This is a genomic window from Streptomyces sp. NPDC037410 (assembly GCF_055602235.1).
Window position 1 is genome coordinate 305,308 of the sequence record NZ_JBVJWR010000008.1, and the last position, 44,998, is coordinate 350,305.

A 44,998-nucleotide genomic window follows, 5' to 3' on the forward strand; every position below is an offset into this window, starting at 1 on the left:
CATCGTCGAGGCCATCAAGGAGGCCGGCTACACCCCGGGCTCCGACGTCGCGCTCGCGCTCGACGTCGCCGCGTCCGAGTTCTACAAGGACGGCGCGTACGAGTTCGAGGGCAAGTCCCGCTCGGCCGCCGAGATGACCGAGTACTACGAGGAGCTCGTCTCCGCGTACCCGATGGTCTCCATCGAGGACCCGCTGTTCGAGGACGACTGGGACGGCTGGAAGATCCTCACCGACAAGCTGGGCTCCAAGGTCCAGATCGTCGGCGACGACCTCTTCGTCACCAACCCGGAGCGCCTGGCCCGCGGCATCGAGGAGGGCACCGCCAACGCCCTCCTGGTCAAGGTCAACCAGATCGGCTCGCTGACCGAGACCCTCGACGCCGTCGAGCTCGCCCAGCGCAACGGCTTCAAGTGCATGATGTCCCACCGCTCCGGCGAGACCGAGGACGTCACCATCGCCGACCTCGCCGTCGCGGTGAACTGCGGTCAGATCAAGACCGGCGCCCCGGCCCGCTCGGACCGCGTCGCCAAGTACAACCAGCTGCTGCGCATCGAGGAGATCCTCGACGACGCCGCCGTCTACGCCGGCCGCAGCGCCTTCCCGCGCTTCAGGGGCTGAACCCCGTAGAGCAGCTTCCGTCCGTCCCCGTACTCGGTCCCGTACCGTGTGCGGGGACGTACGCGTGAACAGGGGAGGCGACACGACATGGCCGCGAAGAACCGGGACCGGTTCTCGACCGCGACCCGGATCAGGCTGCTCGGCGAGCAGACCGCCGCCCGTGTCTATCGCTCCCAGACCCGCCGCCAGGCCCGCCGCTCCCGGCTCACCGGCCGCGCGGCCTTCCTCGCCCTCGTGGTCTGCTCCCTCGTCGTGGCGCTCGCCTACCCGATGCGGAGCTACGTCTCCCAGCAGGGCGAGATCGCCGAGCAGGAGCGCAGGGCCGCCGAGGCCGCCCGCCGGGTCGAGGAACTGAAGGACGAGAAGGCCCGCCTCCAGGACCCGGCCTACGTCCGCCGCCTCGCCCGCGAGCACCTGCACTACCTGCTCCCCGGCGAGACCGGCTTCACCGTGAACGACCCCGACGCGGAGCAACGGCCCCGCGCCGACCAGGGCGCGGCGGACCGCCCCTGGTACGACAACCTGTGGGACGGCGTGGACAACGCCGACCGCCACTGAACAACTCCAGGATCCGAGATGGAAACGCCCCCTCCGCAGACCGAACGCACCGAGCCCACCGACACGGACATCGCCGCCTTCGAGCTCCAGCTCGGCCGCCCGCCCCGTGGCCTGCGCGCCATCGCGCACCGCTGCCCGTGCGGCAACCCGGACGTCGTCGAGACCGCGCCCCGGCTGCCCGACGGCACGCCGTTCCCGACGACGTACTACCTGACCTGCCCCCGGGCGGCCTCGGCCATCGGCACCCTGGAGGCCAACGGGGTCATGAAGGAGATGCAGGCCCGGCTCGCCACCGACCCGGAGCTCGCCGCCGCCTACCGGGCCGCGCACGAGGACTACATCGCCCGCCGTGACGCCATCGAGGTCCTTGAGGGCTTCCCGAGCGCCGGCGGCATGCCGGACCGGGTCAAGTGCCTGCACGTCCTCGTCGGCCACTCGCTGGCCGCCGGACCGGGCGTGAACCCGTTCGGCGACGAGGCGCTCGCGATGCTGCCGGAGTGGTGGGCGAAGGGCCCCTGCGTGAACCCGTGCGCGGAGAAGGAAGAGGACGCGAAGTGACCCGGGTCGCCGGAATCGACTGCGGTACGAACTCCATCCGCCTCCTCGTCGCCGACGTCCACCCCGAGACGGGTGACCTGATCGAGCTGGACCGGCGGATGACGATCGTCCGGCTCGGGCAGGGCGTCGACAAGACCGGGCGGCTCGCGCCCGAGGCCCTGGAGCGGACCTTCGCGGCCTGCCGCGCGTACGCCGAGGTCATCAAGGAGCTGGGCGCCGAGCGGCTCCGCTTCGTCGCCACCTCCGCCTCCCGCGACGCCGAGAACCGCCAGGACTTCGTGAACGGGGTCGTGGAGATCCTGGGCGTCGAGCCCGAGGTCATCACCGGCGACCAGGAGGCCGAGTTCTCCTTCACCGGCGCCACCGGCGAGCTGCACGGGGACGACCGGCGCCTGGTCGTCGACATCGGCGGCGGCTCCACCGAGTTCGTGGTCGGCAACAAGCACGTGGAGGCCGCCCGCTCCGTCGACATCGGCTGCGTCCGGCTCACCGAGCGGCACATCCGCCACGACCCGCCGACCGCCGAGGAGGTCGCCGCGATCCGCGCCGACATCCGTACCGCGCTCGACCTGGCCGCCGAGACCGTGCCGATCGACTCGGCCGAGACCCTCGTCGGGCTCGCCGGCTCCGTCACCACGGTCGCCGCGATCGCCCTCGGGCTCCCGGAGTACGACTCCGAGAAGGTCCACCACTCCCGGATCTCCGCCGCCCAGGTCGCCGAGGTGACCGACCGGCTGCTCGCCTCCACCCACGCCGAGCGGGCCGCGATCCCCGTCATCCACCCCGGGCGGGTCGACGTGATCATCGCCGGGGCGCTCGTCGTCAGGGAGATCGTGGAGCGCGTCGGAGCCCGCGAGGTCGTCGTCAGCGAGCACGACATTCTCGATGGGATCGCTCTATCCGTGGCATAGCGGGCGGCTATCGAGCCCTCCGGCGACGGCCTGTCGATAGAAGTTCGTGAAGTTCTTCACAAGGAAAAGGGCCCTGATGGCGCCCGAGGAAGGTCATTAGGCCCTCCGAGGGGTGTCTCAGGGCCCTTTCGCAGGTGCGGAGGCCGATTCGCTCGATGTTTCCATCGTGTGAAGCGGGGCTCCGCTTCGGCGTTAACAAGGGCTCTCCAGGCCAGTTCAGTAGGGGTGAACAACGTTCACCAGTGCACCCCGGTTCCTTTGCAGCGCCATGACATGGATCACGTGGGCGGCGGAGTGTAGCAGAGGTACCCCCGAAGCTTGTGAAGGGGCGCACGAGCACCCCCCTCAGGAGGGGTGGATACTCGATCCCATGAGCACCACGGAGCGTCCCAGGATCCTCGTAGTAGGCGGCGGGTACGTAGGCCTGTACGCAGCTCGGCGCATCCTCAAGAAGATGCGCTACGCGGAAGCGACCGTCACGGTCGTCGACCCGCGGTCGTACATGACCTACCAGCCCTTCCTCCCCGAAGCCGCCGCCGGCAGCATCTCGCCGCGTCACGTCGTCGTCCCGCTGCGACGCGTCGTCCGCGGAGCCGAGGTGCTCACCGGCCGGGTCACCACCATCGACCAGGACCGCAAGGTCGCCACGATCGCGCCGCTCGTCGGCGAGGCGTACGAGCTGCCGTTCGACTACCTGGTCATCTCGATGGGCGCGGTCTCGCGCACCTTCCCGATCCCCGGCCTCGCCGAGCAGGGCATCGGCATGAAGGGCATCGAGGAGGCCATCGGCCTGCGCAACCACGTCCTCGAGCAGCTCGACAAGGCCGACTCGACCACCGACGAGGAGGTCCGCCGCAGGGCGCTGACCTTCGTCTTCGTCGGCGGTGGCTTCGCCGGCGCCGAGACGATCGGCGAGGTCGAGGACATGGCCCGCGACGCCGCGAAGTACTACCAGAACGTGTCGCGCGAGGACATGCGCTTCGTCCTGGTCGACGCCGCGGACAAGATCCTTCCCGAGGTCGGCCCGAAGCTCGGCCAGTACGGCAAGGAGCACCTGGAGTCCCGCGGGATCGAGATCTACCTCGAGACCTCCATGGACTCCTGCGTCGACGGTCACGTCGTGCTGAAGAACGGCCTCGAGGTCGACTCCAACACGATCGTGTGGACCGCCGGTGTGAAGCCGAACCCGGCGCTCGCCCGCTTCGGTCTGCCGCTCGGCCCCCGCGGCCACGTGGACTGCAACGAGAAGCTCCAGGTCAACGGCATGGACTACGTGTGGGCCGCGGGCGACAACGCCCAGGTCCCGGACATGGTCGGCCGTCGCGCGGGCAACCCGAACGCCTGGTGCCCGCCGAACGCCCAGCACGCCCTGCGCCAGGCCAAGGTCCTCGGCGACAACGTGGTGGCCGGCATGCGCGGCTTCCCGCAGAAGGAGTACAGCCACGCCAACAAGGGCGCGGTGGCCGGCCTCGGCCTGCACAAGGGCGTCGCGATGATCGTCATGGGCAAGGTGAAGATCAAGCTCAAGGGCCGTCTCGCCTGGTACATGCACCGTGGCTACCACGGCATGGCGATGCCGACCTTCAACCGCAAGATCCGCGTCTTCGCCGACTGGACCCTCGGCATGTTCCTCAAGCGCGAGGTCGTGTCGCTCGGCGCCATGGAGACGCCGCGCGAGGAGTTCTACGAGGCGGCCAAGCCCGCCCCGGCGCCGGCCGCCCCGGCGCAGGAGAAGGCCAAGGCCTGAGCACCACCCGCAGTACCAGCAGGACAAGAGCAGTACACGCAAGGCCGTAAAAGGGCCGTCCGCCATCCGTGGTGCGGACGGCCCTTCGCGTGTTTTGCCGACTTGTTGCGCGGGCCGGGACTGCAAACGCCTACGGACGGTGTTCCCTTGGTGACGAACATTTCTGGGGCAAGAAGATCACGGAGGTGTGCACCATGGCCGACGCCGCGTCGCGGCTGACGACCCTCGCCGAGGAACTCCTCGGAGGACCGCTCCCGGTCCGTCTGCGAGCCTGGGACGGCAGCGAAGCCGGCCCCGCCGGCGGCCCCGTCCTGATCGTCCGCGACCGCCGGGCGCTGCGGAGACTGATCTGGAAGCCCGGCGAACTGGGCCTGTCCCGCGCCTGGGTGGCCGGTGAGATCGACGTCGAGGGAGACCTCTACGAGCTCCTGGACCGCCTCTCGGGCCTCCTGTGGGAGCGCGGCGAGGAGACCAGGACCCTGCTCGACTCCGTACGCGACCCCAAGCTCCGCGCCGCCGCCCGCGCCCTGCTGCGGATCGCCGGGCCGCTGCCGCCGCCGCAGCCCCCGGCCGAGGAGATGCGCGGCCGCCACGGCAGCCGGCACAGCAGGCGCCGCGACAAGCAGGCGATCAGCCACCACTACGACGTGGGCAACGACTTCTACGAGCTCGTCCTCGGCCCGTCGATGGTCTACTCGTGCGCGTACTGGACGGAGGACGGCACCCTTGAGGACGCCCAGCGCGACAAGCTGGACCTCATCGCCCGCAAGCTGAACCTCACGGAGGGCGACCGGCTCCTCGACGTGGGCTGCGGCTGGGGGTCGATGGCCATCCACGCGGCCCGCGAGTACGGCGCCAGGGTCGTCGGCATCACCCTCTCCCGCGAACAGGCCGCCTACGCCCGCAAGCGGATCGCCGACGAGGGCCTCACCGACCTGATCGAGATCCGCGTCCAGGACTACCGGGACGTCTCGGACGGCCCGTACGACGCGATCTCCTCGATCGGCATGGCGGAGCACGTCGGCGACGCGAAGTACCGGGAGTACGCCGACGACCTGTACGCCCTCCTCAAGCCCGGCGGGCGGCTCCTGAACCACCAGATCTCCCGGCGCCCCGAGCCCGACGAGGAGGCCTACGAGGTCGACGTGTTCATCGACGCGTACGTCTTCCCCGACGGCGAACTCGCCCCCATGGGCCGCACCCTGACGACCCTGGAGGACGCCGGCTTCGAGGTCCGGGACGTGGAGGCGATCCGCGAGCACTACGCGCTCACGCTGCGCCGCTGGGTGGCCAACCTGGAGGCGGACTGGGACCGGGCGGTCCGGCTCACCTCGCCCGGCCGGGCCCGGATCTGGCGGCTCTACATGGCGGCCTCGGCGGTCTCCTTCGAGCGCAACCGGATCGGCGTGAACCAGTTCCTCGCCGTGAAGACCCCGGTGTCGGGGAAGAGCGGCACGGCGCTGAGGCCGCGCGTCTGGCAGGAGTGAACGACCGAGGGCCGGCCCCCACGCGGGGGCCGGCCCTCTTCTCCGTACGGGTCGGGCTACTCGGCCTTGATGGCGCTGAGCATGTTCAGCCTGGCGGCGCTGCGGGCCGGCCACAGGGAGGCGAGGACGCCGACCAGGCCGGCCAGGACCACGAAGAGCCCGATGCGCTCCCAGGGCAGGACGAGGGCGTAGCCCGGCAGGCTGCTCTTGAAGGTCTCGCCGATCGCCCAGCCGAGGAAGGTGCCGAGGCCGATGCCGACGACCGCGCCGAACACCGAGATGACCACGGCCTCCAGACGGACCATCCGCTTCACCCGGCGCCGGTCGAGACCGATCGCCCGCAGCATGCCGATCTCCTGCTGGCGCTCGAAGACGGACATCGCGAGGGTGTTGACGACACCGAGGACGGCGATGATCAGGGCCATGCCGAGCAGACCGTAGACGATGTTCAGGAGGATGTTGATCGGGCCGCCGAAAGTGTCACGGATCTCCTTGTGGTCCATGACCGTGATCGCCGGGTTGTCGCCCATGGCCTTCGACAGGGTCCGCTCGGCGGTCGTGCTCGCGCCGCCGTCCGTCGAGAGGAAGATCTGGCGGATCTCCGCCTGCTCCTCGTGCGCGGTGACCAGCTTGGTGTCGGCCAGGACCGGCGAGACGAACTCGTTGGCCTCGTAGAGCGCGCCGACGGTCAGCTTGGCCTTCTGCTTGTCCATGAACTCGACCGGGACGGTGTCGCCGACCTTCAGGTGGCGCTTCGCGGCGGTCTTGTCGTCGACGGCGATCGTGTTCCCGCCGAGGGAGGACAGCGAGCCCTGGACGACCTCCAGCTTGAGGACCTTCTGGATGGCGCCGGGGGTGACACCGGAGACCGAGGCGTACGAGCCCTTGAGCTCGAAGGCGCCCGCCTGCTGCGGGGAGACCGCGGTGACGCCAGGGGCCTTCTCCAGGGCGGTCAGCGCCTCCTGGCTCAGGCCGGTGCCGCTGGCCATGGTGACCATGTAGTCGGCCTTGATCTGGTCGGTGGTCGCCTTGTCGATGGCCGAGCCGACCGTGGCGCCGAGCACCGAGAGACCGGTGACGAGGGTCAGGCCGATGGCGAGCGCGGAGGCGGTGGCGCCGGTGCGGCGCGGGTTGCGGACCGCGTTCAGGCCGGCGAGCTTGCCGGAGACCCCGAAGACGCCGACGAACAGCGGTCGGATCAGGGCGATCACGGGCCGGGACAGCATCGGGATCAGCACGATGACGCCGATGAGGGTGAGGAACGCGCCGCCCGCGATGAGCATGCGGCCGTCGTCGCCGCCCTGGCCGGCGCCGAGCACGATCAGGACGACACCGAGCGCGGTGAGCACGGCGCCGATCGAGTTCCGCACGACGAGCGACTTGGTGCTCTGGGTGGCGTGGACGCTGCTCATCGCGGCGACCGGCGGGATCTTCGCGGCGCGGCGGCCGGGCAGCCAGGCGGCGAGCATGGTGATCAGGACGCCGACGCCGAAGGCGGCGAGGGCCGGGGTGGCGCCGAGGACCAGGTCGCCGGCCGGGACCTTCATGTCGAAGGCGCTCATGGCCGAGCGCAGGCCCACGGCCAGGCCGATGCCGAGGACGTAGCCGACGGCGGAGGCGACCACGCCGACGAGACCGGCCTCGGCGAGGACGGAGCGGGTGATCTGCTTGCGCGAGGCGCCGACCGCGCGCATCAGGGCCAGTTCCTTGGTGCGCTGGGCGACCAGCATGGTGAAGGTGTTGGAGATCAGGAAGACGCCGACGAAGAGCGCGATGCCGGCGAAGCCCAGGAGGACCTGGTTGAGGGCGCCGAGGCCGGACTCGATGTCCTTGGCCTGCTGGTCGGCGAGGGCCTGCCCGGTCTGGGCGGTGGCCGCCTTCGGGACGACCTTGAGGACCTCGTCGAGGAGCTTGGCGTCGTCCGCGCCGGGGGCGGCGGTGACGGTCATGCTCCGGAAGTAGCCGGGCTTCAGGTAGAGCTTCTGGGCGACGGCGGTGTCGAAGACGACGAGGCTGCCGCCGGCGTTGACGGCGCCGTCCTCGGTGGTGAAGACGCCGGAGAGGGTGTACTCCTTCACCGGGCCGTTGGTGGCGACGCGGACGGGGTCGCCGACCTTGTAGCCGCCCTTGTCGGCGGTGTCCTTGTCGAGCGCGACCTGGTCGGCCTCGGCCGGGCCCGTACCCGAAGTGAAGGTGTACGCGCGGTCCTTGCCGTCCTTGCCGGGGGCGAAGTTGGTGCCCTTGTTCGACCAGCCGCTGCCGATCAGCTTGCCGTTCTTGTCGGGCACGCCGGCGAAGCCGTCGACGCGGGCTGCGACGGAGGTGACCCCGTCGAGCTTCGCGACCTTGTCGACGTCCTGCTGGGAGAGACCGGGGGCCTTCCGGGCCTCTTCGGGGTTCGGGTACATGTCGACGGCGACGGCCACGTCGTCGTAGCTCTTGGCCGACTGGCTGCGGAAGGCGTTGGAGAGGGTGTCGGTGAAGACGAGGGTGCCGGAGACGAAGGCCACGCCGAGCATCACGGCGAGGACGGTCATCAGCAGTCTCGCCTTGTGCGCGAGGACGTTGCGCAGGGCGGTACGGAACATGGGTGGGTCCTGGAGTTCGAGGGGGCGGCGGACGGGAGCGGCGCGGAGCCGCGTCAGCTCGTACGGCCCTTGGCGTCGAAGGCCTTCATGCGGTCGAGGACGCCGTCCGCCGTCGGGCGCAGCATCTCGTCGACGATCCGGCCGTCCGCGAGGAAGATCACGCGGTCCGCGTAGGAGGCGGCGACCGCGTCGTGGGTGACCATGACGACGGTCTGGCCCAGCTCGCGTACCGAGTTGCGCAGGAAGCCGAGGACCTCGGCGCCCGAGCGGGAGTCCAGGTTTCCGGTCGGCTCGTCGCCGAAGATGATCTCGGGGCGGGAGGCGAGGGCGCGGGCCACGGCCACGCGCTGCTGCTGGCCGCCGGAGAGCTCGGAGGGGCGGTGGCTGAGCCGGCCGGAGAGGCCGAGCATGTCGATGACCTGCTGGACCCACTGCTTGTCGGCCTTGCGGCCGGCGATGTCCATCGGGAGCGTGATGTTCTCCAGGGCGGTCAGCGTCGGCAGCAGGTTGAAGGCCTGGAAGATGAAGCCGATCTTGTCCCGGCGCAGCTGGGTGAGCTGCTTGTCCTTCAGGCTGGAGAGCTCGGTCTCGCCGATGCGGACCGAGCCGGAGGAGAAGGAGTCCAGGCCGGCGACGCAGTGCATGAGCGTCGACTTGCCGGAGCCGGAGGGGCCCATGATCGCGGTGAACTCGCCCTGGCGGAAGTCGACGGTGACATGGTCGAGGGCGACCACCTGGGTCTCGCCCTGTCCGTAGACCTTCGAGAGATCCGTGGCGCGGGCGGCCACCGCGGTGGCGCGGGACACGGTGGGGGTGGTGGTCACGGGAGGACTCCTGTCACTGCGACGGCGATTCGGGAACCCCTCCATCGTGTCGGGCGTTATGGCCCCGGTCGTCCGCCCACGTGCCCGTTCCTGGGGCCGCCTGGAGTCTGACCGGGAGGCCGCCGGGTCCTCCTGAGGTATGACGGCGCCCCTGAGAGGCGCCGTCCCACCGACGTGACAGAAGTGCGATGACTTTTCGTCATTCCAGGGGGTGCGGCTTTGCGCCTGCGACCCCCGTCACAGTTTGGCGAAAGGCCCCCCACCTGCACTGACGCACCCTCAGACGTCAATAAAATAAGACAACATCGGGCCGACGTTCCGCTGATCGGGGGAAAACGTCCCGATAGGCTCATGTGCCAACGCGGAGCTTCGCGGAGACGCCCGGATGGTGGAACGCAGACACGGCGAGCTTAAACCTCGCTGGCCTTTGGCCGTACCGGTTCGAGTCCGGTTCCGGGCACCACGGTGACTCACTGCGGCAGGCGGTCGAGGAGCCAGGAGCCGTACGCCTCGGAGAGGAGCGGGCCGGGCGAGGCCGCCGCGAGGGTGAGCGTCTCGTCGGCGGTCTCCTCGTCGAGGCCGTCGGTGAGCCCTTCGTCGACGAGCCGCAGGAAGCGGAGCCGCTGCGGCCGCCCGCCCATGCGGCTCAGCTCGGCCTCGTCCTCCAAACCGGGCGCCTCGCCGTTGTGCGAGAAGGAGAGCCCCGTCTGGTGGTCGATCATCTGGTACTCCATGCCCGCCAGCGCGTAGCGGGCGGCGAGGGCGCCCCCGGCGGTGCCGCCGACGGCCAGGGGCGCGGGGCCGAGGCGCTCCTCGGCGGTCCGCTGGACCGCCCGCTGGACGATCCCGCCGGCGCCGGTCATCGAGGCGTCGGCGTCCAGCCCGATCAGGATCAGGTCGTAGCCGCGGTTCCGCGCGTCCGTGAGCAGTGAGTACGAGGAGTGGTCCGCGGCCGCGGCCAGGTCGGCGACCTTCGTGCCGGGGTCGCCGACCAGGAGGAGGGGACGCCGGATGCCGTCGCGGGCGGTGAGGACCCAGGCGGTGCCGCCGCGCAGGTCCCAGGTCTCGTTCGGCTCGGTGGTCATCGGTTCTCCTGTGTGAGGGGTGTCGCTGACAGGAGCGAGCCTGGGCGACGGGGCCCCTCCGGCACCGGCGAAGATCGAAAACTTACGGGAAAAGATCCTCCCCGAGCACTAGGGAGTTTCTTTTGCCTACCCATTACTCTTGACGCAAGACCGCGCCGTGCGGTCTTGCCATGGAGGAGTGAGATGAGGAGCAGCAACCCGGTCTTCTCGCGACGGGGGTTCAGCCGCGACGCCGGCTACGCGGGCTTCAACGCGCAGCAGCCGCAGGCCGGGGGCCCCGCCGTCGGAGCCAACCCGTACGCCCAGGGTGCGACGAACCCGTACGCCACCAACCCGTACGCCCCGCAGGACGTCCAGCTCGGCGCCCCGCAGCAGGTCCGCGGCAACGTGATGACGATCGACGACGTCGTGAGCCGTACGGCCATGACGCTCGGCACGGTCGTGCTCACCGCCGTCCTGTCCTGGCTGCTGCTGCCGGTCGACCCGGCGAACCTCGGCAAGTCCTACGGCATCGCCATCGGCGCCGGCCTGGTCGCCATGGTCCTGTCGCTGGTGCAGTCCTTCAAGCGCAAGCCGTCGCCCGCGCTGATCCTGGCCTACGCCGCCTTCGAGGGCGTCTTCCTCGGCGTGATCTCCGCCGCCGTCTCGACGTACATCGGCGACGGCGTGGTCATCCAGGCGGTCCTGGGCACGATGTCGGTCTTCGCCGCCGTCCTCATCGCCTACAAGATGGGCTGGATCCGCGTCACGCGCCGCTTCTACGGCTTCGTGATGGCGGCCGCGATGGGCTTCGTGCTGCTGATGGCCGTCAACCTGCTGTTCTCGGTCTTCGGCGGCGGTGACGGCCTCGGCTTCCGCAGCGGCGGCCTCGGCATCGTCTTCGGCATCGTCGGTGTCGTCCTCGGTGCCCTGTTCCTCGCCCTCGACTTCAAGCAGGTCGAGGACGGCATCACCTACGGCGCTCCGCGCGAGGAGGCCTGGCTGGCCGCCTTCGGTCTCACCATGACCCTGGTGTGGATCTACCTGGAGATGCTGCGTCTGCTGTCGATCCTGCAGGGCGACGACTGACGCATCCCCTGACTCGGGGGAAGGGCCCGTCCGGCTTCGCGCCGGGCGGGCCCTTCTGCGTGCTCAGGAGCGGGCCGTGTCCGCGTGCTCAGGAGCGGGCCGCGTCCAGCAGGACCTTCGCCGCCGCCTTCGCCTGGGCGGCCGGTTCGGGGGAGCCGGTGATGCCCGCGACGGCCATGGCGCCGTTGGCGAGCAGGGCCAGCTGGTCGGCGAGGACGGGCGGGGCGCCGAGGGTGTCCGTCTGCTCGGCGAAGTACGCCCGCAGGGCCGCCTTGTGGTCGCGGGCGATCGCGGCGACCGACGGGGTGACCCCGCCGAGCTCCCCGAAGGTGTTGATGAACGCGCAGCCGCGGAACCCGGGCTCCGCGAACCAGCCGGCCAGCCAGTCGAAGACCGCGAGCGCCCGCTCGTACGGCCCGTCGGCGACCCGCTCGCCATGGCCGGTGAGGGCCGAGCGCACGGCCTCGTCGCGGCGCCGCAGGACGGCCTCGACGAGCAGCTCCTTGGACGGGAAGACCTGGTAGAGCCGCTTCAGCGAGACCCCCGACGCGGTGCGGATGGCGTCCATGCCGACGGCCTGCACCCCCCGCTCGTCGAAGAGCCGCTCCGCGGTGTCGAGCAGTTTCAGCCCGGCGGTTTCCGCGTCCATCGTCCGATCACCCCTTGCGTGGAGAACCATCGTTCTCGTACTGTACAAGGTATCGGGAGAACGCTCGTTCTCTCCACCGGAGAACCGGAACCGGGAGTCAGCCATGTCCGCATTCGCCCTGCGCGCCCGCACCGTCACCGTCGACGGGCTCGACGTCTTCTACCGGGAGGCCGGCGACCCGGCGAACCCCACCCTCGTGCTGCTGCACGGTTTCCCGTCCAGCTCGCACATGTACCGGGGGCTCATCGCCGAGCTCGCCGACGCCTACCACCTGATCGCCCCCGACCACATCGGCTTCGGCGCCTCCGCCGCACCGGCCGTCGAGGACTTCGCGTACAGCTTCGAGAAGCTCACCGAGATCACCCTCGGACTCCTCGACCGGCTGGGCGTCGAGCGGTTCGCGCTCTACATCCAGGACTACGGCGCGCCGATCGGCCTGCGGATCGCCTCCCGGCACCCCGAGCGCGTCACCGCGATCGTCAGCCAGAGCGGCAACGCCTACCTGGAGGGCTTCACACCCTTCTGGGACGTGCTCTTCGCCCACGCCCGGGACCGGGCGGCGAACGAGCCGGCCGTACGGGAGCTGCTGACCGCCGAGGCCACCCGCTGGCAGTACACCCACGGCGTGCCCGCCGACCGGCTCGACCGGATCGCCCCCGAGACCTGGACCCTGGACCAGGCCGGTCTCGACCGGCCCGGCAACAAGGAGATCCAGCTCCAGCTCTTCTGGGACTACCAGTTCAACCTGGACGGCTACCCGGCCTTCCAGGAGTACTTCCGCACCCACCGGCCGCCGCTGCTCGCGGCCTGGGGGCGCGGCGACGAGATCTTCGGGCCGGCCGGTGCGGAGGCCTTCGCCCGGGACCTGCCCGACGCCGAGATCCACCTCCTGGACGCCGGACACTTCGCCCTGGAGACGCACGGCGAGGAGATCGCCGCACTCGTCCGCGACTTCCTCGGCCGCCACGTGAAGTGACCGGGGGCGGGCGCGGGGGCGGTGCTCAGAGCAGTCTGCGCGCCGCCCGCCGCAGGTCGTACTCGTGGAGGATCGCCTTCGCGTGGCCGTACGTCAGCTCGTGCGCCCCGCGGAGCCAGCTGACGCGCTCCTCGAAGCGGAGGAGGGAGGGTCCCTCCTCGACGGTGCGCATCCAGTCGGCGATCTCACGACCGGTGCGGCGCGGGATCCGGGCCAGCAGATTGCGGTGGGTCTCTTCGGAGAAGGTGTGGGACATCGGCGCCTCCGGACGCTTCGTACCGTGTGTTGCTCCTCGTACTCCTTCCCGTCACCGTGCCGAAGCCTTCGCCCGTTGGCAAGGGGGCCGGGCAGGCGCGTAGGGTCGCGGAGTGCGCGATACGAGTGAACTGACCGCCGCCGTCGAGCGGTTCGCCGACCGGCTGCGGGCCGCCCCGCAGAGCCGTCTCCGGCAGGGCGCGGCGGCCGAAGGACTGGCCCTCGCCAGGGAGTTGGCGGCGCGCGCCCAGCGCGCCGAGGACCCGGAGCGGGAGCCGAGGACCATGCCGGAGACGGGTCTGTTCACGGTGGGCGACCAGCTCACGGTCGCCGGGAACGATTTGGCCGAGATCCTGCGAACGGCCCCGGCCGGCTCCCGTGAGGAGGAGCTGGACGAGGCCGTGAGGCTGGTACGGGAGGCGGCGGAGCGCTCGGGGCTCTGATCCGCCGCTACAGGGAGGCGATCACGCGGTCCGCGAGGATGTAGACGTTCTCCTCGTCCGTGTCGCCGTACGAGAAGGTCAGGGCGAAGGCGCCCGAGACGCCCGAGCCGCCGAGCAGCACCGGGGTGCGGCCCCCGCGCAGGGCCTCGGCGAGGCGCTCCGCGGTCTCGCGGTGGCCGGGGGTCATGCAGAGCGTGGTGCCGTCCGCGAAGACGTACACGTCGAGGGTGCCGAGCGGGCCCGGGCGCACGTCCGTGAGCTCGGTACGGGTGTCCGCGAGCTCCTCCAGGCGGGCCATCGTCCGCTCGTGGTCGGTGACCACGGGCGTCTGCACCGGCACGAAGTCCGGGTGCGAGGGGTGCCGGCGGCGGGCCGCGGCCAGCTCCGCCGAGTCCTCGGGGTACTCGTCGAAGGCGTCGAGCGTGTCCGGGCCGTCAAGGGCCGCGGCCTCCGCCTCCATCGCCTCCAGGGCCATCGCCTCCAGGCCCACGAAGTCGGCCTGGCGCGGCACGAAGAAGGCGCCCTCGTCCGCCGGGCCGCCCAGGCCGCCGAGCAGCGACGGGGCGTCGGCCGCGTCACGGGCCTCCTGCGCGGCCCAGAAGGCACGTGCCTCGGCGAGCTCGCGCTCCCGCTCCTCGGCGAGCGCCTCGGCGACCGCGGCCCGTATCTCCGAGGCGGGCGAGGTGCGGGCCGCCGGAACCGTCCCGCCGTGACCGGCGGCCAGCTCGCCCCGCAGGGCGGTGACCTCCTTGCGGAGACCGTGGACGGCGTGCAGGGCAGCAGCGCCCACGGCCGTGGCAGCGGCCGTGGTCAGCAGCAGGGCAAGAGACATGGCGCTCACTGACGTACTCCCGATTCCGAGTCGATCCCCCGACTTCCTACATCAGCTTGTCCCGGGGTGGTGCCCGCTGTCAGTGCATTACGTCACGAATTGGACAGGTATTTCTGCCAGGTGTTTAGTCCCGAAACGGCTCTGACCTGGGAAAACGAACTCCCCCGGGATGTAGGTCACATCCTGGGGGAGATTCGGTCACGGCTCGGACGCGGTGCGGTTGACGCGCCCGGCCGCTGCTTAGCCGAGGCGCTTGGCCGAGGCGGTCAGCTGAGGCGCTCGATGACCATGGCCATGCCCTGGCCGCCGCCGACGCACATGGTCTCCAGACCGAACTGCTTGTCGTGGAACTGGAGGCTGTTGATCAGCGTGCCGGTGATGCGGGCGCCGGTCATGCCGAAGGGGTGGCCGACGGCGATGGCGCCGCCGTTGACGTTCACCTTGTCCAGGTCGAAGCCCAGGTCCTGGTAGGACGGGATGACCTGCGCGGCGAAGGCCTCGTTGATCTCGACCAGGTCGATGTCGCTCGTGGTCAGGCCGGCGCGCTGGAGGGCCTGCTTCGAGGCCTCGACCGGGCCGAGGCCCATGATCTCCGGGGAGAGGCCGGAGACGCCGGTGGAGACGATCCGGGCCAGCGGGGTCAGGCCGAGCTCACGGGCCTTGGTGTCGGACATGATCACGAGCGCGGCGGCGCCGTCGTTGAGCGGGCAGCAGTTGGCGGCGGTGACGAGGCCGTCGGGGCGGAAGACCGGCTTGAGGCCGGAGACGCCCTCCAGGGTGACGCCGGCGCGCGGGCCGTCGTCGGCGGAGACGACGGTGCCGTCGGGGAGCGTCACCGGGGTGATCTCGCGCTCCCAGAAGCCGTTCTTGATGGCCTGCTCGGCGAGGTTCTGCGAGCGGACGCCGAACTCGTCCATCTCCTGGCGGCTGATGCCCTTCCAGCGGGCCAGGTTCTCCGCGGTCTGGCCCATCGCGATGTACGCGTCGGGGACGAGGCCGTCCTCGCGCGGGTCGTGCCAGGTGGAGCCCTCGGAGGCGGCGACGGCGGCGGTACGGGCCTCGGCGTCGGCGAAGAGCGGGTTGTGCGTGTCCGGCAGCGAGTCCGAGTTGCCCTTCACGAAGCGGGACACCATCTCGACACCGGCCGAGATGAAGACGTCGCCCTCGCCGGCCTTGATCGCGTGCATGGCCATGCGGGAGGTCTGCAGCGAGGAGGAGCAGTAGCGGGTGATCGTGCAGCCCGGCAGGTGGTCCATGCCCATCTGCACGGCGACGATCCGGCCCAGGTTGTTGCCCTGCTCGCCGCCGGGGAGGCCGCAGCCGAGCATCAGGTCGTCGATGTCCCGCGGGTCCAGCTCCGGGACCTTGGCGAGCGCGGCCTGGATGATCCTCGCGGTGAGGTCGTCCGGACGCAGGTCCTTCAGGGAGCCCTTGAAGGCCCGGCCGATGGGCGAGCGGGCGGTCGAGACGATCACGGCTTCGGGCATCACGGCTCCATGAGGGTGCGGAGTGGGCGGACAGAAAGGGAAGTTACCCGTACGTACTGCCCGGGTCACCGCCTGGACGGTGTGACGCGGACCTCTTTTCTAAGCGTACGCTCAGCGGGGCGTCCCGCGGCTAGGTCTGGGCGTCCTCCGGGGCCGGGGTCGGGGTCTCCGCCGTGGGGAGGCGGCGACGGCGGCGGTGTTTCAGGAGGGCCCAGGGGGCGCGGGCGCCCGTGACCTCCGTGCCCGCCTCGCGCGCGGCCTCCGCCGCCGCCTTCGCCACCGGCAGCATGTTCTCGTGCCGCGCCGGCTCCAGGCGGTCCGTTTCCGGCCAGACGCCCAGTGCGGCGCACAGCGTCGGCAGGATGGCCATCGCCGCCGTCGCGTACCCCTCCGCCGAGGGGTGGAAGCTGTCGATCCCGAACATCTCGCGCGGGTTCGCCGCGAACTCGGGCCCCAGGAGGTCGCCCAGGGACACCGTCCGGCCCCCCTGCTCCACCACCACGATCGTCTGCGCCGCCGCCAGCTGCCGCGAGGCCCGCCGGGCCAGCCAGCGCAGCGGCTGGTAGACGGGCTCGATCGTGCCCAGGTCAGGGCAGGTGCCGACCACCACCTCCGCGCCCGCCGTCCGCAGCCGCCGCACGGCCGAGGCGAGCAGCCGTACCGATTCCGTCGCCGGCAGCCGGTGCGTCACGTCGTTCGCGCCGATCATGATCACGCACACGTCCGGCGGTCCGAGCGGCTGCGCGAGCAGCAGCGAGACCTGGCGCTCCAGGTCGTCCGAGCGTGCCCCGGAGAGCGCCACGTTCCGCAGGACCACCGGCCGCTCCGCGACCGCCGCGAGCCCGGAGGCGAGCAGCGCGCCCGGTGTCTGACCCGTGCGGCGGACCCCCTGGCCCGCCGCCGTGGAATCACCCAGAAGGGCCAGCCTCAGCGGGTCCTCCGTGCCGAAGGCGCGGCCGTACAGGCCGTCCGCCACCGGCGGCAGCGGTGCCGGCGCCCCGTAGACCGTGCGCTTGGCCAGCTGTGCCTCGGCCAGGAGGACTCCCACCGCCGCCACACCGATCAGCCCGATGCTCCCGCCGCCGTACGCCGCACCCGCCGCGATCCGCCGCGCCACCCTCGCCCTCGACATGGGGGCCGTCACCTCCTTCAAGCCGTCAGGGTCTAACTGCCCCGTAAGCCGTCCCGACTACGCATACGCTGGCCACACCATTACGGAGACCCCGGAGATTACGGTGCAATTCCACGACTCGATGATCAGCCTCGTCGGCAACACCCCGCTGGTGAAGCTCAACAACGTCACAGCGGGCATTCAGGCGACCGTTCTGGCAAAGGTCGAGTACTTCAACCCCGGCGGCTCGGTCAAGGACCGGATCGCCCTGCGCATGATCGAGGCGGCCGAGCAGAGCGGTGAGCTCAAGCCCGGCGGCACCATCGTCGAGCCCACGTCCGGCAACACCGGCGTCGGCCTGGCGATCGTGGCCCAGCAGAAGGGCTACAAGTGCATCTTCGTCTGCCCGGACAAGGTGTCGCTCGACAAGATCAACGTGCTGCGGGCGTACGGCGCGGAGGTCGTGGTCTGCCCCACGGCCGTCGACCCCGAGCACCCCGACTCGTACTACAACGTCTCGGACCGGCTGGTCCGCGAGACGCCGGGCGCCTGGAAGCCCGACCAGTACTCGAACCCGAACAACCCGCGCTCCCACTACGAGACGACCGGTCCCGAGCTCTGGGAGCAGACGGACGGGAAGATCACCCACTTCGTCGCGGGCGTCGGCACCGGCGGCACCATCTCCGGCACCGGCAACTACCTCAAGGAGGTCAGCGACGGGAAGGTGAAGGTCGTCGGCGCGGACCCGGAGGGCTCGGTCTACTCGGGCGGTTCCGGCCGTCCGTACCTGGTCGAGGGCGTCGGCGAGGACTTCTGGCCCACCGCGTACGACCGGAGCGTCGCCGACCGGATCGTCGAGGTGTCCGACAAGGACTCCTTCCAGATGACCCGCCGCCTCGCCAAGGAGGAGGGCCTCCTCGTCGGCGGCTCCTGCGGCATGGCGGTCGTCGCGGCCCTGGAGGTCGCCAAGGACCTCGGCCCCGACGACGTCGTCGTCGTCCTGCTGCCGGACTCCGGCCGCGGCTACATGTCGAAGATCTTCAGCGACGAGTGGATGGCCGGGCACGGCTTCCTGGAGGACACCTCCACCGCCACCGTCGCCGACGTCCTTCGCCACAAGGAGGGCGTCATGCCCTCGCTCGTCCACATGCACCCGGACGAGACCGTCGGCCAGGCCATCGAGGTGCTGCGCGAGTACGGCGTCTCCCAGATGCCCATCGTGAAGCCCGGCGCCGGCCACCCCGACGTCATGGCCGCCGAGGTCGTCGGCTCGGTCGTCGAGCGCGAGCTGCTCGACGCCCTCTTCACCAAGAAGGCCTCCCTGGAGGACAAGCTGGAGAGTCACATGAGCGCGCCGCTGCCGCAGGTCGGCTCCGGCGAGCCGGTCGCCGACCTGATGACCGTCCTCGGCGACGCCGCCGACGCGGCGATCGTCCTGGTCGAGGGCAAGCCGACCGGTGTCGTGAGCCGTCAGGACCTGCTGGCCTTCCTGGCCAACGGCGGCACGAAGTAGCGCCGGAGCAGTTCGCGCAAACGGTACGAGGGCGACACGTACCCGCAGCACCCGCTTAACAAGCATCCGGCACATTGGTGCCTGTCGACGTCACGGACTTCCGGAGCGGCTCCCGGGCTCCTGAGACGTCGCGGACGCGGAGACCGGCCCTGACCCGGGCCCGTGTCCCTCGCGGGGACCGCCGTCGTCCCGCCCCCCGGTGACGGGGGTGCGGCGGTCCCCGCGTCCATCTCGCCCTGCGGCCGGCCCCTGCCACGCGCGGCTCGTTATGCATATCCTTATGCAAGAGCTTCGCATGTGAATAGGTGGAAGGGGGCGGGCATGAGCGACAGCCCGGCCGGTCGGCTGCAGGCGCTGTTCGAGGGTCGCCGGCTGACGCCGACGCAGCGGCGGATCGCGCACTGCATGGTGCGGCGCGCCGGCGACGTGGCGTTCCTGTCCAGCGTCGAGCTCGCCGAGCTCGCCGGGGTCAGCCAGCCGTCCGTCACCCGCTTCGCCGTCGCCCTCGGCTTCGACGGCTACCCGGCCCTCCGCAAGCACCTGCGGGAGAGCATGCCGGCGGCCGCCGAGGAGAACTCCGGCCTCAACGAGTACCAGCAGGCCGTCCTCGCCGAGATCGAGAACCTCCAGCACCTCGCCGGACTCCTCGCCGACCCCGCACCCGTCGAGCGGGCCGGCCGGCTCCTCGCCGGGTCACGCCCGCTGCCCGTCCTCGGACTGCGGGCCGCCTCCTCGCAGGCGCGGGGCTTCGCCTACTTCGCCGCCAAGGTGCACCCGGACGTCCGGCTCCTCGACGAGGGCGGCTCGATGCTCACGGACCGCGTCGACGCCGCCGTACGGGCCGGGGCCACGGTCCTGCTCTGCTTCGCGCTGCCCCGGCACCCCCGGGAGGTCGTCGACGCCCTGGAGTACGCGCGGAAGGCCGGGCTCACGGTCGTGACCGTCGCCGACTCGGTGTTCGCGCCCGTCGCCGCCCACAGCGACCTGCTGCTCCCGGCCGCCGTCGGCACCGGCCTCGCCTTCGACACCGCCTGCGCGCCGATGCTCCTCGGCCGGGTCCTCCTGGAGGCCATGGCCGACGAACTCCCCGACGCGCAGGCGCGCCTGGAGGAGTTCGACACGAGGGCGGCGTCCCGGGGCCTCTTCGTCGACTAGGACCCGCTCGGTGGGCCTGGGGCGGATCTTCGGTTCCGCCTTGAGCCTCGCCTCGCTGTCCTTTGTCACGCTCGCCTGGTTTTCGTGACGAAGTGCCGGCACAAGGCCTTCACTCACCGGCCCCTGAGGCGCATGGTGGAGAACGTCGGGTGCTGCCTGGCCAGAGCTGAAGGCGGGCCGTCGCCAGGTTTGCCCGGCCCTTGTCCAATCGAGGTAGAGGAACAGGCTGTTCGCCCAGGATTTGAGCAGCCGGATCAGGCTGTATCGGTTGCCGGGGTGATCAGGATGTCGACTTCTCTGGTTCCAGAGCGGCCGGCCACTGCAGGCCGGCTGCTCGGGTGTCACCCGAGGTCGTGTGGGTCGTCGACCGGACGCCGGTTCAGCCCCGGCTTTCGACCGCCGCGGCGATCTCGTCGAGGTCCTTGGCGAGGGCCCGGGCGACCGCCTTCGCCCCGAAACGGGCGAGCAGCCGGGCGAGGAGTCGCGGGGCGCGGCCGTCGGCGGGCCGTGCGGAGAAGGACATCCGGAGGGTGGTGGCGCCCTCGCCGTCGGGCGTGAGGGTGAGCTCGGAGACGTAGTGCATGCCGTGCGAGTCGGCGACCGTGACGTACCGGTCGGGCGGCTCGCACTCGGTCACGGTCATCTCCTCCGTGGCCTCCTTGCCCAGCATCCGCCGGGTCTCGCGCCAGCGGGTGCCCACGGCGAAACCGCCCTCGGTGAGCACCTCCACCCGGTCGACGCCGGAGAGGACCCTGGGCATGTCCTTGAGGTCGGTGATCGCCTCCCAGACCCGCCCGGGGGAGGCGGCGACCCGGCGCTCGACCACGACGGAGGTGGTGTCCGTACCCGTTCCAGTCATGGCTTCATCGAAACCGGGTCGCTCCCGAAGCGCTACCGGACCAGCGCGTCCGCCCGTTCCCCGCCCGCCTCGGCGACGATCTCGTCGAGGGTCTGGGCCCGGCGGACGGTCGTGAACGCGACCGCGCCGTCGCCGTCGACGGTGAAGCCGTGGATCCCGGGCCGGGGCAGGCTGTTGTACGCGTAGTGGTGGGCGAAGTAGTACGCGCCGGTGTCCGGGACCGCGACGACGTCGCCCGGGTGCAGCAGCGGCAGCGCGCGGCCGGTGGCGAGCAGGTCCCCGGCGAAGCAGGCGGGCCCGGCCACGTCCTGGACGATGGCGTCCCCGGTGCGGGGGCGGCCCTGGGAGTCGTACGCGAGGACGCGCAGCGGCCAGGACTCGGGGGCGTAGACCGTACGGGTGGCCAGCTGCACGCCCGCGTGGGTGACGGCGATCGGGCGGCCGCCGGAGGTCTTCGTGTACTCCACCCGGGCGAGGACCGTGCCGTGCTTGGCGAGCAGGGAGCGCCCGAACTCGGTGACGAGCCGGTAGCGGCCGTCGAAGAGCCCGGGGACGGTGTCGGCGAGCAGCCGGGCGTACTCCGCGTACGTCGGGGTCTCCTCGTCGGAGGTGAAGTTCACGGGCAGGCCGCCGCCGATGTCGAGGGTGTCGATCTGCTGCCGCCCGGCCGCCCGGTTGATCTCCTCGGCCAGTGCGTACGTGTCGCCGACGCCCTGGGCCATGAGGGCGAGCGGGACGCCCTGGGAGCCGGTGTGGGTGTGCAGCCGGGTCAGCCAGGGCCGCTCCAGGTACGCGGCGACGACGGTCTTGCGGGCGCCTTCGTCGCGGAGCGCCACGCCGAACTTGGAGGTGGCGGTCGCGGTCGAGAGCGCTCCGATGGAACCGGCTCCGACCTGCGGGTTCACCCGGAGGCCGAGCGGTGAGGCGGTGGGGGCGGAGGCGACGAGGGCGTCGATCCTGCCGAGCTCCTGGAGGTTGTCGGCGTTGACGGCGATCCCGAGCGCGAGGGCCTGGCGGAGTTCGGCCGGGGTCTTGGCGGGGGAGTCGAGCACGGTCCGCGCGGGCGGGACGCCGGCGGCGCGGGCGAGGGCGAGCTCGCCGGGGCTCGCGACCTCGACACCGAGCCCGGCTTCGTGGAGCAGGCGCAGGACGGGGACGAGCGGGGCGGCCTTCACGGCGAAGGCGTGCAGCACGGGTGCGTCGGTGACGGCGGCGAAGGCGCTGGTCAGCGCGGCGGCGGAGGCGCGGATGCCGGCGGTGTCGAGGAGGGCGACGACCGGTGCGGCGGGGGAGAGGAGTCCTTGATCGACGGAGGCTCGGACGGCGAGATCGCGACGGGAGGAGGCCATGTGGCTCATCCTCGTCCATCGACTGTCCGGAGCGCCCTGTTGACTACAACTATTCAGCGAGCCAAGATGTGAATATCTGAACGACATTCCGAGGAGGCACCCCCATGTCAGGACCCCGCCCCGTACGAGCCGCCCGCGGTACGGAACTGAGCGCCCTGGGATGGCAGCAGGAAGCCGCCCTCCGGATGCTCCAGAACAACCTCGACCCCGAGGTCGCCGAGCACCCCGACAAGCTCGTCGTCTACGGCGGCACCGGCAAGGCCGCCCGCGACTGGCGCTCCTTCGACGCCATGGTCCGCACCCTGCGCACCCTCAAGCAGGACGAGACGATGCTCGTCCAGTCCGGCCGCCCCGTCGGCGTCATGCAGACCCACGAGTGGGCCCCCCGCGTCCTCCTCGCCAACTCCAACCTGGTCGGCGACTGGGCCAACTGGGAGGAGTTCCGCCGCCTGGAGCACCTCGGCCTCACCATGTACGGCCAGATGACGGCCGGCTCCTGGATCTACATCGGCACCCAGGGCATCCTCCAGGGCACCTACGAGACCTTCGCCGCCGTCGCCGCGAAGAAGTTCAACGGCACCCTCGCCGGGACGATCACCCTCACCGCCGGCCTCGGCGGCATGGGCGGCGCCCAGCCCCTCGCCGTCACGATGAACGACGGCGTCGCCATCTGCGTCGACGTCGACCCGCGCGCCATCGAGCGCCGCATCGAGCACCGCTACCTGGACGTCAAGGCCGACAACCTCGCCCACGCCCTCCAGCTCGCCACCGAGGCCCGCGACGCCCGCCGCCCGCTCTCCATCGGCCTCCTCGGCAACGCCGCCGAGCTGCTCCCGCAGATGCTCGCCGAGGGCGCCCCGATCGACATCGTGACCGACCAGACCTCGGCCCACGACCCGCTGGCGTACCTCCCCGTCGGCGTCGCCTTCGAGGACATGGCCGACGCCGCCGCCAAGGACCCGGCCGGCTTCACCCAGCGCTCCCGCGAGTCGATGGCCAAGCACGTCGAGGCCATGGTCGGCTTCATGGACGCCGGCGCCGAGGTCTTCGACTACGGCAACTCGATCCGCGGCGAGGCCCAGCTCGCCGGCTACGACCGCGCGTTCGCCTTCCCCGGCTTCGTCCCGGCGTACATCCGCCCGCTGTTCTGCGAGGGCAAGGGCCCGTTCCGCTGGGCCGCCCTCTCCGGCGAGGCCTCCGACATCCACAAGACGGACAAGGCGATCCTCGACCTCTTCCCGGAGAACGAGTCCCTGCACCGCTGGATCAAGATGGCCGGCGAGCGCGTCCACTTCCAGGGCCTCCCCGCCCGCATCTGCTGGCTCGGCCAGGGCGAGCGCGACAAGGCGGGCTCCATGTTCAACGACATGGTCGCCGACGGCACCCTCGCCGCCCCGCTCGCGATCGGCCGCGACCACCTCGACTGCGGCTCCGTCGCCTCCCCGTACCGCGAGACGGAGGCCATGCTCGACGGCTCCGACGCCATCGCCGACTGGCCGCTGCTCAACGCCATGGTCAACGTCGCCTCCGGCGCGTCCTGGGTCTCCATCCACCACGGCGGCGGCGTCGGCATGGGCCGCTCCATCCACGCCGGCCAGGTCTCCGTCGCCGACGGCACCAAGCTCGCCGGCGAGAAGATCCAGCGCGTCCTCACGAACGACCCCGGCATGGGCGTCATCCGTCACGTCGACGCCGGCTACGACATCGCCGAGCGCGTCGCCGACGAGAAGGGCGTCCGCGTCCCGATGCGCGAGGGTGACTCGGCGTGACCCCGTCGCACGACGCCGCCGCCGAGGCGCCCCGCTCCGCCGGGGCCGCCTCGGCGGGGCGGGGGGACTCCCCCTCGTTCCACGCCATGTGGCGCAGCCTCCACGGCATCGGCCGCAACGCGGCCTCCGGCGGCTACCGCCGCTACGCCTGGACCCAGGCCGACGCCGACTGCCGCCTCTGGTTCCGCATGCAGGCCGAGGCCCGCCGCCTCGACGTCGAGACCGACCGCAACGGCAACCAGTGGGCCTGGCTCGGCGACCCCACGGCCGACGACGCCGTCGTCACCGGCTCCCACCTGGACTCCGTCCCCGACGGCGGCGCCTTCGACGGCCCCCTCGGCGTCGTGTCCTCCTTCGCCGCCCTCGACGAACTCCGCGCCCGCGGCGTCTCGTTCAAGCGGCCCCTCGCCATCGTCAACTTCGGCGACGAGGAAGGAGCCCGCTTCGGCCTCGCCTGCGTCGGCTCCCGCCTCACCGCGGGACGGCTGACGAAGGAGCAGGCGTACGAGCTCCGCGACGCCGACGGGATCAGCCTCCCGCAGGCCATGGAGGCCGCGGGACACGACCCGTCGACCATCGGCGCGGACCCCGAGCGGCTGGCCCGCATCGGCGCCTTCGTCGAGCTCCACGTCGAGCAGGGCCGGGCCCTCGACCTGTCCGGGGACCCCGTCGGCATCGCCTCCTCCATCTGGCCGCACGGCCGCTGGCGGTACGACTTCGCCGGCGAGGCCAACCACGCGGGCACCACCCGCCTGGTCGACCGCCGCGACCCGATGCTGACGTACGCCGAGACCGTCCTCGCCGCCCGCCGCGAGGCCGAACTCGCGGGCGCCGTCGCCACCTTCGGCAAGATCGCGGTCGAGCCGAACGGCGTCAACGCCATCCCGTCGATGGTCCGCGGCTGGCTCGACGCCCGCGCCGCCGACCAGAGCTCCCTCGACAAGGTCGTCGCGGGCGTCGAGGCGGAGGCCCGCGCCCACGCCGAGCGCCAAGGCATCGACCTCGACGTCGTCCGGGAGTCCTTCACCCCGATCGTGGACTTCTCGCACACCCTGCGCGACGAGCTCTCCAGGATCCTCGGCACCACCGGCAAGGTGCCGGTCCTCGGCACCGGAGCGGGACACGACGCGGGCATCCTGTCCGAAGCGATCCCGACCGCCATGCTGTTCGTACGGAACCCCACCGGCGTCTCGCACTCCCCGGCCGAGTTCGCCGCCGAGGACGACTGCGTCGCCGGAGTCTTCGCACTCGCCGACGTACTGGAGGAGCTGGCGTGCCGCTGACGACGTACTGGCTGGAACACGCCTGGCTCGGCACGAACGTCGAGCCGGGCGTGACTCTGGAGGTCACCTCGGACGGCCGCATCGGAGCCGTACGCACGGGGGTGGAGGCCCCGCCCCCGGGCGCCGTCGTCCTCCGCGGCCTCACGATCCCCGGCCTGGCCAACGCGCACAGCCACGCCTTCCACCGCGCCCTGCGCGGCACGGTCCAGGTCGGCTCCGGCACCTTCTGGACCTGGCGCGAGATCATGTACACGATCGCCCAGCGCCTCACCCCGGACAACTACCACGCGCTCGCGCGTGCGACGTACGCGGAGATGGCGCTCGCCGGCATCACCTCCGTCGGCGAGTTCCACTACCTGCACCACGCGCCCGGCGGCACCCCGTACGCCGACCCCAACGCGATGGGCGAGGCGCTCATCGCGGCGGCGGCGGACGCGGGCATCCGCATCACCCTGCTCGACACCGCGTACCTCTCCTCCGGCTTCGGCGCCGCCCCCGAGCAGCACCAGCTCCGCTTCACGGACGGCACGGCCGAGAAGTGGGCGGAGCGTGTCTCGGCCCTCAAGGACCGGGACGGCGTACGCGTCGGAGCGGCGATCCACTCGGTACGGGCGGTCCCGGCGGACCAGCTGGCGACCGTCGCCCAGTGGGCGGGGGCCCGCAACGCCCCCCTCCACGTCCACCTCTCGGAGCAGACCGCCGAGAACGACGCCTGCCTCGCGGCCCACGGCATGACGCCGACGCAGCTCCTCGCGGAGCACGGCGTCCTGGGCGCGCGGACGGTGGGCGTCCACAACACCCACCTGACGGACGAGGACATCACGCTTCTCGGCACGTCGGCCACCGGCACCTGCATGTGCCCGACGACCGAACGCGACCTCGCCGACGGCATCGGCCCCGCCGTCGCCCTCCAGCGCGCCGGCTCGCCGCTGTCCCTCGGCAGCGACAGCCACGCCGTCATCGACCTCCTCGAAGAGGCGCGGGCCATGGAGCTGAACGAGCGCCTGCGCACCCGCACCCGCGGCCACTGGACGGCCGCCGCGCTCCTGCGCGCGGCGACGGCGGACGGCCACGCGGCCCTCGGCTGGCAGGACGCGGGCGTCCTGGAGGCCGGCGCCCTGGCCGACTTCACCACGATCGCCCTGGACACGGTCCGCACGGCCGGCCCGGTCCCGCGCCTGGCGGCGGAGACGGCGGTCTTCGCGGCGACGGCGGCGGACGTCCACCACGTGGTGGTGGCCGGCCGCACGATCGTCAGGGACGGCGCCCACGTCTCCGTACCGAACACGGGCGAGGCGCTGGCGACCGCGATCGCCGCACTCAGAAGCTGACCGCCGGGTTGTGGGCAGGCGTTCCGCAGGGCGGAACGGGTGGGCACAACCCGACCACCGGCCCGCACCCGAACGACCCGCCCGCCCTCACCGGAGAGCAACATGACGACGCTGATCACCAACATCGGCAGCCTGGTAACGAACGACCCCGCCCTCGGCGAGGGCCCCCTGGGCCTGATCACGGACGCGGCCCTGGTCCTGGAAGGCGAGAAGGTCGCCTGGGTGGGCCCGGCGACGGCGGCCCCGGCAGCGGACGAGTCCGTCGACGCGGCCGGCCGCGCCGTCATCCCCGGCTTCGTCGACTCCCACTCGCACCTCGTCTTCGCGGGCGACCGCACGGCCGAGTTCAACGCGCGGATGTCGGGCCAGCCGTACAAGGCGGGCGGCATCCGCACGACGGTCGCGGCGACGCGCGCGGCGAGCGACGCCGAGCTCTCGGCGAACGTGGCCAAGTACATGTGGGAGGCCCTGCGCCAGGGCACCACCACGTTCGAGACGAAGTCCGGCTACGGCCTGACCGTCGAGGACGAGGCCCGGGCCCTGCGCATCGCGGCCGAGCACACGGACGAGGTGACGTACCTCGGCGCGCACATCGTGTCCCCGGACTACGCCGACGACCCGGCCGCGTACGTGAAGCTGGTGACCGGCGAGATGCTGGACGCCTGCGCGCCGTACGCCCGCTGGGTGGACGTGTTCTGCGAGAAGGGCGCGTTCGACGGGGACCAGGCCCGCGCGATCCTCAAGGCCGGCCAGGCGAAGGGCCTCCAGGCCCGCGTCCACGCCAACCAGCTGACGTACGGGCCCGGCGTGCAGCTCGCGGTCGAGCTGGACGCGGCGAGCGCCGACCACTGCACCCACCTGACGGACGCCGACATCGACGCCCTCGCCCAGGGCAACACGGTCGCGACGCTGCTGCCGGGCGCGGAGTTCTCGACCCGCGCGGAATGGCCGGACGCGCGCCGCCTGATCGACGTGGGCGTGACGGTCGCCCTCTCCACGGACTGCAACCCGGGCTCCTCCTTCACGTCCTCGATGCCGTTCTGCATCGCGCTCGCGGTACGGGACATGCTGATGACCCCGGACGAGGCGATCTGGTCCGCCACCGCGGGCGGCGCGGCGGCCCTGCGCCGCACCGACGTCGGCAGGCTGAGCGCCGGCGCCCGCGCGGACCTCGTCGTCCTCGACGCCCCGTCCCACGTCCACCTGGCCTACCGCCCGGGCGTACCGCTGGTGGCGGAGGTCTGGCGGAAGGGCGTGCGCACGGTCTGAGCAGCACCGTCAGCGGAACGCGTGGACGACCTCGATCCCGCCCACGATGTGCGCGTTGAACTCGTCCAGTTCCTCCGCCGGGACCCACAGTTCGAGGATCGTGCGGCCGCCCGCCTGCTGGACCGGGTAGCGGCGGAGGAACTCCGTGTCGACCTCGAAGCGGGTCACGTAGCCGGCGCCGTCGTGCTTCACGTTCCAGTCGCGGGCGATCCTCACCGCGTACTCCTCGTTGAGCACCGGGTAGAAGATCGGCTGCTCCGGCAGGCGCGGCGGCCAGGCGCGCCAGCCCGACTCCCGTACGAGCTCCAGCTCGACGGGGCCGGTGGGGCGCCACAGGGTCGTCGTCGGGCGGGTGCCGGTGGTCATGGCGGTTCGCTTTCCGGGCGGGGACGGGGTCTGAACCGTAGCGGTGGGATCGTGCGGCAGGCACGTCGATTTCGGCGCCCGGGGCCTTGGCCCGTTCCGGGTCGGGCGACCGTGAACGGGCCCTCTCCGTGGGCGTTCTGACGGTCACTCCTCCAGCGTCAGCCCCCGCCGCAGCCGCCCGAGCGTGCGGGCGAGCAGTCGGGACACGTGCATCTGCGAGATGCCGAGTTCCGCGCCGATCTCCGACTGGGTGAGGCCGGAGACGAAGCGCAGGGAGAGGATCTGCCGCTCGCGCGCGGGCAGCGAGGCGATCATCGGTTTGAGGGAGGCGATGTACTCGATGCCGGCGAGGCCGTGGTCCTCGTAGCCGAGCCGGTCGGCGAGCGCGGCCTCGCCGCCGACGCCGTCCTCCTCGTCGGGCTGCGCGTCGAGCGAGGTCGCGGTGTAGGCGTTGCTCGCGGCCATGCCCTCGACGACCTCCTCCGGCGGGATGCGGAGTTCCTCGGCGAGTTCGGCGACGGTCGGGGCGCGGTCGAGGCGCTGGGAGAGCGCGTCGCCGGCCCTGGCGAGGTCGAGCCGGAGCTCCTGGAGTCTGCGGGGCACGTGCACGGACCACGACGTGTCGCGGAAGAAGCGCTTGATCTCGCCGATGATCGTCGGCATCGCGAAGGTCGGGAACTCGACGCCGCGGGTCAGTTCGAAGCGGTCGATCGCCTTGATGAGGCCGATGGTGCCGACCTGGACGATGTCCTCCATGGGTTCGCTGCGCGTGCCGAACCGGGCGGCGGCGAACCGGACGAGGGCCAGGTTGAGTTCGACCAGGGTGTTGCGGACGTACGCGTGGTCGTGGGTGCCCTCCTCCAGCTCGGAGAGCCGGGCGAAGAGCTGCTTCGACAGGGCACGGGAGTCGACCGGTCCGATCCGGTCGAGCGGTATGTCGTGCAGCCGGTCGGGCAGTTCGACGAGCGGGGGGTGGGGGAGCGCTGCCGACGGCGCGTCGGGGGTACGCGGGGCGTCGAGCCGGGGTGACATGGGTCTCCTTCTGGTGCTTCTCGCTGCGGTTTGCGGCGCCTCCAAAGCCGGCCGGGTCGGACGTTCCCTTCTAGCCCTACCCGTTCGACCCGGACAGTTGCAAGTGGCAATAATCCGTTTCGTACCGATATGGGAAGTACCTCGTGTGCATCGGGGGGTGCGCCGCGAGTAGGGTTCGGGGCACGTCAGTCGGCATCCGCGAGAGCGAGAAGAGGCACGGCCATGGACCGCGAACACATCGGCAGCGCGCCGCCCGCGCGGCTGCGGGTCGAGGTCCGCGACGTGGCCGGGAGCACGCTCCTCACGCCCGTCGGTGAGCTCGATCACCACACCGCCGACCTGCTGCGCACCCCTCTGGACGGCGCCCTCGACGAGGGCCGCGCGCGGCTCGTCGTCGACTGCTCGGGCCTGGAGTTCTGCGACTCGACCGGGCTGAACGTGCTCCTCGGCGCCCGGCTGAGGGCGGACGCCGCCGGCGGCGGCGTCCATCTGGTGGCGATGCGGCCCCCGGTGGCCCGGGTGTTCCACATCACGGGCGCGGACGCCGTCTTCACCGTCCACGAGACGCTCGCCACCGCACTCCCCGGCTGAGACCCACGTCATACGCCCCTTCCGGTGCCGCCGGCGCGGCCCGCCCGCTCGTCCTGTCCCCCCTGTCCCGCCGATCGGTGAGGTGAAGCGTTGATGGACCAGGCTTCCGACGTCCGTACGCTCGCCCTCGGCGAGACCAGCGGCACCGTGCCCCTCGCGCGCGACTTCACGCGGACGGCGCTCCACGAGTGGGGCTGGCTGCCGGCCGCCACCGCCGACCGCAGGGCCGCCGCCGAGGACGTCCTGCTCGTCGTCTCCGAGCTCGTCACCAACGCCTGCCTGCACGCCGAGGGCCCCGAGCGGCTGCGCGTCCTGCGGATGGCCCGGACGCTGCGCCTCGAAGTCACCGACCGCGGCGCCGGCTCGCCCGCGCCCCGCACCCCGCACCGCTCCGGCCGTCCGGGCGGCCACGGCATGTTCATCGTGCAGCGCCTCTGCCTCGACTGGGGCATCGACCGCACCCCGGGAGCCCCCGGCAAGACGGTCTGGGCCGAACTGGCCTCACCGGCATAGGACTTTCACAAGTCCGCTCGTTCCCCTGCCTTCCCTCCTCTCGCCCCCGGGCGTACCTTGGCGGCCGATCTGAAAGACCGTCAGTTTCGTTGCGGTGAGGGGTGCTCGGGGTGTCCAAGGTGCCGAACCGGAGGAGAACGGCCGCCGCGCTGACCGCGGCGGTCGCGGTGGCGGGCGGAGCCGTGCTGGCCGGCGCGCCGGCCGCGCACGCGACCGTCGTCGACGTCGACTACGCCTGCGAGACGAAGATCGGGCCCAAGAGCGCCGTCTCGCCCGTCGACATCAAGGCCGTCAAGAGCGGCAGCGGCTACACGATCACCATGTCGTTCGAGAAGGGGGTCTCCGACAGCCCGGTCGAGCTCCCCAAGGGCGTCATGACCCCGCGCGCCGTACTCGTCCTCGGCGGCGCCGCCGGCGGCACGGTGAAGGTCACCGGCACGCCGAACGCGGCCGCGATCCCGCCCGACACCCCCATCAGCATCGGCACGCTGACCGGCACCTTCACCCCGAAGAAGAACGGCAGGGTCACCTTCACCGCGGGCACCCTCACCGTGCACGCCCTCGGCATGGACGCGGCCGTCTGCACCCCGAAGAACAACCCCGGGCCGTCACTGGAGCTCGACGTCACGGGCGTCTCGGGCGGCGGCTCGGGCGGCTCCGACGCCCCGCCGCCCGCCACCGACGGCGACCAGCTGCCCAAGACCGGCCCGCTCGACTCCGCCATGGCGCTCGGCACCCTCGGCGGCACCGTCCTGCTGACCGGCGCCGCCGGAGTCCTCTGGCTCACGCGGCGCACGGCACGCTGATGCGGACGGCGCCACGCCCCGGACGGCGCACGCCCGCCCGCCCCCGACGGCGTACGGCCGCGCGCGCCCGGTTCGTGGCCGGCGCGACCGCCGCGACCGCCCTCATCGGCGCGGTCGCTGCGGCGCCCCCCGGCGCCCGGGACTGGACGGCGGCGCCCGCCGCCGGACGGCCGTACGCCTACCTGGAGGGCCCGGCGGGCAGCGTCCTCCAGGACACCCTGTCGGTCACCAACCCCGGCACCGCGCCGCTCAGCGTGCGCCTCACCGGCCAGGGCGCCCCGGTGTCGTTCGCCGCGCGGACCGTCCGCGTGCCCGCCAGGACCCGCGCCGACGTGCCCTTCGCCGTGACCGTCACCGCCGACACCCCGCCCGGCGAACACCGGGGCGCCGTCCGCGCCACGGCCGCCGGCCGGGAGGTCACCGTCGACCTGCGGCTACGGGTCAGCGGACCGCACCTCGCCGCGCTCACCGTCGAGGACGTCCACGTCGACGGAGACGCCGTCCGCTACACCCTGGTCAACCGCGGCACCACGGTCCTCGCCCCGAGCCTCGCGGTCCGCGCCGAGGGCCTCCTCGGCACCGTCCTCGACCGGCCGGGACGCGCCCTGCCGCTCACCCTCCGCCCCGGCGAGCGGGCCACCAGGACCGAACCCTGGCCCGACCCGCCCGCCCTCGACTCCGTCACCGTCCGGCTGACGGCCACCGCACCGGGCGCCGCCCCCGCCACCGCCCGCGCCGAGGCCGCCTTCGCCTCGGGCCCCGCGCTGACGGGAGCGGCCGGCCTGCTCGCCGCGGCCGCGGCGGGAGCCGGGTACGCGGTACGGCGGCGCGGCAAGTCCCGTATGCCGGGCGAGCAGGCGGGCGCGAGCCAGACGTCCCGTACCCCGTCGGCGCCGGAGGCAGCATGAGGACGATCCGTACGGCCGCCGCCCTCCTCACCGCCCTCGCCCTCGTCCTGCTCCCCACTTCCCCCGTGGCCCTCGCGGCCCCGGGGCCGGTGGTCGAGCTCTCGAAGACGGAGGGCGGCAAGGGCGGCGAGATCACCGTCAGCGGCAGCGGCTGGAAACCCGGCGCGCTGCTCATGCTCCTGATCTGCGGCCAGGGCGCCCCCGGCAAGGGCGTCATCGGCGGCACCAACTCCTGCGCCAACACCGAGGGCCGGGCGGCGACCGTCGACGGCCGGGGCGCGTTCAGCGTGAAGCTCCCCGTCGCCGAGCCTCCCAAGCCCTGCCCCTGCGTGGTCCACGTCGCCGGGGTCACCGGACAACAGGACGCCGTCGACAAGGAGTTCACGGTCGCCGGGCACCCCACGGCCCCGCTCCCCGAGCCCTCGGGCGACGGCCGCCTCGCCGTCCTCGCCGCCGTCCGCCTCGACGGCTCCAGCGGCCTCCTCGTCTGGTTCGGGGCGCCCCCGCGCCGCGAGGTCGTCTTCACCGTCGGCAACCTCGGCCCGGCCCCCGTCAAGGACCCGGTCTTCCAGGTCGGCACCAGCCACGGCGTCTTCGCCCCGCAGTACGAGGAACGCCAGTGGCGCGGCACGATCGAACCCGGCAAGAAGGCCCTGATCCGCCTCCCCGCCGAACTCCCGGCCGGCGCGCACGGCGACTACCAGGTCTCCGTGACGTACGCGGGCAAGGTCCTCGTCGAGCAGCCGTGGGGCGTCGGCCGGCCCTGGGGCGTGACCCTCTTCTGGGCGCTCCTCGCCGTCGTCGTGCCGGCCGCGCTGTTCCGGATCGGCATGGCCGTGGTCGAGCGCGCGCGGCCCGCTTCCGGGGCCGGCCGGGCCCGGGCCGGGGAGACCCGGACGAGGGCGCGCCCGCGTCGCCGCGCCCCGGCCCGTACACCCGCTTCCGCCCCCGCTCCGGGGGACGGCGAGACGACCGCGGCCCTGCCGTGGTTCAGCCCTGACTCCGCACCGTCAGCGCCAGAGAGCAGCAGCCCGACGACGACGAAGGGACAAGCGTGAGTACGCAACGGAGGATGAGCGCGGCCGGGGTCGCGCTGATGCTCGGCGGCGCGGGGATCCTGTATGCCGCCGGCCCCGCCCAGGCCGCCGAGGTGTCGTACGCGACGGAGTGCATCCCGCCGCCGATCTCGGGGCTCCCGCCCGTGCAGGGCACCACGAAGGTGCTGATCACCGCACCCGCGGAGGCCAAGGTCGGCGACGAGGTCGAGATCGTCTGGAAGACGGTCCAGGCCGCGTCGAAGAACCCCGACGTGCTCGACCTCGAGAAGGACACGGTGAAGCCGACCGGCGTCCTCACCGTCGGCGGCGCGGGCAGCGGGACCGTCGCGATGGAGGGACCCCGGCAGAACCCGCCGATCCCCAAGAACAGCCCGATGGTCCTGCCCGACATGAAGGGGAGGCTGAAGCTGGACAAGGCGGGCGAGTTCACGCTGACGCCCGGCAAGTACACGATCAACGTGTCCAAGCCCCTGTCGACGGACACCAAGTGCTCCCCGAAGGAGACCGTGCCGGTCGGCGCGACGATCAAGGTGACGGAGGGGGGAGGGGGCAGTACGTCGGGCGGTTCGACGTCGACGTCCGGTGGGTCGACGACCACGACGTCAGGTGGTTCGACGTCGACGTCCGGTGGGTCGACGAGCACGTCCGGTGGTGCGACGAGCACGTCCGCTGGTTCCTCGGCCTCGGGCGGTACGTCGACGGACGGCGGTACGACGACCACGTCGGGCGGGACCACCACGTCCGGCGGTACGAGCTCCACCAGCGGCTCCGGCGGTTCCGGGAGCTCCGGCGGTTCCGGTGGGCGGACCGACTTCCCCGGCAAGCAGGTCGCGGTGCAGTTCTCCTGCCAGCCCCCCGGCCCTACCTCGATCGCCTCCAAGGTGACGATCGACGCCAGGAAGAACGGCAACGGCTACGACCTCACGGTCAGGACCGCCAAGGGCGTCATGAACAGCCCGGCCGCGCTGCCCGCCGGCGCACTCAAGCCGTCCATGGCGGTCAAGATCGGCGGCGCCGACAGCGGCTCCGTGAAGGTCACAGGGCCCGCGAACCCCGCCCCCCTGGAGGCGGGCAAGCCGGTCGACCTGCCCGACATGAAGGGCACGTACACCCCGGGGGCGACGGGCAAGTCCACCCTCAGCCCCGGCGCGCTCACCATCAACGTGACGCTCGGCGGCTCGCAGATCGTCATCCCCTGCCAGGTCAAGGGCTCCGTCCAGGCCTCCCTGGAGCTGGACACGAGCAAGCAGGCCGGCGGCGCCTCCGGCGGCACGGACACGACGAGCGGCACGGCCACGGGTTCCGACGGCTCCGGCGGCTCCGACGGCTCCGGCGGCGGGAACCTCGCCCACACCGGCGCCGACGACAACGGCGTCCTGCGCGCCCTCGCCCTCGTCGCGGGCACGATCATCCTGGTCGGCGGCGCGGTGTTCACCTTCACCCCGTGGGCGCGGCTCAGGCGGTGAGGCAGTCCCGGGATACGACGGAGGGCCCGTCGCACCGGTGCGGTGCGACGGGCCCTCCGTGCGGGGCGGGTGACGTCAGTGGACGTCGCCCATGAGCGCCTTGACCTTCTTGCGGTACATGAAGACCGCGACGGCGGCGACCGTGGCGGCCACGGCCTGCAGCGCGATGATCCCGGTGCCGTTCAGGTCCACGCCCGCGAGGGAGAGCAGACCCGTGGTGCAGTCACCGGCGGTGACGGCGAGGAACCAGACACCCAGCATCTGCGAGGCGTACTTCTTCGGCGCCATCTTCGTGGTGACGGAGAGGCCGACCGGGGAGAGGCACAGCTCGGCGACGGTCTGGATGAAGTAGATCCCGACCAGCCACATCGGGCTGACCTTGCCGTCGCCGGCCATGCCGATCGGGGCCAGGAAGACGAAGAACGAGATGCCGATGCCCACCAGGCCCAGCGAGAACTTCACGATGGTGCTCGGCTCCTGGTTGCGGCGGGAGAGCCACAGCCACAGCCAGGCGAAGACCGGAGCCAGCGCCATGACGAAGAGCGGGTTGAGCGACTGGAACCAGGTGGCCGGGAAGCTCAGCGGACCGATGTGGTCGGTGGTCTTGCTGTCCGCGAAGAGGGACAGGGTCGAGCCGCCCTGGTCGTAGATCATCCAGAAGACGGCCGCGGCCACGAAGAACCAGATGTAGCCGGTGACCTTGGACTGCTCGACCTTGTCGAGGTCCTTGTCGCGCTTGATGCGGACGATCACGGCGATCGGGATGAGCAGACCGGCGAGGGTGATCGGGACGAGCGCCCAGTTCAGGGTGTACATGCCGGCGGCGACGACGATGCCGTAGAAGACGGCGACGACGGCGATCGTGGCGCAGACCTTGACGAGGACGGACTTGCGCTCGGCGGCGGAGAGCGGGTTCGGGACCACGCTGCTCTTCTCGCTCAGGTGGCGGGTGCCGAACAGGAACTGGCCCAGACCGATGGCCATGCCGATGGCCGCGAGCAGGAAGCCCAGGTGCCAGTTGTAGCTCTCGCCGACGGTGCCGATGACCAGCGGCGCGAGGAAGGCGCCGAGGTTGATGCCGACGTAGAAGAGGGTGAAGCCACCGTCACGGCGCGAGTCGTCCGGGCCGTCGTAGAGGTGACCCACCATCGTGGAGATGTTGGCCTTCAGCAGACCGGAGCCGGCGGCGACCAGCGCCAGGCCGACGAAGAACATCGCCTGGCCGGGGATGGCCAGCGAGGCGTGACCGGCCATGATGACGAAGCCGGCGATGGTGACGGTCTTGCGGGCGCCCCAGACGCGGTCGCCGAACCAGCCGCCGGGCATGGCCATCAGGTAGACCATCGAGACGTAGACGGAGTAGATCGCCGTCGCCGTCGCCGCGGTCATGGCGAGGCCGCCACCCTGGCTCCCGGTCGCGGCGTCCGCGCCGCCGGAGACCAGGTACAGAACGAGAAGGGCCCTCATGCCGTAGTAGGAGAAACGCTCCCACATCTCGGTCATGAAGAGGGTGGCCAGGCCACGGGGGTGGCCGAAGAACGTCTTCTCGGAACCAGGGGTTCCGGTCGAAGTCGTCGTCAGGCTGGACGCCATGTCGATCCTTGCTCTGTCGGGACGCACGCCTTGTGAGCGTGGTGCGCCCGGTGGGGGAGGCCGGCACCGGCGGGTCGTGTGACTCCACCGGGATCCACGCCCCGGGAGACGCGTTGTCGCGTCCCGGGACCCGGCCCACAGGTCATTCACCGTCTCCAGGTCCGGCCGAGCCGGACCTACGCAGAAAGAGGACCTTGGCGTGCGAAGCTGGCCAAAGGTCCCCGATTACCGCTACTGACGTATCGCCACCATACGACACGACAGTGCCGGATATGGAAGGACTTGAGAGATGGATCACAGGTGACGCCGGAACCGTTCGCGATCATTCGAAGGTCATCTGCTGGATGCCCACAAGATCCCCAGGGGCCATCCGGGCCCGGCGGATCCCGCCCCGGCCCGGGCGCCGTGCGGACTACCATCACCCCATGACCCGTGTACTGCTCGCCGAGGACGACGCATCCATCTCGGAACCGCTGGCCCGCGCCCTGCGGAGAGAGGGGTACGAGGTCGAGGTCCGCGAGGACGGCCCGACCGCCCTCGACGCCGGCCTCCAGGGCGGGGTCGACCTGGTCGTGCTCGACCTGGGCCTGCCCGGCATGGACGGCCTCGAGGTCGCCCGCCGGCTGCGCGCCGAGGGCCACACGGTGCCGATCCTGGTCCTGACCGCCCGCGCGGACGAGGTCGACACCGTCGTCGGGCTCGACGCCGGCGCCGACGACTACGTCACCAAGCCCTTCCGGCTCGCCGAGCTCCTCGCCCGGGTCCGGGCCCTGCTCCGGCGCGGCTCCACCGAGCCGGCCGCCGCGCCCGCGACCCACGGCGTCCGCATCGACGTCGAGTCGCACCGCGCCTGGATGGGCGACGAGGAGCTCCAGCTCACCGCGAAGGAGTTCGACCTGCTGCGCGTCCTGGTCCGGGACGCGGGCCGGGTCGTCACCCGCGACCAGCTGATGCGCGAGGTCTGGGACACCACGTGGTGGTCCTCCACCAAGACCCTCGACATGCACATCTCCTGGCTGCGCAAGAAGCTCGGCGACGACGCGGCGAACCCGCGCTACATCGCGACGGTCCGCGGAGTCGGCTTCCGCTTCGAGAAGAGCTAGCCCGCCGCCCCCCCGTGTGGGCAATCGTCCCGCTGGGGCGATGGGGGTCCCCCCTGCTCGAGCGAAGCCGAGAGCTTGGGGGAGGGTGGGCACACGGGACGGCGCCCCTTGCCGGGCCGAGGCTCCCGAGCCCGGGCCCGCACCCGGGGACGCCCCCGCGCCCCTTCACGCCGTGCCGCACCGGAGTCGCCTTCAGGCCGCCCTCCGCCAGGGCCTTGACACACTGGTCCTCGTCAAGTCGCCCTCCGGAGGATCCATGCGCCGCCGCCTGATCAACTCCACGCTCGCCGTCGTCCTCGTCGTGATCGCCGTCTTCGGCGTCTCGCTCGTCCTCGTCGAGACCCGCACGATCTCCAGCAGCGCCCAGGAGAGCGTGGACTCGGAGGCCCTCCGGCTCGTCTCCATCGTCGACAGCCGGCTCATCGGCGGCGAGCCGGTCAACCCCGCCATCCTCGCCCAGCAGGGCGGCGCCAAGCGGTACGCCCAGATCCGCATCCCCGGCCGCGACACCATCGAGATCGGCGACCGCCCCGAGGGCGAGGTCATCCGGGGCCTCGCCGAGGGCGAGCGCGGCGAGACCGTGGTCGTCGAGGAGTCCCGCTCCGAGGTGACCGCCGAGGTCGGCCGCACCCTGCTGATCATCGGCGCGGTGGCCCTGCTCGCCGTCGTCGCCGCCGTCCTCCTCGCCGTACGGCAGGCGAACAAGCTGACGTCGCCGCTCACCGACCTCGCGGAGACCGCCGAGCGGCTCGGCTCCGGCGACCCGCGGCCCCGGCACAAGCGGTACGGGGTGCCCGAGCTCGACCGGGTCGCGGACGTCCTCGACGCCTCCGCCGAGCGCATCGCCCGGATGCTCACCGCCGAGCGCCGGCTCGCCGCCGACGCCTCCCACCAGCTCCGTACGCCCCTCACCGCGCTCTCCATGCGCCTGGAGGAGGTCGCCCTCGCCGAGGAGCTCGACACGGTCAAGGAGGAGGCGACGATCGCGCTCACCCAGGTCGAGCGGCTCACCGACGTCGTCGAGCGGCTCCTCACCAACGCGCGGGACCCCCGTACCGGCTCCGCCGTCGCCTTCGACCTCGACGAGGTCGTCAAGCAGCAGATCGAGGAGTGGCGCCCGGCCTACCGCAGCGCCGGGCGGGCCATCGTGCACTCCGGCAAGCAGGGGATGCGGGCCGTCGGCACCCCGGGCGCGGTCGCCCAGGTCCTCGCCGCCCTGATCGAGAACTCGCTCATGCACGGCGGCGGCACGGTCGCCCTGCGCACCCGCGTCACCGGAAACCAGTCGGTCATCGAGGTCACCGACGAGGGCCCGGGCGTCCCGGCCGACCTCGGCGCGCGGATCTTCGAACGGGCGGTGAGCGGGCGCAGCTCGACGGGGATCGGCCTCGCGGTGGCCCGGGACCTGGCGGAGGCGGACGGCGGCCGTCTGGAGCTGCTCCAGCAGCAGCCGCCGGTCTTCGCGCTGTTCCTGAGCCGCGAGGTCAGAAGCGTCGCGAAGGAGCCGCAGGAGCGGCCCGTACGGTAAAGCCCGCAGGAAAGGGGCCGGCCCGGAAGGCTCAGACGCGGTCGGGCTGGCGGCGGTCCGCCTGCCGCGGTGCCTGCTCCAGGAACGATTCGGCGGTCTGCACGGCCTCCTTGGCCGGCAGCGCGCGGAACACCCACGTGCGGTACGACCAGAAGCGGAACAGCGTCGCGACGCCGATGCCGGAGAACTTGAAGAAGTTGCTCGCCAGCGGGCCGTCCCAGCCGAAGCCGTACGTCGCCAGGTACAGGACGCCGTTCTCGATGACGAGGCCGACGAGGCTGAAGAGCAGGAACAGTGTCAGTTCCTTGGTCCGCCCGGACTTGTCCCGGTCGCGGTACGTGAAGTAGCGGAAGCCCACGTAGTTGAAGGCGATCGCGACCACGGTGGCGATCAGGCTGGCCCGCACCATCGGGATGTCCGTGAAGTGGCGCACCAGGTTGAAGACGCCCAGATTGACCAGGACGCCGAGACCGCCGACCACCCCGAACTTGGCGACCTCCCGGAAGAGCCCCTGGAGTCGCATGCGCAGCGCGCCGGGTTCACTCATGGTGATCGCTCTGTCCCGTCCGTCCGGGTGACGTCCGGGTGACGTCAACCCAACCACTCTAACCAGGGCCCCTGTCACCCGCCTGTGTACCGCGCAAACCTGTGGAGAACCCGTAGCCCGTCCGCTGCGGCCTTGTGGCAATCCACAGCCGGACGAGTGTTCCCCGATGGTGCGGATACCCTAAGAGGGTGACGTTCCCCGTGGTAGGCATGGTCGGAGGCGGGCAGCTCGCCCGTATGACCCACGAGGCGGGTATCCCCCTCGGCATCAAGTTCAAGCTCCTCAGCGACACCCCGCAGGACTCCGCGGCCCAGGTGGTGAGCGAGGTCGTCCTCGGCGACTACCGCGACCTGGCCACGCTGCGTGACTTCGCCCGCGGCTGCGACGTGATCACCTTCGATCACGAGCACGTGCCCGCCGAGCACCTGGCGGCCCTGGAGGCGGACGGCATCGTCATCCGCCCCGGCCGCGAGGCCCTCGCGCACGCGCAGGACAAGGGGGTGATGCGCGCGAAGCTCGACGAGCTCGGCGCGCCCAGCCCCCGGCACCGCATCGTGGCGGATCCGGCGGACGCCGAGGCCTTCGCGGCCGAGGCCGGCGGCTTCCCGATCATCCTGAAGACCGTCCGCGGCGGCTACGACGGCAAGGGCGTCTGGTTCGTCCGCACGCCCGAGGACGCCCGCGAGGCCTTCCTCGCCGGGGTGCAGGTCCTCGCCGAGGAGAAGGTCGACTTCGTCCGCGAGCTCGCGGCGAACATCGTCCGCTCCCCGCACGGCCAGGCCGTCGCCTACCCGGTCGTCGAGTCCCGCCAGGTCGACGGCGTCTGCGACACGGTCATCGCGCCCGCGCCCGACCTCGACGAGGAGCTGGCGGGGCAGGCCCAGGAGCTGGCCCTGCGGATCGCCAAGGAGCTGGGCGTCGTCGGTCACCTCGCCGTCGAGCTGTTCCAGACCACGGACGGCCGCATCCTCGTCAACGAGCTCGCGATGCGCCCGCACAACTCCGGCCACTGGACCCAGGACGGGGCGATCACCTCGCAGTTCGCCAACCACGTCCGGGCGGTTCTCGACCTGCCCCTCGGCGATCCGCGCCCCCGCGCGCGGTGGACCGTGATGTGCAATGTCCTGGGCGGCGACTACCCGGACATGTACTCCGCGTACCTGCACTGCATGGCCAGGGACCCGCAGCTCAAGATCCACATGTACGGCAAGGACGTGAAGCCCGGTCGCAAGGTGGGCCACGTCAACACCTACGGCGACGACCTCGACGACGTGCTGGAGCGCGCCCGTCACGCCGCCGGCTATCTGCGAGGAACGATCGTTGAGTAATCCGCTCATTGGCATCGTCATGGGTTCCGACTCCGACTGGCCCGTGATGGAGGCCGCGGCGCAGGCCCTGGACGAGTTCGAGATCCCGTACGAGGTCGACGTCGTCTCCGCCCACCGGATGCCGCGCGAGATGATCGCGTACGGCGAGGAGGCCGCGGGCCGCGGGCTCAAGGCGATCATCGCGGGCGCCGGCGGCGCCGCCCACCTGCCGGGCATGCTCGCCTCCGTCACCCCGCTGCCCGTCATCGGCGTGCCCGTGCCGCTGAAGTACCTCGACGGCATGGACTCGCTGCTCTCGATCGTGCAGATGCCGGCCGGCGTCCCGGTCGCCACGGTCTCCGTCGCCGGCGCGCGGAACGCGGGCCTGCTCGCGGCCCGGATGCTCGCCGCCCACGACGCCGACCTGCTCGCCCGGATGACCGAGTTCCAGCAGGAGCTCAACGACCAGGCCACCGAGAAGGGCAAGCGCCTGCGCGCCAAGGTCGAGGGCGCCGAGTCCTTCGGCTTCGCCAGGTGAGCGCGGCGGACCGTCTTGAGGAGGCCCGCGAGCTGCTCGCGGGCCACCCCGTCGTCGACGGCCACAACGACCTGCCCTGGGCGCTGCGCGAGCACGTGCGCTACGACCTGGACCGGATGGACATCGGCGCGGACCAGACCGGCGCGCTCCACACCGACCTCGCCCGGCTGCGGGCCGGGGCGGTCGGCGCCCAGTTCTGGTCGGTGTACGTGCCCTGCGAGCTGACCGGCGACCACGCCGTCAGCGCCACCCTGGAGCAGATCGACATCGTCGACCAGCTCCTCGACCGGTACGCGGGCGAGCTCGCGCCCGCCCTGACCGCCGACGACATGGAGGCGGCCCGCGAGCAGGGCCGCATCGCCTCGCTCAAGGGCGCCGAGGGCGGCCACTCGATCAACAACTCCCTCGCCACCCTGCGCGCGCTGCACGCCCTCGGCGTGCGCTACATGACGCTCACGCACAACGACAACAACGACTGGGCGGACTCGGCGACCGACGCGCCGCGCGTCGGCGGTCTGACCGCGTTCGGCCGCGAGGTCGTCCGCGAGATGAACCGCAGCGGCATGCTCGTCGACCTGTCGCACGTCGCCGCGAGCACCATGCGGGCCGCGCTCGACACCTCGGCCGCGCCGGTGATCTTCTCGCACTCCTCGGCCCGCGCGATCTGCGACCACCCGCGCAACATCCCGGACGACGTCCTGGAGCGGCTGCCCGCCAACGGCGGCGTCGCGATGGCCACGTTCGTGCCCAAGTTCATCCTCCCCGCGGCCGTCGAGTGGACGAACCGCGCCGACGAGAACATGCGGGCGCACGGACTGCACCACCTCGACACCACCCCGCGCGGCATGGAGGTCCACCGCGGCTTCGAGGCGCTCCACCCGCGCCCGATCGCCACCGTCTCCACGGTCGCCGACCACCTCGACCACATGCGCGAGGCCGCCGGCATCGACCACATCGGCATCGGCGGCGACTACGACGGCACGGCCTTCACCCCGGCCGGACTCGACGACGTCGCCGGCTACCCGAACCTGATCGCGGAGCTCCTGCACCGCGGCTGGTCGCACCAGGACCTGGCCAAGCTGACCTGGTCCAACGCGGTCCGCGTCCTGCGCGAGGCGGAGGACGTCTCCCGCGACCTGCGCGGCCGCACGGCCCCGTCGAACGCGACGATCGACGTGCTCGACGCGACCGACGCGCCGTAGGTCCTTCTTGACGGGTCCTCACCCGGACGGCCCACTCCACCGAGCCCCGCTCAGGGGCCGGTGGCACGGTGGACGGTACTGCCCCGCCGCTCTCGGCGGGGCGGTACTGCATCGCCGAGTCCGGAGTCACACCATGGCGGAACTGCTAGACGACCCTCCCACCACCCTCCCCACCGTGCCCGCCGCCCCGGAGCCACCTCCGCCGCTCGACGAGACGGCACGCGCCCGCGCCCTCCTCGCCGCCCAGCCGGTCACCGAGGGCCACACCGAACTCCCCGGCTCCCTCGACCCCGAGGACCTGCCGCCCGCCCGCGCCCCGGAGGCCGGGGCCCAGCTCTGGTGCCTGGACGCCGATCCCGACGAGGGCGTCATCGGGACCCTGCGGCGGATCGACTCCGTCCGCGCCCTCGTCGCCGGCTGCCCCGAGCACCTGCGCCTCGCGTACACCACCACCGAGCTGGCCCACGCCCGCAACTGCGGCCGCGTCGCCGCACTGCTCGGCCCGGTGAGCTGGACGGCGCTCGGCGGCTCGGCCGCCACTCTGCGGGCCTACCACGCCCTGGGCGTACGGGCCGTGAACCTCACCCGCTTCGACCTCTTCGCCCGTGACGCGGTACGGGAGATGAACCGCATCGGCCTGGCCGTGGACCTCTCCGGCGCCGACCCGGACACGGTCCGCCTGGCCCTCGCGGTCACCCGCGCCCCCGCCCTGCTGACCAGGGCGGACCCGGCGACCCTCCCGGACGACGTCCTGCGCCTCCTCGGCGAGAACGGCGCCGTCCTCATGGTCACCGTCACCGAGGACCCGGCGGCCGCCGCCGACGCCCTCGACCGGGTACGGGCGCAGGCGGGCCCGCACTGTGCGGGCGTCTCCCGCACCACCGCCCCGGCCGTGGGCTACGTACCGCTCTTCGCGGAGCTGCTCCGCCGGGGCTGGACCGCCCAGGAACTCGTCGGCCTCGCCCATGCCGACGCCACCCGGGCGCTGCGGGAGACGGAGTTCCTGGCCCGGACGAACCGGATCCGGCCGGCCGCGGCCTGACCGTCCGTACGGACGCGAGAGGTACGCGAGAGGTACGCGAGAGGGGCGCACCGCGCGGTGCGCCCCTCTCCGTGAGCCGTACGTCAGGCGGTCGGGCGGCCCATCGCCCGGTACGTCCAGCCGCCCGCCCGCCAGCGCTCCCCGTCGAGGGCGTTGCGGCCGTCGAGGATCACCCGCGTCGAGGCGACCGCGGCCAGCTCGGCCGGGTCGAGCTCGCGGAACTCGCGCCACTCGGTCAGGTGCAGCACGACGTCCGCGCCGCGCACCGCCTCCAGGGCCGAGGCGGCGTAGCCGAGGGTCGGGAAGACCTTGCGGGCGTTCTCCATGCCCTTCGGGTCGTAGACGGTCACCTGGCCGCCCTGGAGGTGTATCTGACCGGCGACGTTCAGCGCGGGGGAGTCGCGGACGTCGTCCGAGTCCGGCTTGAAGGTGGCGCCGAGCACGGCGACCCGACGGCCCAGGAAGGTGGACCCGCCGAGGGCCTCGCGGGCCATCTCCACCATCTGGCCGCGCCGCCGCATGTTGATCGAGTCGATCTCGCGCAGGAAGGTGAGGGCCTGGTCGGCGCCCAGCTCGCCCGCGCGGGCCATGAAGGCCCGGATGTCCTTGGGCAGGCATCCGCCGCCGAAGCCGATGCCGGCGCGCAGGAACTTGGCGCCGATCCGGTCGTCGTGGCCGATGGCCTCCGCGAGCTTCGCGACGTCGCCGCCGGCGGCCTCGCAGACCTCGGCCATCGCGTTGATGAAGGAGATCTTCGTCGCGAGGAAGGAGTTGGCGGCCGTCTTCACCAGTTCGGCCGTGGGGAAGTCGGTCACCACGAACGGCGTGCCCTCGCCGACGGGGACCGCGTACACCTCGCGGAGCGTCTTCTCGGCCCGCTCGCCGCGCACGCCGACGACGATCCGGTCCGGGTGGAGGGTGTCGTCGACGGCGAAGCCCTCGCGCAGGAACTCCGGGTTCCAGGCGAGCTCGACGCCCTCGGGGAGGAGCTCCGCGAGCCGCTGGGCCGAGCCGACCGGGACGGTCGACTTGCCGACGACCAGGGCGCCGTCGCGTACGACTCCGGCGAGGGAGGCGAAGGCGGCGTCCACGTAGCTCATGTCGCAGGCGTACTCGCCGTGCTTCTGCGGGGTGTTCACGCAGACGAAGTGCACGTCGCCGAAGGCGCCGACCTCCTCCCAGGAGGTGGTGAAGCGCAGCCGGCCGCTCGATCCCTCGATGCCGGCCACGTGCTTCGCGAGGAGCTCCTCCAGACCCGGCTCGTACATGGGGACGCGCCCGGCGGAGAGCATCTCGATCTTCTCGGGGACGACGTCCAGGCCGAGCACCTCGAAGCCCAGCTCCGCCATGGCCGCGGCGTGGGTGGCGCCGAGGTAGCCGGTGCCGATCACGGTGATCTTGAGGGCCATGCGGGACTCCAGGGAACGTCGGGCGGAATGCCTGCCCGAGCATAGTCGGGCCGGTCACGGTGCCCGTCGTGGTGCCCTGGTCCGGGGCCGTGTCACGCCCTACCCTTTGGGTTACTTAACGGTAGTTAGCAAGCGTGGGAGTGAGTGAACGTGGCGGGTTCGACTGATTTCGACCTGTATCGGCCCTCGGAGGAGCACGACATGCTCCGGGAGTCGGTGCGTGCCCTCGCGGAGGCGAAGATCGTTCCGTTCGCGGCGGCGGT

The 44,998-nt window shown here is 71.9% G+C and carries 42 protein-coding genes and 1 tRNA gene (1 of these 43 cut by a window edge); 28 read left to right on the forward strand and 15 right to left on the reverse strand.

Going from position 1 to position 44,998, the window contains the following annotated elements:
- From eno to ACZ7HT_RS16395, 6 genes are all read left to right on the forward strand, one after another.
- Nucleotides 1-619: the final stretch of a phosphopyruvate hydratase gene (eno, locus tag ACZ7HT_RS16370; RefSeq protein WP_471165598.1), read on the forward strand. The gene continues 668 nt to the left of window position 1, outside the view; 619 of the gene's 1,287 nt are visible here — the last part of the coding sequence; its start codon lies beyond the left edge, outside the window; its stop codon occupies nt 617-619.
- Nucleotides 620-706: 87 nt separating this feature from the next.
- Nucleotides 707-1,177, forward strand: a complete 471-nt coding sequence (locus ACZ7HT_RS16375) for an FtsB family cell division protein (protein WP_471165601.1) — start codon at nt 707-709, stop codon at nt 1,175-1,177.
- Nucleotides 1,178-1,195: 18 nt separating this feature from the next.
- Complete coding sequence (locus tag ACZ7HT_RS16380) at nt 1,196-1,735, forward strand: DUF501 domain-containing protein (RefSeq protein ID WP_471165604.1); 540 nt, start codon at nt 1,196-1,198, stop codon at nt 1,733-1,735.
- Nucleotides 1,732-2,646: a Ppx/GppA phosphatase family protein gene (locus ACZ7HT_RS16385; protein WP_471165607.1), complete on the forward strand. Its 915-nt coding sequence runs from the start codon at nt 1,732-1,734 to the stop codon at nt 2,644-2,646. The genes ACZ7HT_RS16380 and ACZ7HT_RS16385 overlap by 4 nt, the downstream gene beginning before the upstream one ends.
- A gap of 370 nt (nt 2,647-3,016) precedes the next feature.
- Nucleotides 3,017-4,393 (forward strand): NAD(P)/FAD-dependent oxidoreductase, encoded by a 1,377-nt coding sequence (locus ACZ7HT_RS16390; protein WP_471165610.1) that lies wholly within the window; start codon nt 3,017-3,019, stop codon nt 4,391-4,393.
- Between the two features lie 194 nt (nt 4,394-4,587).
- Nucleotides 4,588-5,880 (forward strand): class I SAM-dependent methyltransferase, encoded by a 1,293-nt coding sequence (locus ACZ7HT_RS16395; RefSeq protein WP_471165612.1) that lies wholly within the window; start codon nt 4,588-4,590, stop codon nt 5,878-5,880.
- A gap of 56 nt (nt 5,881-5,936) precedes the next feature.
- On the opposite strand, the gene ACZ7HT_RS16400 is transcribed toward ACZ7HT_RS16395, so the two are convergent.
- Together ACZ7HT_RS16400 and ACZ7HT_RS16405 are read right to left on the reverse strand one after the other, a co-directional pair.
- Entirely contained in the window at nt 5,937-8,468 is a 2,532-nt protein-coding gene (locus ACZ7HT_RS16400; protein WP_471165615.1) for an ABC transporter permease, read from the reverse strand.
- Nucleotides 8,469-8,521: 53 nt separating this feature from the next.
- Nucleotides 8,522-9,292 carry an ABC transporter ATP-binding protein gene (locus ACZ7HT_RS16405; protein WP_471165617.1) on the reverse strand — a complete coding sequence of 257 codons (771 nt, stop codon included), beginning with the start codon at nt 9,290-9,292 and terminating at the stop codon, nt 8,522-8,524.
- Between the two features lie 379 nt (nt 9,293-9,671).
- On the opposite strand from ACZ7HT_RS16405, the gene ACZ7HT_RS16410 reads away from it, so the two are divergent.
- Nucleotides 9,672-9,755: transfer RNA gene (locus ACZ7HT_RS16410), tRNA-Leu, on the forward strand.
- A 7-nt stretch (nt 9,756-9,762) separates the two neighbouring features.
- Here ACZ7HT_RS16410 and ACZ7HT_RS16415 read toward each other — a convergent pair.
- Nucleotides 9,763-10,377 carry a hypothetical protein gene (locus ACZ7HT_RS16415; RefSeq protein ID WP_471165619.1) on the reverse strand — a complete coding sequence of 205 codons (615 nt, stop codon included), beginning with the start codon at nt 10,375-10,377 and terminating at the stop codon, nt 9,763-9,765.
- A 183-nt stretch (nt 10,378-10,560) separates the two neighbouring features.
- Between ACZ7HT_RS16415 and ACZ7HT_RS16420 the strand changes: the two genes are divergently transcribed.
- Nucleotides 10,561-11,445, forward strand: a complete 885-nt coding sequence (locus ACZ7HT_RS16420; protein WP_471165621.1) for a Bax inhibitor-1/YccA family protein — start codon at nt 10,561-10,563, stop codon at nt 11,443-11,445.
- 88 nt (nt 11,446-11,533) lie between these two features.
- Here the strand turns inward: ACZ7HT_RS16420 and ACZ7HT_RS16425 are convergent, their stop codons facing one another.
- The gene (locus ACZ7HT_RS16425; protein WP_471165624.1) at nt 11,534-12,094 is read right to left on the reverse strand and encodes a TetR/AcrR family transcriptional regulator; all 561 of its coding nucleotides are present in this window, start codon (nt 12,092-12,094) and stop codon (nt 11,534-11,536) included.
- 103 nt (nt 12,095-12,197) lie between these two features.
- On the opposite strand from ACZ7HT_RS16425, the gene ACZ7HT_RS16430 reads away from it, so the two are divergent.
- Nucleotides 12,198-13,070: an alpha/beta fold hydrolase gene (locus tag ACZ7HT_RS16430; protein WP_471165626.1), complete on the forward strand. Its 873-nt coding sequence runs from the start codon at nt 12,198-12,200 to the stop codon at nt 13,068-13,070.
- A 25-nt stretch (nt 13,071-13,095) separates the two neighbouring features.
- On the opposite strand, the gene ACZ7HT_RS16435 is transcribed toward ACZ7HT_RS16430, so the two are convergent.
- Nucleotides 13,096-13,326, reverse strand: coding sequence for a DUF4287 domain-containing protein (locus ACZ7HT_RS16435; RefSeq protein WP_116160620.1), 231 nt, complete (start codon nt 13,324-13,326; stop codon nt 13,096-13,098).
- A gap of 112 nt (nt 13,327-13,438) precedes the next feature.
- Between ACZ7HT_RS16435 and ACZ7HT_RS16440 the strand changes: the two genes are divergently transcribed.
- Nucleotides 13,439-13,768 (forward strand): hypothetical protein, encoded by a 330-nt coding sequence (locus ACZ7HT_RS16440; protein WP_471165629.1) that lies wholly within the window; start codon nt 13,439-13,441, stop codon nt 13,766-13,768.
- A gap of 7 nt (nt 13,769-13,775) precedes the next feature.
- Here the strand turns inward: ACZ7HT_RS16440 and ACZ7HT_RS16445 are convergent, their stop codons facing one another.
- The 3 genes from ACZ7HT_RS16445 to ACZ7HT_RS16455 all read right to left on the reverse strand — a co-directional run bounded on the left by ACZ7HT_RS16445 (nt 13,776) and on the right by ACZ7HT_RS16455 (nt 17,219).
- Nucleotides 13,776-14,609: a hypothetical protein gene (locus ACZ7HT_RS16445; protein ID WP_471165631.1), complete on the reverse strand. Its 834-nt coding sequence runs from the start codon at nt 14,607-14,609 to the stop codon at nt 13,776-13,778.
- 257 nt (nt 14,610-14,866) lie between these two features.
- A complete protein-coding gene (locus tag ACZ7HT_RS16450) occupies nt 14,867-16,087 on the reverse strand; it encodes an acetyl-CoA C-acetyltransferase (protein WP_471165633.1) in 1,221 nt (406 codons plus the stop codon).
- Nucleotides 16,088-16,217: 130 nt separating this feature from the next.
- The gene (locus ACZ7HT_RS16455; protein ID WP_471165635.1) at nt 16,218-17,219 is read right to left on the reverse strand and encodes an SGNH/GDSL hydrolase family protein; all 1,002 of its coding nucleotides are present in this window, start codon (nt 17,217-17,219) and stop codon (nt 16,218-16,220) included.
- A 103-nt stretch (nt 17,220-17,322) separates the two neighbouring features.
- On the opposite strand from ACZ7HT_RS16455, the gene ACZ7HT_RS16460 reads away from it, so the two are divergent.
- Both ACZ7HT_RS16460 and ACZ7HT_RS16465 read left to right on the forward strand, forming a co-directional pair.
- On the forward strand, nt 17,323-18,711 hold the full coding sequence (locus ACZ7HT_RS16460; RefSeq protein WP_471165637.1) for a cystathionine beta-synthase: 1,389 nt from the start codon (nt 17,323-17,325) through the stop codon (nt 18,709-18,711).
- Between the two features lie 321 nt (nt 18,712-19,032).
- Nucleotides 19,033-19,866, forward strand: coding sequence for a MurR/RpiR family transcriptional regulator (locus ACZ7HT_RS16465; RefSeq protein ID WP_471165639.1), 834 nt, complete (start codon nt 19,033-19,035; stop codon nt 19,864-19,866).
- 379 nt (nt 19,867-20,245) lie between these two features.
- On the opposite strand, the gene ACZ7HT_RS16470 is transcribed toward ACZ7HT_RS16465, so the two are convergent.
- Nucleotides 20,246-20,725 carry an SRPBCC family protein gene (locus ACZ7HT_RS16470; protein WP_471165642.1) on the reverse strand — a complete coding sequence of 160 codons (480 nt, stop codon included), beginning with the start codon at nt 20,723-20,725 and terminating at the stop codon, nt 20,246-20,248.
- A gap of 32 nt (nt 20,726-20,757) precedes the next feature.
- Complete coding sequence (locus ACZ7HT_RS16475; protein ID WP_471165645.1) at nt 20,758-22,083, reverse strand: type III PLP-dependent enzyme domain-containing protein; 1,326 nt, start codon at nt 22,081-22,083, stop codon at nt 20,758-20,760.
- Between the two features lie 95 nt (nt 22,084-22,178).
- On the opposite strand from ACZ7HT_RS16475, the gene hutU reads away from it, so the two are divergent.
- The 4 genes from hutU (at nt 22,179) to hutI (ending at nt 27,726) form a co-directional block, all read left to right on the forward strand.
- Entirely contained in the window at nt 22,179-23,843 is a 1,665-nt protein-coding gene (gene hutU, locus ACZ7HT_RS16480; protein ID WP_471165648.1) for a urocanate hydratase, read from the forward strand.
- Nucleotides 23,840-25,126, forward strand: coding sequence for an allantoate amidohydrolase (locus ACZ7HT_RS16485; RefSeq protein ID WP_471165651.1), 1,287 nt, complete (start codon nt 23,840-23,842; stop codon nt 25,124-25,126). Before hutU ends, ACZ7HT_RS16485 begins: the two co-directional genes overlap by 4 nt.
- Complete coding sequence (locus ACZ7HT_RS16490) at nt 25,117-26,457, forward strand: formimidoylglutamate deiminase (protein ID WP_471165654.1); 1,341 nt, start codon at nt 25,117-25,119, stop codon at nt 26,455-26,457. The genes ACZ7HT_RS16485 and ACZ7HT_RS16490 overlap by 10 nt, the downstream gene beginning before the upstream one ends.
- A gap of 102 nt (nt 26,458-26,559) precedes the next feature.
- A complete protein-coding gene (gene hutI, locus ACZ7HT_RS16495; RefSeq protein ID WP_471165657.1) occupies nt 26,560-27,726 on the forward strand; it encodes an imidazolonepropionase in 1,167 nt (388 codons plus the stop codon).
- A gap of 9 nt (nt 27,727-27,735) precedes the next feature.
- Here the strand turns inward: hutI and ACZ7HT_RS16500 are convergent, their stop codons facing one another.
- Nucleotides 27,736-28,092 carry a hypothetical protein gene (locus tag ACZ7HT_RS16500; RefSeq protein WP_471165659.1) on the reverse strand — a complete coding sequence of 119 codons (357 nt, stop codon included), beginning with the start codon at nt 28,090-28,092 and terminating at the stop codon, nt 27,736-27,738.
- A gap of 144 nt (nt 28,093-28,236) precedes the next feature.
- Nucleotides 28,237-29,124: an RNA polymerase sigma factor SigF gene (locus tag ACZ7HT_RS16505; protein ID WP_471165661.1), complete on the reverse strand. Its 888-nt coding sequence runs from the start codon at nt 29,122-29,124 to the stop codon at nt 28,237-28,239.
- A 222-nt stretch (nt 29,125-29,346) separates the two neighbouring features.
- Here ACZ7HT_RS16505 and ACZ7HT_RS16510 point away from each other — a divergent pair, with 222 nt between their 5' ends.
- The 6 genes from ACZ7HT_RS16510 to ACZ7HT_RS16535 all read left to right on the forward strand — a co-directional run bounded on the left by ACZ7HT_RS16510 (nt 29,347) and on the right by ACZ7HT_RS16535 (nt 34,466).
- Nucleotides 29,347-29,715 carry an STAS domain-containing protein gene (locus ACZ7HT_RS16510; protein ID WP_471165664.1) on the forward strand — a complete coding sequence of 123 codons (369 nt, stop codon included), beginning with the start codon at nt 29,347-29,349 and terminating at the stop codon, nt 29,713-29,715.
- A 93-nt stretch (nt 29,716-29,808) separates the two neighbouring features.
- On the forward strand, nt 29,809-30,228 hold the full coding sequence (locus ACZ7HT_RS16515) for an ATP-binding protein (protein WP_471165667.1): 420 nt from the start codon (nt 29,809-29,811) through the stop codon (nt 30,226-30,228).
- Nucleotides 30,229-30,347: 119 nt separating this feature from the next.
- Nucleotides 30,348-31,034 carry a peptidase gene (locus ACZ7HT_RS16520; RefSeq protein WP_471165734.1) on the forward strand — a complete coding sequence of 229 codons (687 nt, stop codon included), beginning with the start codon at nt 30,348-30,350 and terminating at the stop codon, nt 31,032-31,034.
- Entirely contained in the window at nt 31,034-31,942 is a 909-nt protein-coding gene (locus ACZ7HT_RS16525; RefSeq protein WP_471165670.1) for a COG1470 family protein, read from the forward strand. Before ACZ7HT_RS16520 ends, ACZ7HT_RS16525 begins: the two co-directional genes overlap by 1 nt.
- The gene (locus ACZ7HT_RS16530) at nt 31,939-33,000 is read left to right on the forward strand and encodes a hypothetical protein (RefSeq protein ID WP_471165673.1); all 1,062 of its coding nucleotides are present in this window, start codon (nt 31,939-31,941) and stop codon (nt 32,998-33,000) included. Before ACZ7HT_RS16525 ends, ACZ7HT_RS16530 begins: the two co-directional genes overlap by 4 nt.
- A gap of 14 nt (nt 33,001-33,014) precedes the next feature.
- Nucleotides 33,015-34,466, forward strand: coding sequence for a hypothetical protein (locus ACZ7HT_RS16535; protein WP_471165675.1), 1,452 nt, complete (start codon nt 33,015-33,017; stop codon nt 34,464-34,466).
- A 75-nt stretch (nt 34,467-34,541) separates the two neighbouring features.
- Here ACZ7HT_RS16535 and ACZ7HT_RS16540 read toward each other — a convergent pair whose 3' ends face one another.
- Entirely contained in the window at nt 34,542-36,059 is a 1,518-nt protein-coding gene (locus ACZ7HT_RS16540; protein WP_471165678.1) for a peptide MFS transporter, read from the reverse strand.
- A gap of 425 nt (nt 36,060-36,484) precedes the next feature.
- Between ACZ7HT_RS16540 and ACZ7HT_RS16545 the strand changes: the two genes are divergently transcribed.
- Both ACZ7HT_RS16545 and ACZ7HT_RS16550 read left to right on the forward strand, forming a co-directional pair.
- Complete coding sequence (locus ACZ7HT_RS16545; protein ID WP_041129540.1) at nt 36,485-37,162, forward strand: response regulator transcription factor; 678 nt, start codon at nt 36,485-36,487, stop codon at nt 37,160-37,162.
- A 256-nt stretch (nt 37,163-37,418) separates the two neighbouring features.
- Nucleotides 37,419-38,690, forward strand: coding sequence for an ATP-binding protein (locus ACZ7HT_RS16550; RefSeq protein WP_471165682.1), 1,272 nt, complete (start codon nt 37,419-37,421; stop codon nt 38,688-38,690).
- Nucleotides 38,691-38,721: 31 nt separating this feature from the next.
- Here the strand turns inward: ACZ7HT_RS16550 and ACZ7HT_RS16555 are convergent, their stop codons facing one another.
- On the reverse strand, nt 38,722-39,237 hold the full coding sequence (locus ACZ7HT_RS16555; protein WP_471165685.1) for a GtrA family protein: 516 nt from the start codon (nt 39,235-39,237) through the stop codon (nt 38,722-38,724).
- Between the two features lie 188 nt (nt 39,238-39,425).
- Here ACZ7HT_RS16555 and ACZ7HT_RS16560 point away from each other — a divergent pair, with 188 nt between their 5' ends.
- From ACZ7HT_RS16560 to ACZ7HT_RS16575, 4 genes are all read left to right on the forward strand, one after another.
- Nucleotides 39,426-40,565: a 5-(carboxyamino)imidazole ribonucleotide synthase gene (locus ACZ7HT_RS16560; RefSeq protein WP_471165688.1), complete on the forward strand. Its 1,140-nt coding sequence runs from the start codon at nt 39,426-39,428 to the stop codon at nt 40,563-40,565.
- A 19-nt stretch (nt 40,566-40,584) separates the two neighbouring features.
- Nucleotides 40,585-41,082 (forward strand): 5-(carboxyamino)imidazole ribonucleotide mutase, encoded by a 498-nt coding sequence (purE, locus tag ACZ7HT_RS16565; RefSeq protein WP_086824477.1) that lies wholly within the window; start codon nt 40,585-40,587, stop codon nt 41,080-41,082.
- Nucleotides 41,079-42,284: a dipeptidase gene (locus ACZ7HT_RS16570; protein WP_471165691.1), complete on the forward strand. Its 1,206-nt coding sequence runs from the start codon at nt 41,079-41,081 to the stop codon at nt 42,282-42,284. Before purE ends, ACZ7HT_RS16570 begins: the two co-directional genes overlap by 4 nt.
- 133 nt (nt 42,285-42,417) lie before the next feature.
- A complete protein-coding gene (locus ACZ7HT_RS16575) occupies nt 42,418-43,326 on the forward strand; it encodes a membrane dipeptidase (RefSeq protein WP_471165694.1) in 909 nt (302 codons plus the stop codon).
- Nucleotides 43,327-43,409: 83 nt separating this feature from the next.
- Here the strand turns inward: ACZ7HT_RS16575 and ACZ7HT_RS16580 are convergent, their stop codons facing one another.
- Complete coding sequence (locus ACZ7HT_RS16580; RefSeq protein ID WP_471165696.1) at nt 43,410-44,735, reverse strand: UDP-glucose dehydrogenase family protein; 1,326 nt, start codon at nt 44,733-44,735, stop codon at nt 43,410-43,412.
- Nucleotides 44,736-44,998 lie beyond the last annotated feature (263 nt).

What these genes read in the sequence shown, in the direction of transcription:
- ACZ7HT_RS16470 (WP_471165642.1), bottom strand. Translation starts at nt 20,725, where the DNA reads ATGACTGGAACGGGTACGGACACCACCTCCGTCGTGGTCGAGCGCCGG.
- ACZ7HT_RS16505 (WP_471165661.1), bottom strand. Translation starts at nt 29,124, where the DNA reads ATGTCACCCCGGCTCGACGCCCCGCGTACCCCCGACGCGCCGTCGGCA.
- ACZ7HT_RS16375 (WP_471165601.1), top strand. Translation starts at nt 707, where the DNA reads ATGGCCGCGAAGAACCGGGACCGGTTCTCGACCGCGACCCGGATCAGG.
- ACZ7HT_RS16430 (WP_471165626.1), top strand. Translation starts at nt 12,198, where the DNA reads ATGTCCGCATTCGCCCTGCGCGCCCGCACCGTCACCGTCGACGGGCTC.
- ACZ7HT_RS16435 (WP_116160620.1), bottom strand. Translation starts at nt 13,326, where the DNA reads ATGTCCCACACCTTCTCCGAAGAGACCCACCGCAATCTGCTGGCCCGG.
- ACZ7HT_RS16535 (WP_471165675.1), top strand. Translation starts at nt 33,015, where the DNA reads ATGAGCGCGGCCGGGGTCGCGCTGATGCTCGGCGGCGCGGGGATCCTG.
- ACZ7HT_RS16545 (WP_041129540.1), top strand. Translation starts at nt 36,485, where the DNA reads ATGACCCGTGTACTGCTCGCCGAGGACGACGCATCCATCTCGGAACCG.
- ACZ7HT_RS16455 (WP_471165635.1), bottom strand. Translation starts at nt 17,219, where the DNA reads ATGTCGAGGGCGAGGGTGGCGCGGCGGATCGCGGCGGGTGCGGCGTAC.
- ACZ7HT_RS16500 (WP_471165659.1), bottom strand. Translation starts at nt 28,092, where the DNA reads ATGACCACCGGCACCCGCCCGACGACGACCCTGTGGCGCCCCACCGGC.
- ACZ7HT_RS16400 (WP_471165615.1), bottom strand. Translation starts at nt 8,468, where the DNA reads ATGTTCCGTACCGCCCTGCGCAACGTCCTCGCGCACAAGGCGAGACTG.
- ACZ7HT_RS16575 (WP_471165694.1), top strand. Translation starts at nt 42,418, where the DNA reads ATGGCGGAACTGCTAGACGACCCTCCCACCACCCTCCCCACCGTGCCC.
- hutU (WP_471165648.1), top strand. Translation starts at nt 22,179, where the DNA reads ATGTCAGGACCCCGCCCCGTACGAGCCGCCCGCGGTACGGAACTGAGC.
- ACZ7HT_RS16450 (WP_471165633.1), bottom strand. Translation starts at nt 16,087, where the DNA reads ATGCCCGAAGCCGTGATCGTCTCGACCGCCCGCTCGCCCATCGGCCGG.
- ACZ7HT_RS16510 (WP_471165664.1), top strand. Translation starts at nt 29,347, where the DNA reads ATGGACCGCGAACACATCGGCAGCGCGCCGCCCGCGCGGCTGCGGGTC.
- ACZ7HT_RS16525 (WP_471165670.1), top strand. Translation starts at nt 31,034, where the DNA reads ATGCGGACGGCGCCACGCCCCGGACGGCGCACGCCCGCCCGCCCCCGA.
- hutI (WP_471165657.1), top strand. Translation starts at nt 26,560, where the DNA reads ATGACGACGCTGATCACCAACATCGGCAGCCTGGTAACGAACGACCCC.
- ACZ7HT_RS16425 (WP_471165624.1), bottom strand. Translation starts at nt 12,094, where the DNA reads ATGGACGCGGAAACCGCCGGGCTGAAACTGCTCGACACCGCGGAGCGG.
- ACZ7HT_RS16530 (WP_471165673.1), top strand. Translation starts at nt 31,939, where the DNA reads ATGAGGACGATCCGTACGGCCGCCGCCCTCCTCACCGCCCTCGCCCTC.
- ACZ7HT_RS16580 (WP_471165696.1), bottom strand. Translation starts at nt 44,735, where the DNA reads ATGGCCCTCAAGATCACCGTGATCGGCACCGGCTACCTCGGCGCCACC.
- ACZ7HT_RS16465 (WP_471165639.1), top strand. Translation starts at nt 19,033, where the DNA reads ATGAGCGACAGCCCGGCCGGTCGGCTGCAGGCGCTGTTCGAGGGTCGC.
- ACZ7HT_RS16475 (WP_471165645.1), bottom strand. Translation starts at nt 22,083, where the DNA reads ATGAGCCACATGGCCTCCTCCCGTCGCGATCTCGCCGTCCGAGCCTCC.
- ACZ7HT_RS16420 (WP_471165621.1), top strand. Translation starts at nt 10,561, where the DNA reads ATGAGGAGCAGCAACCCGGTCTTCTCGCGACGGGGGTTCAGCCGCGAC.
- ACZ7HT_RS16540 (WP_471165678.1), bottom strand. Translation starts at nt 36,059, where the DNA reads ATGGCGTCCAGCCTGACGACGACTTCGACCGGAACCCCTGGTTCCGAG.
- ACZ7HT_RS16390 (WP_471165610.1), top strand. Translation starts at nt 3,017, where the DNA reads ATGAGCACCACGGAGCGTCCCAGGATCCTCGTAGTAGGCGGCGGGTAC.
- ACZ7HT_RS16515 (WP_471165667.1), top strand. Translation starts at nt 29,809, where the DNA reads ATGGACCAGGCTTCCGACGTCCGTACGCTCGCCCTCGGCGAGACCAGC.
- ACZ7HT_RS16550 (WP_471165682.1), top strand. Translation starts at nt 37,419, where the DNA reads ATGCGCCGCCGCCTGATCAACTCCACGCTCGCCGTCGTCCTCGTCGTG.
- ACZ7HT_RS16415 (WP_471165619.1), bottom strand. Translation starts at nt 10,377, where the DNA reads ATGACCACCGAGCCGAACGAGACCTGGGACCTGCGCGGCGGCACCGCC.
- ACZ7HT_RS16395 (WP_471165612.1), top strand. Translation starts at nt 4,588, where the DNA reads ATGGCCGACGCCGCGTCGCGGCTGACGACCCTCGCCGAGGAACTCCTC.
- ACZ7HT_RS16380 (WP_471165604.1), top strand. Translation starts at nt 1,196, where the DNA reads ATGGAAACGCCCCCTCCGCAGACCGAACGCACCGAGCCCACCGACACG.
- ACZ7HT_RS16555 (WP_471165685.1), bottom strand. Translation starts at nt 39,237, where the DNA reads ATGAGTGAACCCGGCGCGCTGCGCATGCGACTCCAGGGGCTCTTCCGG.
- purE (WP_086824477.1), top strand. Translation starts at nt 40,585, where the DNA reads ATGGGTTCCGACTCCGACTGGCCCGTGATGGAGGCCGCGGCGCAGGCC.